Source organism: Kitasatospora misakiensis, from assembly GCF_042656005.1.
Taxonomy (GTDB): Bacteria; Actinomycetota; Actinomycetes; order Streptomycetales; family Streptomycetaceae; genus Kitasatospora; species Kitasatospora misakiensis.
In genome coordinates, this window is the sequence record NZ_JBHSOF010000047.1 from 1 (window position 1) to 56,060 (window position 56,060).

The window sequence follows — 56,060 nt, forward strand, 5'->3', positions numbered from 1 at the left end:
ACAAACCCGCTGGCCACAGACCTGAAACGGTCACCCGCGAAGTACGGGCCTAGAGGGTGGAAGGTGCGGCAAGGGGAGGCCGGTTGTGCAGATCGTCATCGACACCACGCAGAGCACCTTCGAAGAGGCCATGGCCGTGGTCCGTGCCGCCTACGGCGTCAGGGGCGTCCAGCAAACCCCTGGTGTGATCGTGCAAGGGGAGCCGACGCTGGCCGTGTGGAGTCACCACGGCGGCTGGTTCATCCAGCACTGGAACACGGAGATGCTTCACCGTTGGGTGGAGCTGCTGCGCAACACCGAGCAACTCGCCACGGCCTGGCGAATCTGCAACACACCCGGCGTCTGGGTCACCAGCCCGCAGCTCGCCGAATTCGTCGTTCCGACAGACCCTCAAGGCCGCGGCGTGGTGCGAGCCCGCGCGGCCGTGCAGGTGATGGCCAACCTCGGCCGTCGCGAGATCGGGAGCCCTGGCGGTATGCCGTTCGACAAGCAGGACAGAGGCCGAAGCGCCTACAAGGCGGCAAAGCCGGTCGCCGACATTGTGTTGGAGCAGATCCGGCGGTCCGTACTGTACGAGCGCCTGCTGCAGGAGTACCCGGCCGTCGGGAGGCAGGTCGAAGCCGGCGAGGAGTAGCCGCCGGAGCGTGCGGTGGAGCGTTGTGACTTCCTGCCGGTCGGCCTGCTGACAGACGGGGAGTTCTGCGCGCAGCACGGGGGCCGGGTTTCTCCGGGTGAGACCTGATCGATGGGAACTACGCCTGCTGACAGGTCGCGTTGGGTTCCGCCGAGCTGGAGGCCGTCGGAAGGGCGGTGTCTCAGTGCCAGGGGGGTCGGCCGGTGCCTTCGGCCCACTGGGCGAGGGCGCGGTGGTCAGTCATGCGGATGCCGGTCTGAGCGCAGAATGCGGCGGCGGGCTTGGTGAAGGCGCTGGTGGTGACGACGGCGGCGAGGTCGCAGTGGTGGATGTCGCGGTAGGTGCCGTTGACCTTCTGGACGTCCTGCGAGCCGACCAGGGTCCCGAGGCTGTAGCGCTTGGCCTGGATGAGGATGCGCTGCCCCCGCGGGGTGGTGGCCAGGACGTCGGCGGCCAGGTCGCCGGACCCGCCGACGACGGTCACCTTCGTGCAGCCGTCGCGCCGGCACAGGTCGGCGAGCGCGTGCTCGAAGGCCTTCGGGGTCATGGCCATGAACGCGCCGATGTGGCGCAGCTGCGCGGTGCGGGCCCGGAGAGCGCGGCGGTGCCGGAGGCCACTCTCCCTCCTGCGGCTGCCCTGGAACCGGACCGTCTCGACGGCAGGCGGCTGATGAAGGCCTGCCGCCTGGCCGGCATCCTCGTCTTCGTCCTGGCAGCGGGCCTGGGCCGGTTCGGTGTGGAAGCGGTGATCCTCGTTCCGGCCGCGCTTGCCGTCTGGCCGGTGGTCTCGTTCCTTCTCCTGTGCCACCGCCACGGCCTGGCCGAAGCCACTCGACTCATCCGGAGTATCCGCTCACTCCTGCCCGGAAATACGGTCCCACCAGCACCGTGACGGCAGGGCCCGCCAGGACGAGGTCGCCGCCTGGGCTGCGGTCACAGGGAGCGACCCACGAATTCTCTTCTGGGAGGCGGCCCGCCAGATGGTCAGCGTCACGCCGTCAACTGACGGCTCACCCCCGCGCTCGCGGGGAGGACCCTTCGCGACCTGTACCTGTTCTGGTGCCTTTGCCGTCATGCTGTGGTGGCTCACGACATCGTGTTCTTCCTGGCTCCCGACGATGAGGCTGTCGCTGCGATGCGCGGGCGGCGACCCGGTCCAGAGTTCGAGTCCGTGACCTGCCGCTTCATCTAACCGGACAGTGCCATCGCCGAGTGGGACGTGTACTTCGAGGAGCCCTCGACCGAGGTACCGACGCCCGAGCAGTTCCATGGACGGTGGCCGCGGTGGGTCACCGCCCCGGTGAACGACGGCGTCGAGGTGTTCGCTCTGCCGCAGCGGTTGACCCGGGCGCTGGCCGACGCCGGCTCCACGGAACTGGAGGAGCTAGCCGGTCGCTGGACCGCCAGGCTCAGGTCCCACGACAGCGACGACATGACCGACGACGATCTGCCGACGGTCCTCCAGGGAGTCGCCCGGCTCGCGGCCTCTGCGGTGAGCACAGGCGGCCGCCTGTACAGCTGGAGCTTCTGACCGTCCGGTAGAACGCGGCCACGGAACTACCAGCTGTTTCCGTTCGTGAGTACAGCGGCCGTCCTGACCCTGTGAACGCAGGGAGGAGCGGTCCACCCACTTGGCACCGAACCCCGAGGCTGGCTGAGTCCCGCGGGTACAGGGAGGACTCCGGCACCCGCACCCTGTACGTCCTGACGTACGGCTGACCCCCGCGGGCGGGGAGGACAGTTGTCAGCTTCGTCCGCGGTACGGGATGTGGTTGCCCGGCTCGAGTACGGGCTCGGCCCATGCGGCGTGCGAGAACACCGGTCGCCAGGTGAGCGTGCCGCCCTCGTCGTCGGCGAGGTTCGTCCGCACGCGTGGCGTAAGGCGAATCCGGTAGCGCAGGCCCTCGACATCGACGATGCCGCAGTCTCCACTCTCCGGGTCCTCCGGTGCGGCCGAGGTCGGCGCGACCTGCCAGCCGGCCTTGGCGGCGAGGTGCATCCACACCTCGACGGCGCGCTCGCGACTCTCGAAGTTGCCTACCTTCGCGATGATCTGCGCCGGGTCGGTCCGCTCGTCCATGGCCATGTCGTTCCTCCATCCGCTCCGTAGGATCATGGCAGAGCGGCTGCGGCACACCGAGTGGGGTGTACGGGTCCGCCGTCGTGGGGTCGGAGGCGGGCGCGCACATGGCCGCCGAATCCGCCCACCTGCCGGTATGGCACGATGCCCGGGTGGAGAGTGGAGCACGTGCGGCGGATCCGTCGAGTCTCGGCGACCTGCTGATGTCGCTGCGGAACGGACCCCTCGTCTCCGTGCGGTACGGCCGTCTCCCGGACGGAGCGACCCCTGATCACCGGCTGGGGTCCGTTGCCGGCCTGGTACACGGCCTCGTCGCCGAGATTCACCCGGTATGGGAGCGGCACCTGGCCACCGTGGGTGTTCCCTCGACCACTTCGCAGGTCGAGGCCCGCCTGAAACCGCTGGCCGCCGACGAGGCGATCGAGACGATGACCAAGCTCGCCGCCGAGGACCTCGTATGGCCCGGCAGGCTCCTCATGAACCGTGAGATCGCCCACCACACGGTGACGCGGATCGTGAAGTGGCTCGGGCCCGGTGCGACGTGGTGGACCAACCGCCAGAGCGGTTCGTGGGATCCCGTCACCGCCTGCACCTTCGACGGCGTGGTCGCCGGGAGCGACGGCGAATACTTCGCGATCCTGATTCAGCTCGGCGAGGACTGAACTTCGCGGCCCACGGGCTCCTCTTCCGTAACTCTTGAAGCTACCCACCCTCGCGGTGGTCTGCGTGGGGTCATTGCAGAACAGCCGCGACACACTGGCAAGGTCCCGGACGTCAACCGGGCCGCCGCTGGGACGCCAAGCCGGCCCGGCGCTGCCCAGCCTCACCGACGTCGACGCCGTTGCCCGCCGTGTCCAGGCCGAGCCGCGCCCGGCCCGCCGGTGCCGGCCGTGAGGACGTCCTCGGGCCCGGTCTGCACACCGTCTGGGACGCCGTCGACACCTACCGCACCGACTGCTCACCCGGCAGGCATGAGCCTCCACCGCCCGGTACCCGCTCCCCTGGCGCCTGGAGAGTGTACGGGCGCTGCGCGAGCGCCGGCCTCGTCCGCTCGGTGAGTGCCCGGGTTGGTCGGCCGGGCCGGGGCGCCCTACTGGGGCGTTGGCGTGGAGGGGGTGGGAGGGGGCAAGGTGTCACCATGTCCGAACGCCGCGAACGCCGCCGTCTTCACGCCCGCGCCCGAGCTCTCGGAGTGCCCGTCGGGCAGGTCCGGCGCCGGGTCTCCCCTCGTCGGCCCGGGCCGCCGGTCGTGGAGTCCGCGTGGCCGCGTACCGCGGTGCCGGACCGGGACGAGGCTCCTGCAATCGCCCGGGCGACGCTTCCGGTACCAGTGGCGTGCTGCACAGCCTCGCGCGACCGGCAGGTCACGGATGGTGGGACTGTGGTGATGCTGACCCGTCACACGGCCGACTGCCCGATCTGGTCCGCTCGCTGACCGCCGGCCCCGACGGGACCAACCGCGCGACGAGTGTCCACTTGTAGGCGGACACCCGCCGCAGCGTTCCGCCGAACGCTCCGATCAGTGCCGTCACCGAGGTGATCGCCATCGTCGAGCAGAAGCGGACCCTGGCCGACGAGGCCTTCGCCCGGGACGCCCGACCGGCTGCCGTGCTGCTACGCCCCGCGGGCGCGGGGAAGACTGCCGACACCACCGATGCCCTGGTCGACCCTTTGTTCGCGGACCTCGGCCGGACAAGGGGTGCCGCGATTCGGCTGTTTTCACCTCATATCGGATGAGTACTTATACGGATAGGGGTCGGCCGGTCACCGCAATAGGCTCTTCGCTGGCCGAGGAACTGTCGGGGAGGGGAGTGCGGTGGGGCATCTCAAGGTGAATACGGAGGAGATCCACATGTCTGCAGGGGTGGCGCAGGCGATTGGTGAGGATCTCCGGAAGCCGTGTCAGGCGGCCGTAACAGCCAGTCAGACGGCCGCCGGCCAGCTGACGGGCTGGTCGGTGGCGGCACGGCTGGGCCGGGTGGCGGGGGAGTGGGCGCCGGTGTTGACGGGTGTCAGCGACCGTCTCAAGCAGACGGCCGACAACCTCAACGCCACGGCGCAGGCCTACACGAACAACGAGAACGCCAACGCCGATGTCTGGCATAAGCAGGGGATCGGTGAGGCATGGGAGAAGCCGGGCCAGTGAGCGGCAACCTGTTCGAGCTGCTGATACGTTTCGACCCGGCCGGCTTGCACGACGCCGCCAGGAAGTGGCGCGATCTGTCCACCGGGGCGCAGTCCGCGGAGAACCGGCACCGCAGTCAGGTGAACGGTCCCCTGCGGCAGGCGAAGTGGGAGGGGGCGGACGCGCAGAAGGCGTTCTACACCCTGGGCCGCACCGAGCAGATCCTGGAGATTCTGCGGGTCGAGGCCGCCGCTGTCGCGCTCACCCTGGACACGGTCGCCGAGCGGATGTACCAGGCGCAGACCAATCTGAAGAACGCTGTGCACCGTGCCGAGGAGCAGGGGCTTTCCGTCGGTGCCGACGGGACGGTGAACCTGCCGCCCCTGGGCGAGGGAGAGCGCAACGACCCGGATGCCGCATCCAGCCCTGAGCGCAAGGCGCTGACGACCCTGCGTGGGGATGTCCAGGAGCGGATCAACAAGGCGCTGGCCGACGCGCAGCAGGCGAGCGACCAGGGCGACCGCGCCCTGGGCCGGCTCGATGCAGGGATCCTGACCCGCCCGCGCGTGTTCGGCTCCGCCGCCGAGACCGCCGCCGATGTGAGGGACGTGGCGAAGGACCTCGGGCTGGCCGACCCGTATGTCCCGGACAACAAGGACCCGAAAACCTCCGCCGACTGGTGGAAGGCCCTGACCCCCGAGCAGCAGAGTACCTACCTCGCGCTCTACCCCGAGCGGATCGGACAACTGGACGGCCTGCCCGCCACGGTACGGGACGAGGCCAACCGGCTCGTCCTCGACCAGCAGCTGGACGCGCTGAAGGCCGGCAGTCCGCGCGGGAGCGACATGACGGCCGGGGAGTACAACGCTCGCGAGCAGACACTGATGAAGCTCAAGGAACAGCTCGACCAGCACGACACCGCGGTCGAGGACAAGCGGGTGTTCCTGCTCGGCCTCGACGCGAAGGCATACGGCGGCGACGGCAAGGCGATCGTCGCCATGGGCAATCCCGACACCGCCGACCACACGGCCGTCCTGGTGCCGGGCACGGGAACGACGATCGACAGCACAGGGGGTCAGCTCACACGCGTCAACGACCTGCAGGAGGCCGCGAAGCAGGCGTCGAAGGGGACGAATCAGAAGGTGTCGGTGATCTCGTGGCTCGGCTACGACGCCCCCGAGGTCCCGGTCGTGCAAGCACCGAACCTCTCTGTCGCCTGGGACTCCCGGGCCAAGGACGGGGCCGAGGCTCTGCGCCAGTTCACCCAGGGCACCCGCGTCGCCCAGGGCGACCACCCCAGTCACCTCTCGGTGTTCGGCCACAGCTACGGAACGACGCTCGTCGGCGCGGCCGCCGCGGGCGGGGAAGGGCTGGGTGCTGACGAGATCGTGGCTGTCGCGAGCCCTGGACTGACCGTCGACCGCGCCGACCAGCTCCACATCGACCCGAGCCACTTCTGGACCGGCCGGGCGGCGGACGACAACATCGACAAGGTCGCCGGCTACAGCCTCGGCGCCGACCCGGTGGACGACGAGTTCGGCGGGCAGAGATTCGAGGTCGACACGTCCGGGCACAGCGGCTACTGGGACGACGGCAGCACAAGCCTCGACAACCAGGGCCGCATCATCGTCGGGAAACCGCCGACCACGCTTCCCAGACTGACCGTCAACCCACTGGGTCCCCTGTAATCGCCGGGCCGGGCCGACCACGGCCCGGCCGCCCGGTCCTCACCCTGTTCCAGCCGCAAGGAAGCCCACCGTGCCGTTTCCCCTGCCACGACCCGCTGCCCGCCCTGTCGGAGCGCGGCGCCTCGGCGTCGCCGCGCTGGCGCTCTGCCTGCCCTTGATCCTCGGAGGATGCATGTCCACGCCCGGCCCCAACGATCCGCTGCCCGTCAAGGCCCGCCAGGACGTCCAGGACTGGGCCCAGCACATGACCGAGTACATGGCGCAGAGCGCCGGCGTCGCCCTCGACGCCGGCAGCGCCGAGCCGTTCTTCAACGACTGCGTCGGCAAGAACAACGAGGTCGCCCAGGACGGCCGGTACAAGATGTCGTACGCGGCCTACAGTTCCGCCCCGCTCGAGCAGCACCCCGAGGCCGTTCGCAAGGTCCGCGCGACGCTCGAACAACAGGGCTTCAAGATCGACGGTTACCGGGAGACCGCGAACGGCAAGGTCGACACCGTCCTCGACGCCTCCCAGACGTCGAGCCGATATCTGATCACTGTCGAGACCACGACCGGAGGGCTGCTGCTCTTCCGGGTCAACACGCCCTGCCTGATGCCTCCGGCAGCACCAGAGGCATCCAGCTGACGCGAGTGGAACGGAGCGGGGCCGCCCCGGGGGCCTTCCGTGTCGAGTTTTCCGACCGCCCAGACGCCCGCGATGCCTGTGACCTGTTTTTGATCGGTCATACCCGATGAGGGCGAGCCCGAAGTCGTCTCCTGCACGGACGAGTTCGGCCCGCTCAACCTCTAGCCACATTCCGGCCGCCAGCGGGCCGAGCGCGGCGGCCCTCGCAACTATCCCGGAGCAGGGCAGCATGATCCGCCGCTACATGCCTGATGCGGCACTAGTACGAGGACGGGACCGCCCGGGCAGTACGCCCGGGCGGTCTTTCCGTGTCCGGAACACGGGGTGTCCCGAGCGTCACTCCGGCTCTAGACTGCTCAGCTCGCGCGGTGTTACCGGCGGGTAGGTGGGTATCCACGGGTGCTGCCACCGACTGGCAGCAGGGATGGGGAGTCCGGATGGCCGACGAGCGGGTGCACGCGTACGCGGACGACGCGCTGGGGGAGCACGACGCGGTGGCGTTGGCCGCTCTGGTGCGGGCCGGTGAGGTCGCCCCCGGCGAACTGGCGGCGGCTGCGGCGGCGCGGGCCGGGCGGGTCGACGCGGCGCTGGCGCCGGTCGCGTTCGCCGCGTACGGGCGGCCGTGCGGGGAGGGCGGCAGCGGGAAGGACGCGCCGCTGTACGGCGTGCCCAGTTACCTCAAGGACAACACCGACCTGCGTGGGATGCCCACCGGCCAGGGCAGTTCGGCTTTCCGGGCCAGGCCCGCTCGGCGGAGCGCGGGCTTCGCCGAGCAGTTCCTCGGCACCGGGCTGGCCGTCCTCGGCAAGAGCCGGTTGCCGGAGTTCGGGCTCAACGCCTCCACCGAGTACGCCGAGGCCCGGCCGGTCCGCAACCCGTGGCGGACCTCGCACTCGCCGGGGGCCTCCTCCGGCGGTGCGGCGGCCCTGGTCGCGTCCGGTGTCGTCCCGATCGCGCACGCCAACGACGGCGGTGGGTCGATCCGGATTCCGGCCGCCTGTTGCGGCCTGGTCGGCCTCAAGCCGACCCGCGGCCGGATGGTGCCCAACGCCCAGGGGCGCCGGCTGCCGGTCGACCTGGTCACCGACGGCGTGCTGACCCGTTCCGTCCGTGACACCGCCGCGTTCTTCGCCGCCGCCGAGCGCCACCACCGCAACCCGGCGCTGCCCCCGCTCGGTCTGGTCGAGGGCCCGGGTGAACGGCGGCTGCGGATCGGCCTGGTGGTGGACTCGCCGACCGCGCCCACCGACGCGCCGACCAGGGCGGCGGTCGAGGAGACGGCGGCGCGGTTGGCGGCCCTGGGCCACGATGTGACGCCGGTGGAGCTGCCGTTCGGGGAGGAGTTCTCCCGCGACTTCATCCTCTACTGGGGTTACATCGCCTTCCTGATCGCCACCACCGGCCGGCTGACCGTCGACCCGGGCTTCCGGGCGAGCCGGCTCGACGGCCTCACCACCGGTCTGCGGCGGGTGTTCCACCGCGAGTTCACCCGGGTGCCCGGGGTGGTGCGGCGACTGCGGCGGGCCGAGCAGACGTACGCGGGGATGTTCCGCACGCACGACGTGATCCTCTCGCCGGTGCTGGCCCACGTCCCGCCGCCGATCGGTTACCTGAGCCCGAACGTCGCGTTCGACGAGCTACTGGACCGGCTCACCCGGTATGTCGCGTTCACTCCGGTCAACAACGTCACCGGCGGCCCCGGCATCGCCCTGCCGGTCGGGGCGAGCCCCGAGGGCCTGCCGATCGGCGTCCACCTGTCGGCCGCCCATGGCGAGGAACGGGCGCTGTTGGAGCTGGCGTTCGCGTTGGAGGCCGACCGGCCGTGGCGGCGGATACAGGACTGAGCGGGTGGGCCCGGCGCCCGCTCAGCCGAGGACCGGGGAGGCGAGGGCGCAGGCCGCGCGGACCTCGCGGCGGAGCGGGCCGAGGACGTCGGCCGGGCCGTCGGGGGCGGCGGCGGGCCGGGGCGCGGGTGCGCCGGTGCGCAGGGCCTCCGCCAGGGCGGCCAGGTCGGCCGCGAGGGCGGCGACCTCGCCCGGCGGCGGCGCCGGTTCCCCGTGCTCGACCCGGACCTGGGTGGCGGTGGTGGCCTCCACCACCCGTTCCACCGCGATCACCAGCGGCCACCAGGCCGCCGCCGGCGGCCCGGTCGGCGGCGGTTCGGTGAGTGCGCGCTGGAACTCCGAGCGGACCGCCGAGAGGTCCCGGTAGAGCCGTCGGCGCCGACGCGGCCCGGCCGTCCGGTCCTGGCCGGGCGCGCCGGCGAAGGCCAGCACCACGTACGCGGAGGCCTCCGTGACGGCGTCGGCCAGCCGGTCGCCGATCCGGGTGTGCCAGGACTCCGGCCAGCACAGGTACCCGGCGACCAGGGCGATCCCGCAGCCGATCAGCGAGTCGAACAGCCGGGGCAGCACGAGCCGGAACCCCTGGTGGTTGAGCAGGTCGGAGAGCAGCAGGATGACCGGGGTGATGGCCGCCGTCTGGAACGCGTAGCCCTTGGCGGAGCACGCCGGGATCAGCGCGGCCAGCAGCGCGACGGTCGGCACGTCCCACCAGCCGCGCGGCACCTCGGAGAGCACCGGCATGGCGATCAGCAGCCCGGCGGCCGTGCCGAGGGCGCGCAGCACGGCCCGGGAGAACACCGAGCCGAAGTCCGGCTTGAGGACGAAGGTGACGGTCAGCGCGACCCAGTAGGAGCGGGGTACCGGCAGCACCGACACCACCACCTGGGCCAGGCCGATACAGAGCGCGAGCCGCAGGCCGTAGCGCCAGGAGGCGCGGGAGAACAGCGCCGCCCGGGTCGCGCGCCTGGTCCGCGCCCAGGGGGCGGCGGGGCGGCCGAGCCGGTCGGGGGCGGCGGTGTGCGCGGGGTCGGACTCGGCGCCGACGGCGGCCGCGTAGCGCAGGGCCTGGTGGAGCGCGCGTTCGGAGGGGCCGGTCGGGGTCGGCAGGTCGAGGGGGACGGCGGTGGGCGCGGGGCTCCGTCCGACGGTGTCGGCGAGGGTCAGCACCGCCGCCGGCCAGGCCTCCGGCAGCGGGCCGAGCCGGGCCGGGCGCAGTTTGGCGGCGGAGGCGGCCTCGACGATCGGGATCAGCGCGTTGAGCTGGGCGATCAGCCGGGTCAGCCCGGGGGAGCGGCCGTGCCGGCGGGTGCGGTGGGCGAGCAGTAGGTCGTACGAGGCGTTGAGCGACTGGGTGACGGCCTGCCGCCGTTCGTCGTGCTCCGGGGTGCCGGCGGCCCGGAGGAACGCGGCCGTCGACCGGTAGGAGGCGGCGACCGCGGCCCGTTCGGGCACCCCGCCGCGCAGCGGCCAGGCGAACAGGGTGAGCAGCAGCACCACCGCCCCGCCCGCGGTCAGCAGCAGCGGCGCCTTCCACCACGGCTGAGGCAGCGGCAGGCCGGCGCCGACAACGGCGTTGAGGAGCAGCAGCAGACCGGCGACGGAGGCGACCGAGCCGATCGAGGAGATCATCCCGGAGACCAGCGCGACCAGGGTGAGGACGGCGACGGCCGTCCAGTCGTGGCCGTACACCAGGGTGCCGAGGGCGACGCCGACGGCGCCGAACAGCTGGGGGACGGCGATGTTGAAGAACCGCATCCGGTACGCGTCGGCGGTGTCGCCGATCACGCCGGACAGCGCGCCCATCGAGACCAGCGCCCCGTACGCGGGCTGCCCGGCGGCGAGGCCGACGGCCAGCGGCACAGCGAGCGCCACCGCGGCGCGGGCCACCGCCGCCCACGGCACCGGCGCCGGTTGCGGGCGCAGCCCGGCGGTCAGCCAGGTCGGCGGGGAGAGCCTGACCCCGTGGGTGCGCTGTGCCATGGGCCCAACCTACGGCGCCCGCCCGCAGGCGCCCGGCCGCGGCACGCCCCGCCGCGGTACGTGCGGACGGCCCCGGTCCGAGGGATGCCCGGGTGGTCGGATGGCGGGGCGTCAGGCGGTCGCGGCCTCGGGCACGGAGGCGGGGACGGAGGTGGGGGCGGGGGCCGCCGGGTCGGCCGGGTGCCGGGTGGTGGGGAGGTCGCGGACGCGGCCGACGGGCGAGAACAGCAGGACGAGCGCCGCCAGCGGGACCCCGGCCGTGGTGATCCACATCGCGGGGCGCAGCCCCACCGCGGTGCCGAGCACGCCGGCCAGCAGGGCGCCCACCGGGATGGTGCCGAAGTTGAGGACGGCGGCGCTCGCGGTGACCCGTCCGAGCAGTGCGGGCGGGCAGTAGCTCTGCTGGAAGCCGGACTTGATGACGTTCCCGGCCACCACGCCGGCCGAGACGCCGAACCCGCCCACGGCGAAGCAGAGCACGCCCGCGCCGGTCCCGGTCAGCGGGATGAGCAGGGCGAGCGCGGGCAGGCCCAGTTCGAAGAGGAGCATCGCGCGGGCCGTACCGACCCGGGCGGCGACCCGGCGGGCGGCGAACGCGCCGAGGACGCCGCCGCTGCCGGCGGCTGCGATCAGCCCGCCGACGGTGCCCGGGACCAGTCCGACCTCGCGGACCAGGAAGGCGACCAGGATCGACTGGTACCCCATCAGCGCCAGGTTGGAGGTGGCGCCGAACAGAGTGAGGGAGCGCAGCCAGCGGTCGCCGGCGACCAGCCGCAGGCCCTCGCCGACCTCGCGCCGCAGCGCCCGGTCGGTGCCGCGCCCGTCGCGGGCGGCCGGGGTCTCGTGGACAGTCGGGGACTCGCGGTGGCGGATGCGGCCCAGGCAGAGCAGCGAGACCAGGAAGGTCGCGGCGTTGGCGAGCATGCCGTTGGCGGCGCCGGCGAGCTGGGCGATCAGGCCGCCGGAGCCGAGGCCGACGATCTGGGCGGCGGAGGCGCTGCCGTGCAGCTTGGCGTTGCCCTCGGGCTGGTCGGCGGGGGAGAGCAGGTCGGGCAGGTAGGCGGTGTACGCGGTCTGGAAGAACACGGCCGCGGTGCCGGTGAGCAGGGCGACGGCCAGCAGCAGCCCGATGCTGAGCAGGCCGGCCCGGGCGGCGACGGGGACGGCGGCGAACAGGACGAGCGAGACGGCGGCGGCCACCAGCATCACGGGCCGGCGCGGTAAGCGGTCCACCCAGACGCCGGCCGGCAGGCCGATGACCAGCCAGGGCGCCCAGGAGGCGGCGCTGAGCAGGCCGATCTCGAAGGTGGAGGCGTGCAGTTCGGAGACGGCGATGAGCGGCATGGCGACGCCGGTCACGGAGGCGCCGAACTTGCCGGCGGTCTCGCCGCACCAGAGCAGCCGGAAGTCCCGGTGGCGGCGGAGCAGGCTGCGGGGGCGGTCGTGGTGCTGCTGGTGGTGCTGCTCGGTGGGCTGCACGTCGTGCGTCACTCGGCGCTCCGGTTTTGGTGGTTGTCGCTACGGGCCCCGGGACTGTCGGTGCGGGGTCGGCGGGGGAAGGACTGGAGCTGGACGACGATCGGCAGCGCCTCCGGGTCCGGCTCGGCGTCCGGGGCGGTGAGGTGGCGTTCGACGACGGCGGACAGTTCCTCGTTCAGCGCCCGGAGTTGGTCCGGGGTCAGCCGCAGCCGGCTCCAGTCCGCGATGGTGCCGACGTCGCGCCACTCGTCCGGCCAGTCTTCGGCGATGTAGTCGTTGATCCGGTTGAAGTACTGCTGGACGATCTGATGAAGGTAGAGGGAGACCGCCCCGCGGCTGTTCGGGTCGTGGCGGAAGTCGGCGGTGTCGAGCCGGTTGGGCACGGGCACTCGCCGCCACCAGCGCTCGCGCTTGGTGCCGCGCCCGGTCTCCTCCTCGATGAACCCGTGCTCGGCGAGGTGGCGCAGGTGCCAGCTGACGGTGCCGGTGTTCTCGCCGAGCCGTTCGGCGAGCCGGGTGGCGGTGGCCGGTCCGTCGAGGTTGAGGAGCTCGAAGATCTGCATCCGCAGCGGGTGCGCGAGTCCGCGCAGGCTGCGCGCGTCCAGGCGGCGCGGCGGGCGTCCGGGCGTCTCGGGCTGCTCGGCGGGCGTGGGGTGCTCCGTGGTCATGCCTGCATCCTAAGTTGCAGAGAGTTCTCTGCATAGGGATATCTGCAGAGAACTCTCTGCATGTCGATAGGTCTCCCGAATCGCGCCCCGGATCGCCGGATGATCTTCTAGAGTCGCGTCCGGTGCGACCGTACGACCGCACCGCGCGCCACCCGCGCGCACCGGTACCAGGGAGAGGCCCCATGACCGAACCGCAGCCGCAGCCGTTCGAGCCCGTCGACGAGGACTGGCAGACCGCCCTCGTGGTCGTCGCCCACCCCGACGACATGGAGTACGGCGGAGCCGCCGCCGTCGCCCGCTGGACGGACCAGGGCAAGAAGGTCGTCTATGTGATGGCCACCAGCGGAGAGGCCGGCATCGACGGCATGGAGCCGGAGCGGTGCGGACCGCTGCGCGAGGCCGAGCAGATCGCCTCCGCCGCCGTGGTCGGCGTCGACACCGTCGAGTTCCTCGGCCACCCGGACGGCGTCGTCGAGTACGGTCTGCCGCTGCGCCGCGACATCGCGCGCGCCGTCCGCCGGCACCGCCCCGACATCGTCATCACCAGCAACTTCCGTGACACCTGGGGCGGATCGTTCCTCAACCAGGCCGACCACATCGCCGTCGGCCGCGCCACCCTCGACGGAGTGCGGGACGCGGGCAACCGCTGGGTCTTCCGCGAGCTGATCGACGAGGGCCACGAGCCGTGGGACGGCGTGCGGCAGATCTGGGTCGCCTCCTCGCCGGAGTCCGGGCACGCGGTCGACACCACCGAGACCTTCGACCGGGGCGTCGCCTCGCTGGAGGCCCACAAGGCGTACCTGGCCGGCCTCGGCGGCGCGATGGCGGACGCGCGCGGCTTCCTGGAGGGCGTCGGCCGGGGTGCGGGCACCCGGCTCGGCACCCGCTTCGCCGTCGCCTTCGAGGTCTTCCCGCTGCGCTAGCCCCTCACGAGTCGGGCCCCTGCTCCTCCTGCTCCTGTCCCTCCTGCTCCTGCCCCTCCTGCCCCTGCCCCTCCTGCTCCTGCCGCTGCCGACGACGGCGGCGGCGGAGCAGGTGGCGGACAGCGAGAGCGGCGACCAGCACGCCCAGCGCGACCAGCAGCCAGAGCTGGTAGCGCACCGCCGTCCGCCAGACCGTGCCGACGTTGGAGCCGGCGACGTACCCGACGGTGGCCCACACCCCCACCCAGAGCGCCGCGCCGAGCACGTTGAACACCTGGAACCGGGGCCAGGGCATGCCGGTCGTCCCGGCGATGATGCCGCTGGTCTGCCGCAGCCCGTCGACGAACCGGGCCACCGTCACCACCTTGCCGCCGTGCCGGTCGAAGAACACCTCCGCGCGGGCGGCCCGCTCCGGGGTGAGCAGCACGTAGCCGCCCCAGCGGTGGACGAAGGCCCGGCCGCCGGTGGCACCGATCAGATGGCCGAGGGTGTTGCCGAGCACCGCCGCCGCGAAGGCGATCGCCACCACGGCGGCGATGTTCAGGTGCCCGGTGCCCGCGTAGACGGCGGCGAGCACCAGCACGGTCTGGCCCGGCGCGGGGACGGCGCAGTTGTCGAGCAGCACGAACAGCGCCACCAGCGCGTAGCCGTACTGGTCCAGCAGCGGTTCGAGCGAGGCGAGCGGCCCCGGCAGCCCGGGGGCGGCCTCCGCCAGGGCCCCGGCGAGGAGCCCGGCGGCGGGTGCGGTGAGCGGCACGACTCACCGCCCCGGGCCGGACGGGCGCGGGGCGGTGGCCGGTGGCGTCAGCGGATCGCCTCGCGGGGTTCGATGTTGCAGTCCGGGCCCGGGTAGACCAGACCGGTGTGGCCGTCCTCGAAGCGGACCATGTACGGCGGCTGGCCGTCCTGGCCGCGCACCTCGACGATCTCGCCCTTCTGGTCGACCATGCCCACCGCCCGGCTGTGGATGTGGAGCTGGTCACCTACCGCTGCGTGCATGGTCGTGCTCCTCGGGTGTGTGCGGACGGGCGGCCGACGGGGCCGGCCGGGTCGCCTTCCTCTGTCTCCACTGTGCTGCGCCCGCGCGCGGGCCGCAACGGCGCGCCCGAGCTGCGGGGCACTGGCCGAGGTCGTTCAGCGCGGCCCGAGCTGGTCGACGAGGTAGCAGCGGACCAGCCGCTTGCACTCGGTGATCATCGCCGGGTCGCCGTCCGGATCCCCGCGGAAGGCGAGCTTGAGCACCGCGTCGGCGGCCTCCAGGGCGACCCGCAGGGCGAGCGTCAGGGCGGCCGGGTCGGCCGTCGCGAACAGCTCGCCGCCGAGTGCCTGGAGCCGCAGCGCGACCGCCGCGTTGTTGTCCAGCTCGGCGTCCAGCAGGTGCCGGTCGTCCTGGACGCCGGCGGGGACGGCCGGTCCGGCGAGCCCGAAGTCCACCTGGCCGAAGCCGGGGACCGTCCGCTTCATCGCGACGAACTCCTCCACCGCGAGGTCGGTGAACCCGGCCGGTCCGGTGGGGGGATCGGTGCGCAGCCGGTCGTCGAGCCGGTGCAGGTAGTGGTCGAGGTTGCGGCCGGCCAGTGCCGCGAGCAGGTCCTCCTTGCCCGCGAAGAACTGGTACAGCGTGCCGATCGGCACCTGCGCGCGGTGGGCGACCTCCTTGGTGGTGAGCGCGCCCGCCCCGGCCTCGTCGAGCAGTGCGGCGCAGGCGTCCAGGATCCGCTCGTAGCGTTCCTGGCTGCGCTGCTGCACCGGCCGCCGCCGCCCGGGGCCCGTCCACCCCGCCGTCCGGTGACTCCTCGTGTCCGCGCTCATGGGGCCACTGTGCCGCATCCGCCGTTCGACGGGCCAATCCCCGGGACGGGAGGGGCTCGTTCCCCGTCGATCAGGGTGCGGGCGTGAGGGCCTAAGCTCTGCGCTGATCATCAGGGGCAGGAGAAGGAGGAAGACATGGGGCAGAAGATCATCCGGTTCTCGGACCTGACCGGCAAGCACGTGGAGGACGAGGACGACCTGGTGCGCGTGGTGGTCCGGGAGCACCCGGAGCTCGCGGACGGACCGGTGGAGATCGAGGCGCTCGCCGGGGAGTTGACCGAGGTGCGGGGGCTGGCGCTGGACCTCGTGACGGTCGAGCTCCACCACCCGGACGCCGAGGGGCCGGAGACGGTCGTGATGACCGCCGAGGCCTTCGACCGGCTGGCCGTCGCCGCGCCGATGGCCGAGGTGCTGCGCGGGGCCAAGCGGGTCGCCCGGAGCCTGCCGGCCCAGGCGGCCTCGGTCGCCGGCACCGGCGCGGGCCGGGAGCGGGTCAACTACGCGAGCCTGGAGCACGCCGGCCGCCCGCACAAGGGCCGCACCACCGACGCCGAGAAGCAACTCGTCCGGCAGCACCTGGACGAGGTCAACGAGCGGCTGGCCGCCGAGGGGATCCGCACCGTCGACCTGGCCAACCCGGAGCACGTCGCCCGCTACGGCCTGGAGGACCTCGCCGCCGAGCGCGGCGCCACCCTCGGCTGATCCCTCCGGACCCCGGTGATCGGTGGGTACCAGTCACCGGGGTCCGGTCACCGGCCCTGACGGAGCTTGTGCCGGTCGGCCCAGGCGGCGACGGCGCCGGCGATCTCGTGCGGCCGGTCCTCCGGGGTGTGGTGTCCGGCGACGGCGTCGTGGTGCTCGATCTCCAGGGCGGCGATGTTCCGCGCGCACCAGTCGACGAGCTCCGGGCCCATCATCACGCCCGGGCCGGGAGCGAAGGTGAGGAGCAGCTTGGGGACGTCCGGGCTGGCCGCCAGCCACCGGTCGTAGGCCCGGATCCGGGCGACGACCTCGGCGGGCTCCTCGCCCAGCGGCATCGACCGGGGCCACTGGAGCAGGGGGCGCCGGCTCTCGCGGGTGGGGTAGGGGCGGCGGTAGACGTCCAGGTCGGCCGGGGAGAGGGGGGTGGCCACGGTGCCGGGGAGCGCCTGCTCGATGAAGGCGTTCTCGTCCAGGATCATCGCCTCTCCCACCCCGGGCGTCCTGATCGCCTCGAACAGCGGGCGGCCGCCCTCGGGGAACTCCTCCCACGCCATCGGCTTGACGATGGTCTCGGTGAACGCGACGCCGCGCACGCGGTCGGGGTGCCGGGCGGCCCAGTCGAAGGCGAGGGCGCCGCCCCAGTCGTGGCCGACCAGCACCACCTCGTCGAGGCCGAGCGCGTCGAACCAGGCGTCCAGGTACCGGGCCTGGTCGGCGAAGGTGTACGCGATGTCGGGCTTGCCGGACTCACCCATGCCGATCAGGTCCGGGGCGAGCAGCCGGCCGGGGCCGCCGACGGCCGGGAGGACGTCGCGCCACAGGTGGGAGGAGGTGGGATTGCCGTGCAGGAAGACCATCGGCGTTCCGGTGTCGGGTTCCGGGTGGGCCAGTTCCCGGTGGGCCATGGTGGAGTCGAGGACGGTGGTGGTGATCAAGGCGGAAGTCCTTTCATGATGGTTCGTCAAATATGATGTGTCAGAGGCCTATTGGAAGGCCGGGGCGGTACGGGCGGCCCAGTCGGCGAAGGTGCGCGGCGCGCGGCCGAGGACGTGCTCGACGTCGGGGCCCGGCGCCTGTTCGGCGGGCAGGGGCAGGCCGAGGATGGCGAGGGTGCCCTCGACGACCGGCTCGGGCATGAACGCCAGCAGCTGCGCGCGGGCCTCCTCGCGGGTCTGCTCGACGAACCGCACGGGGGTGCCCAGGGCTTCGCCGATCGCCGCGGCCCGTTCGCGCGGGGTGACCGCGGCCGGACCGGTGAGTTCGTACGTCCGGCCCGCGTGGCCGTCCTCGCGCAGGGCCGCGGCGGCGACCTCGGCGACGTCCGCCGGGTCGACGGTGGGCAGGCCGACGTCGCCGAACGGTGCGGCGGCCGTGCGGTCGGCGCGGATCGTCCCGGCCCAGGCGAAGGCGTTCGAGTTCAGGCCGCCGGAGCGCAGGATCGTCCAGTCCAGGCCGGAGCCGCGTACGGCCTCCTCGAACAGCACCGGGTGGCGGTAGACCTCGGGTCGCGTCCCGGCGCCCTGGGAGGAGAGCAGGACGACCCGGCGCACCCCGGCCTCCCTGGCGAGGTCGAGGATTTTCACCGGCTCCTCGCCGGCGACCAGCAGGAACAGGGCGGTGGCGCCGTCCAGGGCGGTGCGCAGGCTCTGCGGGTCGGAGAGGTCGGCGAGGTCCGCCGGGACGTGCCGGACGCCGGCGGGGAGCTGCCCCGGCCGACGGGAGACGGCGGTCACCTGCTCACCGGCCCCGACCAGGGCCCGGACGAGCTCGCGGCCGACGTTTCCGGTCGCGCCCGTGACAACAATCATGAGAAACCCCTTGAGGGAAGCGGAGGTTGGGTGGTGCAGCCGAGTGAGTTAGTCGGCTGACTTAGAGGGACAGTAGTCGACGCCGCGTCAGACGTCTACAGTGAGTCAGGTGACTGACTCAAAGAGCGCCCGGCGAGCTCCGGGCAAGCGGGAACGGCTGGCCGCCGCGGCGGCGCAGGTGCTGCACGAGAAGGGGGTGGAGCAGACCACGCTGGCCGACATCGCCCGCGCGGCGGACGTTCCGGTCGGGAACGTCTACTACTACTTCAAGACCAAGAACGAGCTGGTCGAGGCCGCGATCCAGGCGCACGGGCGCAGCCTCCAGGGCCTGATCGAGCAACTCGACGCGCTCCCCACACCCCAGGAGCGGCTGAAGGCGCTGCTGGCGGGCTGGATCGGACAGCGCGAGCTGACCGCCAAGTACGGCTGCCCCACCGGCAGTCTCGCCTCGGAGCTCGACAAGCGCGCCGACGGTCTCGACGCCTCCATCGCCGAGGTCATGCGGCGGCTCGTCGACTGGGCCGCGGGCCAGTTCGCCGAGATGGGCCGCGCCGACTCCCGCGAGCTCGCGGTGGCGCTGGTCGCCGCGTACCAGGGGATCTCGCTGCTCACCAACACCCTCCGCGCGCCCGAGCTGATGGTGACCGAGGGGGAGCGGCTGGAGCGCTGGATCGACTCGCTGGCCTGACCGTCCGTTCGATCATGGATTCGATCATCGCGCTGACGATCGATCCGACTGTCGATCCGGTCGTCGATCAGGCCGTCGATCCGGCGACCTGATCGACGGCCGGCCAATGATGTCCGGAACCTGCCAAGTCGTGCGGGCGGGCCGGGAGCGGACCGTCGGACTCCGCTGACGTGCGGGAAGTTCGCGTCCCACCTGCAGAAACTCCGCGTCGGCGGAACGCGGAACGCGTCCGCGGCCGTGCTCCGGGGCGCGTTAGTGACCTTGACCGCCTTGATTCCTTGCGGCAGGATGCCGGTGGTCGGAACGCGTTGTTTAGTCGCCTGATCCCGTACCTGCACTGCTGAAATACCCGCAGAACTGCTGCTTTTGATCGCACTTGACGACAAGGGAGCTTTGTGTGAGTTCAGCGCATGACGATGCCGTGGCAATGGATAAGAAGCAGTCGCTTGCGGGCATGTTGGCACGTGCACGGGCCAAGATCACCGAAGGGCCCCGCCCACGGCAGGACCGGAACAATATCCCGCTGTCGCATTCACAGAACACCCTGTGGTTCGTCGACCGCTTACAGACCGGTATGACGACCTACAACGTCGCATTCCTGTTCCGCCTTGAGGGCGACCTCGACGTCGAAGCGCTCACCGAATCCTTCACGAGTATCGTCATGCGCCACGAGGCGCTGCGGACGTACGTTCTCGTGGAGAACGACGAGTACTTCCAGGGCATCGTCGAAAACCCGGAGATCGTGATCGAGCGGACGACCGCGGAATCCGTGGACGAGGCCGACCGGATCATGACGGAGCTGGCCGGGACGGCGCTCGACCTGACCGAGTTCCCGCTGTGGCGGGCCTTCCTGGTGCGGGTCGGCGGCGATCTCCACTACTTCGGCTTCCTCGTCCACCACATCGTCTTCGACGGCGTGTCGACATCGATCTTCTTCGAGGAGCTGGAGCAGGAGTACAACGCGCGGCGGGCCGGCGCCCTGCCCAAGATCGAGCCGCCGACCGTCCAGTTCGCCGACTTCAGCGTCTGGCAGCGCAAGCGCATGAGCGCGGGGGCCTGGCAGGAGAGCGTGGACCACTGGGCGGAGACGCTCCGCGACGTCGATGTCATGGACATCCCAGGTGATCGCCCCCTTCCGCCCGAGACGACCTACGCGGGCTCCGCCGAGCTGACCACCTGGGAGGGCCTGGCGGCCCGGGTGAACGAGCTCGCCTCCTCGCTGTCGACCACGCCGATCACGGTGTACGCGACGGCGATGGCCGCGCTCTACCACAGGTATTCGGGATCCGAGGACGTCATCTTCGGAGTGCCGACGGCCAACCGCACCGAAGTCGAATGCGAAAGGACCATCGGCTTCTTCATCAACATGCTGCCGCTGCGCTGCCGGATAGATTCCGGGGCGACGTTCCGGGAATGCCTCGTGGACGTCCAGCGCCGATTCCGGGAGGGTCAGGCGCACGGCCGGCTCCCACTTGAGGAGATCATCGCGGGAGCCGGTGTCCGGCGGGAATCCTCGCGCTCCACGCTCTTCCAGTACACGCTGACGATGAACGAATGGGCCGAGCCGCTCCGGCTCGACGGGATCACCGCGCAGGAGCGGGAGCCGGACACCCGGCACGCGAAGTTCTTCCAGTCGTGGACGGTCACGCAGAACGGCGCGGACCTCGATATCCACACCGCGTACAACACCGACATCTTCGACGCGGCGACGATCCGGACGATGCAGCGGGTGTTCGTCGGAATTCTGCGCAGGGCGATCGCCTTTCCGGATCTCAGTATCGAGCAGTCGTGGTCCCAGGACGAGGAATCCCGGGCGGCGCAGGCGATTCTCGGAAAGGGCCGGGAGACTTCGGCGCTCACCGGCAACGTCTTCACGCATTTCCGCGCGGTCGCGGACGAGCACCCGCGGCGCCTGGCGGTCAGCACGCCCGACGCCGCCCTGACCTACGGCGAGCTGCGGCAGCGCGCGGAGGCCCTCCGGGCCCACTTCGCGGCGCACGGCATCGGCGCCGGCGACCGGGTGGGCGTCGCGCTCGAACCGTCCCCCGACTTCCCCGCGACCGTTCTGGCGCTGATGGCGCTGGACGCGGTGTACGTCCCGATCGACGCGATGAACCCGCCGGGCCGGATCGCATCGATCATCACCGGTGCCGCGCCGAAGCTCGTGGTCTGCGACGCGACCACAGCCGGTGTCGCGCCCGCCCTGGAGTTCCGGCTGCCGGCGGACCTGCCGGTTGTGGAGTCGGCTGAGGCCGCGGCCGCGGGCGGGGACGCCGTCGCGTACCTGATGCACACCTCGGGCAGTACGGGGACGCCGAAGGGCGTGCTCGTCAGCCACGACAACATCCTGGCGTTCGTCGAGAACGTCCGGACGCTGTTCGAGCTCACCCCGGAGGATCGTTTCCTCGGCTACGCGTCCTGCGGCTTCGACGTGTCGGTCTTCGAGATGTTCGGCGCGCTGCTGACCGGCGCCTCGCTGCACTGCGTACCGGCCGCGACGCGCCTCGACATGGCGGGCGTCCAGCGGTTCCTGGAGGAGCACCGCATCACGGTGACCGACCTGCCGCCGTCGGTCATGAAGCTGCTCGACCCGGCTCCGCTCGCCGATCTGCGCATCGTCTTCGTCGGCGGTGAGGCGTTCTCGCACGAGCTGGTCCGGGCCTGGGGCAAGGGCCGCCGGATCTTCAACGGCTACGGCGTCACCGAGTGCACCGTCACCAGCATCGTCGAGGAACTGACCGAGCTGACGGAGCTGACCGAGTTGGCGGAGCCGTCGGCCGCCGCCGCCCTGCCCATCGGCGGGCCGATGGACAACCACCTCGCGTACGTCCTGGACGCGCGCAACGTCCCGGTACCGCAGGGCGTCATCGGCCAACTGGCCATCGGCGGCGCCGGGCTGGCGTCCGGGTACTGGAACCGGGACGAGGACAACCGGCGGCGGTTCATCCCCGATCCGGTCGGCGACGACCCCTCGGTCCGCCTCTACCTGACCGGCGACCTGGCGCGCTTCAACGGCGACGGGCGCCTGGTGTACGTCGGGCGGGCCGACAAGCAGGTCAAGATCAACGGCGTGCGCATCGAGATCGGCGAGATCGAGAGCGCCGTCCGGGCCGCCCGCGGCGTGCGCAACGTGTTCGTCCAGGTCCAGCAGGAGCAGGACCAGAAGCGGGTCGTCGCGTACTGCGCGACCGGCGGGGCGCGCGAGGTCTCCGAAACGGCCCTGCGCGAGCACTGCCGCAAGCTCCTGGTGTCCACGATGGTGCCGAGCAGGTTCGTGCTGCTGGACGAACTCCCGATCAACGCCAGCGGCAAGATCGACGAGCGCGCCCTGCCGGGTGTCGACGCCGTGGTCGAGCCGGAGCCGGCGGACCGGCTCACCGACGTCGAGCGCAAGATGATGACCCAGGCGTTCGGCCCGATCCTCGGCCGCACCGACTTCGCGAAGAACATCAGCTTCTTCGACCTGGGCGGGACGAGTCTGCAGGCCGCCCAGCTGGTGTCCAAGATCAAGAAGCTCTTCGGCACCGACATCTCGCTGGCCGCCTTCTTCGCGGACTCCAGCGTGCAGAGCCTGGCCCTGGAGGTCGAGCGCGCCCAACTGGCCCGGCTGTCCCCCGAGGAGCTCCAGCAGGCCATCGAGCAGATGTCCGAAGAGGACGTCGCCCGACTGCTGGCCGAGTGAGGACCAGGGAGATGGACCGTGACGGTGGGGGACGCGTGATGCAACGGGACGGGGAGCGCCTGAACGCCCTTCTCCGGACGAGAACGGCGGCGGCGGACGCGTCGAGCCTGATCGAGCTGAGCCGCTCGGCGGCGCCGGGCCGGACGGTCCTGTTCGCCCACCCGGTGGGTGGCAGCCTGCTGGCCTACCAGCCGCTGGTCCAGCGGCTCGCCGGCCACCGGTGCCTGGGGCTGGACGTGTCCGCGCGGGCGGTCCTCGACGGCGGGCCCGCCGGGTCGGTCCGGGAACTCGCCCGGCGGCACGTCGAGAGCTTCGGCGAGCACGGTCCACGGATCGACGTGGTCTGCGGCTGGTCGTTCGGCGGCGCGCTCGCCTGGGAGGTCGCCTGCCTGCTCGCGGAGCGCGGGGAACGCCCGGAGGTGGTGCTCATCGACTCGACCTGGGCGGGCCGGGAGGTCCCGGTGTGGACGCCGGCCGAGGCGGTGCAGGGCTTCCTGCAGGACGCGCTGCGGCTCGGCGGGCGGGACGCCGAGGTCACCGCGGACACCCCCGAGGAGGCGGCCGCCCTGCTGGACATGGATCCGGAGACCTTCACCGAGCGGCTGGGGATCTTCGCGCAGAACCGGCGGCTCGTCTGCGAGTGGCACCCCACACCGGGGGACCTCGACCTCGTCTCGGTGCGCGCGGCGGAGTCACTCGTCTCCGACTGGCAGACGGCGACCACCGGCCGGGTGCACCTCCGCGACCTGCCCGGGGACCACTACGGCCTGCTCGGGAACGCCGACAACGTCGCCGCGATCGAGCAGCTCGTCCGGGGCGACCGGCCGGCCGAGGCACCCACCTCGGCGGAACCCGAGAGCGCGGGGGAGACCGGCGAGCTCGACGAGGCCGGGCTGCACGCGGCGCTGGCCAAGCTCGTGGACACCCCGCACTGGCGCGATCTGGTGATCCGCTCCCGGCGGATGGACCCCGAGGCCATCGCCGAGGCGTACCGGGAACTCGGCCGGCGCGGACTGCTCACGCCCGACTGGCCGCGCGAGTTCGGCGGCGCGGGCCTGCCCACCCGGCTCGCCATCGAGCTGTTCGAGGGCTTCTGCTCGACCGGCCTGCCCGACCTCGTCCACGCCCTCACCGTGCAGATCGTCGGCAACTTCGTCCTCAAGTCGGGTTCGGACCGGCTGAAGCGCGAACTGCTCCCGCGCATCGCCCGCGGCGAGGAGTTCTCCACCGTCCTCTACAGCGAACCGCGCGCCGGCAGTGACCTCGCCGCGCTCCGGACCAGGGCCGAGCCGCGCGGCGACCGCTACGTGCTCAACGGCGTCAAGGTGTTCAGCATCTACAGCGACATCTCCGGGTCGGCGCTGGTCGCCGCGCGCACCGGGCAGGGCGGGCACAAGTACGACGGCATCACGCTCTTCGTCGTCGACCTCGCGGCCGAGGGCGTGACCGTCGAACTCGTCGAGACGGTGCAGCGCGAACGGATGTGCCGGGTGCGCCTCCAGGACGTCGAGGTGGAGAGTTGGCGCCGGGTGGGCGAGGAGGGCCGCGGCTGGGCGCTGCTGGACGGGGCGCTGGCCATCGAGCGCACCGGCATCGACCACGTCGTCCGGGCCGCCCGCTGGCTGAAGGCGCTGCACGCGACGATCGGCCGGCCCCGGGGCCTCGAACGCCTCGAAGGGCAGGTCGAGTGCGCCACGACGCTGGCCCGATCGGCCACCGAGGTCTTCCTGCGGGCCGACGTCAGGGCGATCGACACCGCCGTCGCCAAGCTGTACACCAGTGAGACCTGCCAGCAGGTCGGGCACGAGGTGCTCCGCCGCTGGAGCACGCTCGGCGCCCTGCCCGGGGTCGACGACCTGGTCCACGAGGAGTTGTTCTCCGGGCTGACCGAGTCGCCCGGGCTCACCCTGTCCGCCGGCACCTCGGAGATGATGCTCTCCACCGTCGCGGCGGACCTCCGGGAGGAGTACGTCCGGCGCTGCCGGGCGATCCTGCACCGCTTCGGCGGCGAACTGGTCGACACCGTCCTGGAGGTCCTCGAACCCGTGGGCGCCGGTGTCCGGGTGGAGCCGCTGTTCGCCCACTCGCCGGCCCGGCACACCGCGCTGGCGAGGACCCTGGCCGACCTCGGCTTCGACGGGATCGAGCGGCCCGAGGCGGAGGGCGGCCTCGGCCTCGGCCTCCCCGAGGGCTGCGCGATCAGCCTGAGCCTGGGGTACCTCGGGTACGAGAACGCCTACCGGCCCTGCCGGCGCGCGGACTCGGCGGCCGGGACGGGCGAGGCGGAGGCCTCCCACGGCGCCTGCGAAGCGCCGGAGTGCCGGCTGCGCCACGCGGCCCACACGCTGGGGCTCGGCATCGGGCTGTTCCGCACCGCCTGGGAACACGCCTCCAGCCGGGAGCAGTTCGGTCAGCGGCTCCTCGACTTCGACGCGCTGATGTTCCCGCTGATCCGCGGCTACGCCGAGCTGTACGCCCTGGGCGCGCGGCTCCACGAGCTCGCGGACCACGTGGCGGAGGCGGACGAGGGGGTGCTCCGCCGGTTCGAGCTGGTGGCCCAGGACGCCCTGCTGCGGGTCGTCCGGGCGGCGATGCAGGTGCTGGGCGCCCAGGGCATCACGGAGTGGTCGGTCGGCTCGCGCTACTACATGAAATGCGCGGAGAGCATCGGCTTCCTCGACCGCGGGGGCATGGTGGCGAACGAATAGACCGGACCGGCGTGCGCGTGTCGTTCGATTGTCGTCAATTCCCTGCGAAGGCGGTTCTCCGATGCGAATTTCCCTCACCGGCCCCGAATCCCCAGACCTGATGTCGTCCGACCCGATGTCGTCCGACCCGATGACGTCCGACCCGATTTCGTCCGACCTGCTGTCGTCCGACCTCTACGAGGAATCGCAGTACGCGACGCGGAACATGCATTCCGTGTGGCGGGATCTGCGCAAGAGCGACGGCCTCCAGCGGCAGCGGACCCCGGACGGCCAGGAATTCCTGGCGGCGCTGCGCCACGCGGACGTCTTCGAGGTGCTGAACGACCCCGGCACGTTCTCCTCGGCGTACAGCACCATGCTCACGGTGCGCGGCGACGGGGACGTGGCGGCCGGGGCCGCGATCCACCTCACGGACCCGCCGCTGCACCCCGAGATCAAGCGCGTCTTCACCCCGCTGATGACGGCGCAGGCCGCGCAGCGCCTGGAGCGGGGCATCACGGACCGGATGTCCGAGCTCTTCGACACGATCCGCGGCCGGGAGTCCTTCGACTTCTGCGAGGCCATGATCACCCTGCCGATGACCATCACCGGGCTGCTGATGGGCATCCCGCAGGAGCAGTGGGCCGTCACGGGCCGGGCGACGGTGCGCGCGATGGGCGGGGTGAACGCGGCGGAGTCGGAGCGCCAGCGCCGGATCGACCTCTTCGAGGCCCACACGACCATCATGTCCGTCCTCGGGAACGTCCTGGAGGACGCCCCGCCCGCCGACTCGGTGAGCGGCCGCTGCCCGGCCACGGCCGAGGTGGTGGGCGACCCGAGCCGGGACGTGCCGCTGCTGAACGCCTACGCGTTCCTGATGGGCGCCAACCCGACGGTGCCGCAGACGATCAACCAGACGCTGATCCTGCTGGCCGGCGACGAGGACCTGTGGTCGTGGTTCACCCGCCAGGAGGAGACCGACCAGCGGTTCGTCGACGAGGCGCTGCGCTGGGCGAGCCCGGTCAACCACGTGCTGCGGCGCGCCACCGCGGACACCGTGGTCGCCGGGACGGAGGTGCCGGCGGGGTCGCTGGTCTCCGCCTGGATCGCCTCGGCCAACCGCGACGAGGAGGTGTTCGCGGACCCGTTCCGGTTCGTCCCCGACCGCGCCCCCAACCGCCACCTGGCCTTCGGGCTCGGCGTGCACCGGTGCATCGGCCAGCATGTCGCCGCGATCGGTATGAAGATATTCTTCGACCTCTGGCGCAAGAACGTGCGGTCCGTGGCGCTCGACGGCGATCCCAAACACCTCATCTCGAACTTCCTGAACGGCGTAGTATGTCTGCCGCTCGCCGTGGACTGGAAATAGCCGGACCCGGCGCACAGAGAAAAAAGCACCCGCGGAAGGCAGAACGATGAGCGAATTCGTCACCACGATTGTCGGGCCGGACGACTGGCCCGCGGTCGGCGCGTTCTTCGAGCCGAAAGGCCTCGTGGAGAACTGCTGGTGCACGTATTTCCGGATGACCTCGAAGGAACGCTCCTCGTGCGGCACCGCGGCCCGCAAGGACCGGCTGCGCGACCTGGTCGAGGGCGGCGAGCGGGTGGGCATCCTCGGCTCGGTCGACGGCGCCCCCGCCGGCTGGATCGGGGTCGGCCCCCGGCTGGGCTTCCCCCGGCTGGCGAGGTCCCGCGCGGCGAAGCTGGTCAAGGGCGACGACCCGGAGCGCATCTGGTCCGTCGTCTGCCTCTACCTGACCCGCGACCACCGGCACCAGGGGCTCACCAGGGTGCTCATCGACCGGGCGGTGGAGTGGGCGCGGGACGAGAAGGCCGAACTCATCGAGGCCTACCCCGAGGACGACCGCGATCCCGAGGGCACCGTCGAACGCGGCAGCTTCCGCGGCCGGGTGACCACCTTCGAGGCCTGCGGATTCACCGTCGTGGAGCCTCGGTTGCAGAGTCGCGCATTGGTACGGAAGGACCTCCGTTGACTGATCACCAGGTGCTCGCGCTCGAACCCTTCATGAACAACCAGGCGGCGACCACCCCGGAGAACCTCGCCGACGGTCGGCTGAACGTCTGGCGCAACTCGCTCCCGGCGCAGGCCGCGCCGCTGGAGCTTCTCGTGGACGGCGTGCCGCTGCGCAGCGCCCGCCTCGACGGACGCGGACCGGACAACGTCCGCTGCGCGGGGCAGCGGATCGACGTCCCGGAGCGGCGGTGGGACTGGCTCTACGTCATCGGCTGCGGTGAGCGGCGGGTCAGGGACGACATCACCTGGCACTTCGCCGACGGCACCGTGGACCGGGACCGGTTCGCGCTCTCCGACCTGTGGGAGGGCCGCTCGGACTTCGGCGAGGAGTTGGCGCTGCGCACCGACGTCATCCACTACCCGTACCACGTGCAGGAACGCATCGGGATCACCCTCTGGTGCCAGCGCGTGCCGGTCACCTCGCGCAAGCCGCTCACCGCCATGTCGCTGCCCAGGAACCCGGCCGTCCATCTCTTCGCCATGACGCTCGTCGGCCGGCGGGTGGTCGCCGGCGCCGACGGCGATCCGCTGATACAGGGAGCCAGCCGTGAACTCAGCTAGCACGACCGGCGCGACCCACGCGCCCGACACGGCCGGCGTGACCGCGCCCGCCGTGCGGTGGAACGGCGCGACCGGGACGTACCCCCAGTGGTACGAGGACCCGTTGAGCTGCCTGCAGACCACCCTGGGCGGCATCCTGCTGGAGCACGGCCTCCGACCCGTCGAAGTACTGGGCCTCGCCTGCGAGTTCGCCTTCGCACCGGACGACGTTCCGTGCGAGGAGTTCTACCGCCCGGTGCAGAGCGCCCGCGGCGTGGCGGCCGACCTGTGCCCGTACCACGACGTCGAGTCCGCCTGGACGACCGGAGCGGACGCGGACGACCTGATCGAGCTGATCGAGCGGCACGGCAGCGTCATCGTGGCGGTGGACAACTACCACCTCCCGTTCCGCCCGGCCTTCCACGACGTGCACGCGGCGCACCTCGTCGTGGTGCCGGCCTGGCGCCGGACCTCGGACGGCGCCGTGGAGTTCTACGTCTCCGATGTGCAACCGCCGCGCTTCCAGGGCTGGTTGGCCGCCGAGCACCTGGTGGCGAGCTGGACCTCCGGTAACCCCTCCGACAGCCAGGACGTCTTCTTCTCCAGCCGGGAGATCGGCGGCCGGGTGCTGACGACGACGGTGCGCGAGCGGCCGGCGGAGCTCACGACCGGCCAGGTCGCCCGGGCGCTGCGGGGCAACCTCGACCGCTGGACCGGCGGCACAACCGGCTCCGCGGACCAAGCCGCCGCGGACCGCGTCCTGACCGGCCGGGCCGGGCTGCACCACTTCGTCGACCGGCTGGCGGAACGCTGCGGCGACCCGGCGGAACTCCGCGGCACCTACACCTTCGGGTGGGCGATGCAGGCCCAGGCCTTCCTGCACGGCCGCTTCGCCCAGGAGTTCGCGCACCGGGCGAAGCAGAGCCGGCTGCTGGAGGTGGCCGCGTCGGCGGACCGGGTCGTCTCGGCCTGGTCGAATCTCCGACTGCTCTGCGCCCACGCGGCGGAGACGGCCGGGATCACGGAACTCGTGCCGCGCCGCGGCGCCGAGCTGGTGCACGCGTACGAGCAGCTGGCTGCCGACTGGCAGCACACCCTGGCGACGGAATGGACGGACGTCTGATGAATGGCGGGTCTGTGGGCGAGCTGGCGCTCACCGGGGGCGAGCCCGTGCTGGGGTCGCTCGCGCCGGTGAACTGGCCGAGGACGACGGACGCGGACCGCGCGGCGGTGCTGTCCGTACTGGACTCCAACCTCTTCGTCTCCGACCGGACGGAGGCGACCGCGGTCGAACGGCTGGAGCGGTCCTGGGCGGAGTACCTGGGCGTGCGCCGCTGCGTCGGGGTGAGCAACGGGACGACCGCCATCGAGCTGGCGCTCCTCGCGCACGGCATCGGTCCCGGCGACGAGGTCGTGGTCCCCGCGCTGACCTTCGTCGGGACGGCGATGGCCGTGGTCCACGTCGGGGCGACCCCGGTGTACGCCGACGTCGACCCGGTCACCTTCACGATGACCGCGGACAGCCTGGCCGCCGAGATCACCGAGCGGACCAGGGCCGTCGTCCCGGTCCACCTGCACGGGCTCAGCGCCGACCTGGCCGCGATCGACGAGGTCGCCCGCCGGCACGGCTGCGTGGTGGTCGAGGACGCCGCGCAGGCCCACGGTGCCCGCTACCGGGGCGTCCCCTCCGGCGCGACCGGCAACACCGCGACGTTCAGCCTCCAGATGACCAAGAACCTCCCCACCTGCGGGGAGGGCGGCCTCGTCGTGACCGACGACGAGCGTGTCGCCGACCGGATCGTCCAGTTACGCCAGTTCGGCGAAACGATTCGCCCGGACCGTCCGCGCCGCTACGTGAGCCACCGGCTGGGCTTCAACGCCAAGCTGAGCAACGTCCAGGCGGCTTACACCTCCAGCCAGTTGGAGCGGCTCGACGAGTACCACGCGGCCCGGCGGGCCAACGTCGAGGCCTTCCTCGCCCGGCTGCGCGACCTGGACGGCCTGACCTGCCCGTCGGAGCCGGACGGGTACGAGCACGCCTGGCACATCCTGCGGTTCGTCGTCGACTTCGACCGGCTCTTCCCCGGCGTCGACACCGGAGCGGCGCGCGGCGTGCTGATGCGGGCCCTGCGCGCCGAGGGGATGCCGGTGACCAGGTACCAGATGATGCCGCTCGCCGACCAGCCGGCGCTGCGTGCCCTGGTCCGCCAGAAGCCCGACTCCTGGCCGGTCACCCAGGACGTCATCGACCGCAGCTTCACCCTCCAGCAGCGCCATCTGCCGCCGGACGCCGGACCGCTGCTCCAGAGCTTCGCCGACGCCGTCGAGAAGGTCTGGTCGCACCGGAAGGTCCTGGCGGAACTCGCGGAAGGTGCGGGCCGCTGACCGGCACCGAGCACCGGCCGACACCCGCGCAGCTGGAGGTCAGCGCCCGCGCCGTCCGCGAGCACATCGTCGACATGTGCTCCGGCCCCGAGGGCGGCCACCTGGGCGGTTCGATGTCCGCCGTGGAGATCCTGGTCGCGCTCTTCTTCCACACCATGGACGTCGACCCCGACGACCCGGAGTGGAAGCAGCGGGACGTCTTCGTGCTGAGCAAGGGGCACGCGGCGATGGCCCTGTACGCCACGCTCGCCGAGCGGGGGTTCATCACCCGCGAGGAGGTCGCCACCTTCTGCCGGCCGGGGAGCCGGCTGGCCACCCACGGCAACGTCGCCGTCCCCGGGGTCGAGTTCGCCACCGGCTCGCTCGGCCACGGGCTCGCGCTGGCCAACGGCACGGCGTGGGCGCAGCGGCAGGCCGGCGCGGCGCCGGCGCGCACCTTCGTCCTGCTCGGCGACGGCGAACTGCAGGAGGGGACGGTGTGGGAGGCGGCCCAGGTGGCCCGCGCCCTGGACGCCGAGAACCTGGTGGCGGTGATCGACGTCAACAACTTCCAGCAGACGGGGGCCGTCCGCGAGGTGAGCGACGGCGCGCCGGTCGCCGACCGCTGGGCGGGCTTCGGCTGGCGCACGGTCGAGGTGGACGGGCACGACCTGGCGGCGCTCTCCGTCGTCCTCGACGAGGCGGCCCGGACGCCGGGGCCGACGGCCGTGGTCTGCCACACGGTCAAGGCGAGGGGCGTCGGGGTCCTGGAGGGCAAGTCGTCCTCGCACTTCGTCCGGCTCGACACCGAACGGAAGCGGGCGCGCGTCCGGGCCAGCATCCGCCCGGTGACGGCTCCTTCGCCGACGGCGCCGTCCACAGCCACCGAGGGGAGGCCGGACCATGCTTGAGATCGAACCGGAGCGGGCGAGCACCCGGGGCGTCTTCGCCGACGCCCTGCCGGAACTCGCGCTCCGCCACAACGTGCTGGTGGTCGACACCGACACCGGGAGCATCAAGCCGGCCCCCGGGATGGACTACCTCAACGTCGGCATCGCGGAGAACGCGGCCGTCGGGCTCGCCGCCGGCGCCGAGCACTGCGGACGGCGCGCCCTGGTCTGCACCTTCGCGGCCTTCTCGGTGAGCCGGGCGTTCGAGTTCATCAAGCTCGACATCGCCTACCCGCGGCGCCGGGTGTGCATCGTCGGCACGCACGGCGGCGCCAGCGGGGGTTGGCTGGGGCCGACGCACCACGCCACCGAGGACCTCGCGCTGATGAACGCCCTGCCGCACATGCGGGTGGTCGTGCCGGCCGACGCGCGCCAGGCGGTGTCCCTGCTGGGGCAGTGCCTGGAGTACGACGGGCCGACCTACCTGCGGCTCGGACGCAAGGACTCGCCGGTGTTCGCGGGGCTCCCCGAGCCCGAGCTGGGCGTCCCGCAGGAGGTCCGCCCCGGCCGGGACATCGCCCTGGTCGCCACCGGCCCGGAGATCCTGGCCACGGCCCTGGAGGTCGCGCGGCGGCTCGCCGGGGCGGGGCACAGCGTGCAGGTGATCAACGTGCACACCGTCGACCCGGAGTCCGCCGGCGCCGTCGGCCGGGCGGTGGCCGCCGAGTGCCGGTGGCTGGTCACGCTGGAGGAGGCGTGGACCTCCGGCGGCATGGGCGCGCAGGTCGCGGCCGCGCTCGGGGCCCGCGGGATCCGCTGGCTGCCGATCGGCGTCGACGGCTTCCTCCCGCCCGGCACCCACGACTCCCTGCTGGAGGCCAGTGGGCTCACCCCCGAGGCGGTGCTCCACCAGGTACTGAGCTTCGTCACCCACCCGTAGTGCCCACCGAAGTGAACGCCGTACTGAACGCCGTACTGAACGCCGTACTGAACGCCGTAGTGATCGAGAGAGGACGGACGAGATGGACGCACTGTGCATCAGTTGCGACGGCCCGCTGAAGATACCGGCGGACAGCTACCAGGGAGAGATCGTGAGCTGTCCCGAGTGCGCGACGGAGCTGGAGATCCAGTCGACCGACCCGCTGGAGCTGGCCCTCGCGCCCGAGCCCGAAGAGGACTGGGGTGAATGATCGGCGCGGGACGTCGAAGCCGCTCGGGATCCTGCTGTCGACCGTCCGGTACGAGGAGCGGCGCCTGCTCTCCGAGCTGGAGCGCCGCGAGGTCCCGGTCGTCCGGCTGGACCCCCGCACCATGGCGTTCGCCCCGGAGGCCGGCCGGGCGGCGGTCGGCTGCCCCGCCGTGGGCGCGGTGGTCGCCGGGGTGGACCTGGTCGAGCGTGCGGACGGGAGCCACACGGTGCTGGAGGTGAACTCCCGGGTCGAATTCCAGGGATTCGAGCGGGCGACGGGAGTCGACGTCGCCGCACGGATCGTCGAGGCCTGGACCGCCGAGATGATCGAGGTGAAGGAAGCAGTATGAAACGCATCGCAGTGGTGGGTGGTCGGGGTTTCGTGGGGGGTGAGCTGCTGCGCCTGCTCGTCCACCATCCCGAGGTCGAGGTCGCCGCGGTGACCTCCGACACCCAGGCCGGCCGTGCCGTGGAGACCGCGCACCCGCCGCTGCGCGGGAGCGGCCTCCGGTACAGCCGGCGGGCCGACCTGGAGCCGGTCGACCTGGTCTTCCTGGCCGGGGTCCACGGGTCCACGGCGGAGATCATCGACGAGATGGCGGCGCTCGCGCCGAAGATCGTCGACCTGACCGCCGACTTCCGGATCGAGGACCAGGCGCTCATGGAGCGCTACTACGGCCGGCGCCGGACGGGGGAGCACGCCAAGGCCTTCGTCCGCGGCCTGCCCGAACTGCACCGCAAGCAGATCGTCGACGCCGACCGGGTCGCCGTCCCCGGGTGCATGGCCACCAGCGCGATCCTGAGCCTCGCGCCGCTCGCGGCCCGGGGGCTGCTCCAGGACGTCCAGGTCGACGCCCGGACCGGCAGCAGCGGCTCCGGCGCCTCCAGCGGCGACGCCAACTCCCACGCGCTGCGCAGCGGGGTCATGCGGGTGTTCGCGCCGTTCGACCACCGGCACGAGGCCGAGGTGTCCGAGGCACTCCGGGTGGACGTGTCGATGACGGTCACCGCCACGCCGCAGGTGCGCGGGGTGCAGACGCTGGCGAAGGTGGCGGTCGGGGAGCTGACCGAGCGCGAGCTGCGCGCCATGTACCGCGAGGACTACGGCACCGAGCCGTTCGTCCGGGTGGTGAACGGCCAGCGCGGGACGTACCGCTATCCGGACCCGAAGGTGCTGCTCGGCTCGAACTTCTGCGACGTCGGCATCGTCGCCGACAACCGCGGCCGGGCGCTGGTGATGGGGAGCCTGGACAACCTGGTGAAGGGGGCCGCCGGCGGCGCGGTGCAGTGCATGAACCTCATGCTCGGCCTGCCGGAGACGTACGGGCTGACCTTTCCCGGATTGCACCCGGTGTGACCGTGATGAGAATCGTGGTGAAGTGGGGCGGCAGCCTCCAGGAGAACAGCGGCGCGATCGCCGACGACATCGCCGCGCTCCGGCGCGAGCACCGCATCGTCGTGGTGCACGGCGGCTCCCGGGACATCGACGACACCATCAGGGAGTTGGGGCTGCCCCGGCGCACCCTGGAGTCCCCGGACGGCATGGTGACCAGGTACACCGACGCGCCGACCCTCACCGCCCTGATGATGGCGATGCGGGGCCGGACCCAGGCGCGGATCGTCTCCGAGCTGGGGGCACGCGGCGTCACGGCGGCGGGCCTGTCGGGCATGGACGGGGGGCTGGTCCGCACCGAACGCAAGGCGGCGATCCGCGCGGTGTTCGGGGACAGCGTCCGCGTGGTGCGCGACAACTACGCCGGCAAGGTCGTCGGCGTGGACACCACGGTCCTGGACGCGCTGCTCGCCTGCGACATCGTGCCGGTCGTCTGCCCGCCGGGCATGACGGCCGACGGGCAGCCGACCAACGTGGACGCGGACCGGATGGCCTGCGCGATCGCGGCGGCCTGGCGGGCCGACCGGCTGCTGCTCTTCACGGACACGCCGGGCGTGCTCGCCGACCGCGACGATCCCGCCTCCACCATCGCCGAGTTGAGCCGGGACGACGCCAAGAGCCTGGTGGCGGAGCTGAGCGGCGGCATGCGGATGAAGGTCGCCGCCGCGGTGGAGGCGCTGGGCAAGGGCGCCCGGGCGGTCCAGGTCTGCGACGGCCGGGTGGACGCGCCGATCGCGGCCGCCCTGCGAGGCAGCGGGACCCTCATCGGAAAGGGCCGGGAAGACTTATGACGATCCATCACCTGAGAACCCAGCCAACCGAGTTGACCGACAGTGCGGCCGTCGCGCTGCTCGCCGAGGTGGTGGCGATCCCGTCCGTCTCCGGCGGCGAGCAGAAGCTGGCGGAGCGGCTGCGGGACGTCGCGGCCGGCTTCGGCGCCCAGAGCCACCTGGACGAGGCGGGGAACGTGCACGCCCTGGTCGGGCACGGGACGCGTACGGTCATGCTGCTCAGCCACCTGGACACGGTGCCGGGCGAGGTCCCCTTCGAGCACAACGAGCGCCTGGTCCGCGGCCGGGGGGCGGTGGACGCCAAGGGGCCGTTGACGGCGATGCTCGTCGCGGCGCTCACCAGCGGGGACCTCGGCATCCGGGTCCACTGGGTGGGCGTGGTCGAGGAGGAGACGCTCTGGTCCCGGGGCGCCGAACACGTCCGGGTGACCGTGCCCGTTCCCGACGCCGTGATCGTGGGCGAGCCGAGCGGGGCGTCCTCGGTCACCGTCGGCTACAAGGGGATGGTCGAACTCGCGGTGCGCTGCGAAGTCCCGCGCACGCACACCGCGACGCCCGGGCCGAAGGCGAGCGAGACCCTGGTGCGCGCGCTCGGCCGGCTCCTCGACACCTACGGGGCGCGCGGGAACGACGCCTTCGACGAGGTGGGCATGGTCGTCAGGGACGGTCGCTTCGAGCCGTTCGCGAGCTCCTGCTCGCTGCTGTTCCGCACCCCGCCGGGGACGACGGCCGAGGGGCTGCGGCGCGAGGTCGCGTCGATCCTCGGCGAGCGGGTCGAGGTGTCGGCGGTGTACGAGGTGCCCGCCGTGACCGTCCCGCGGAGCTCCGCGTGCGTGCGGGCGCTGTCCCGGGCCATCGTCGCGGCGGGGCTGCGGCCCAGCCACAAGCGCAAGACCGGTACCAGCGACATGAACACCCTGAGCAGGACCTGGCAGGTGCCGATGGCCACCTACGGACCGGGGGACTGCCACGAGGACCACACCGACAGCGAGCACATCCTGGTCCAGGAGTACCTGGACGGCATCCGCGTCCTGCGGGCCGCCCTGGGTGAACTGGCCACGACCCTTCCGGAGGCAGCGTCATGACGGAACAGCCGAGCCTGCTGGCGCTGTGGAGCGTCCCGCGTTCGCGGTCGACCGCGTTCGAACGCGCGATGTACGAGCGCGGCGACTTCCTGGTGGTCCACGAGCCCTTCTCACGGGTGTGCGACTTCGGCGAGGCGGACGTCGCCGGCCGGAGCTGCGCCAGCCAGGAGGAGGTGATGGCGGCGCTGGTCGAGACGGCGGCCGAGCGGCCGGTCTTCTTCAAGGACACCACCGACTTCCCGTTCGACCGGCTCGGCGCGGACCTCGGCTTCCTGCGGCGGTGCCGCCATGCCGCGATGGTCCGCAACCCCCGTGACACCGTGCGCTCGCACCTCGTGATGCAGGCCGACGCGACCTCCCCGGCGATGGGGTTCGGGCACCTGTGGGACGTCGTCGAGACGGTGACCGCCGTGGGGCTGCCGATGCATCTGGTCGACGGCGACCGGCTGGCCGGCGGCGCCGCGGCGGAGATGCGGCGGTACTGCGCGGCGATGGGGATCGAGTTCATCGCCGAGGCGCTGGCCTTCAAGCAGGAGCCGCCGGCCAGTTGGAAGGCCACCGAGCGCTGGCACGCGGCGGCCGGCGAGTCCCGGGCGCTGGGCGCCGCCCCGGCCGGGCGGAAGCAGCTGTCCGAGGCCCTGGAGCGGACCGCGCTGGCCTTCGAGCGGGACCAACTGCCGTACTACGAGCGGATCACGGCGGCGCTGGGCGGGGGCGGGGTGCCGGATCCCGCACGGCCGGCCGGTTGATCCGGTCGACCCGGTCGGTCGGACCGATTCGGTTGGTCGGACCGATCTGACCGATCCTCACAACCGCCGGGCGGAGCACTGCTCGGAACACTAGGTTGTCATGGGCGCCGCATCCCGACGACCCAGGACAAACCGGACCCGCAAGGACGACAGAGGAGCGGACATGACGTTGGGCCCTGGCTTCACCAGGCTGTGGTGGTCGCAGGGGTTGTCGAACCTGGGCGACGGCCTGGTGCTGGCGGCCGTACCCCTCCTCGCGGTGGAGATGACCCGTGACCCGCTGCTGGTCGCGGGCATCACGGTGGCGCAGTTCCTGCCCTGGCTGATCTTCACCCTGCCGTCCGGGGCCCTCGCCGACCGCATCGACCGACGCCTCATCATGGTGTGGGGCAACGCGATCCGCGCCGTCGGCTTCGGTCTGCTCGTCCTGACGCTGGCGGCCGACCTGCACGCCATCGTGCTGCTCTACCTCGCCGTCTTCCTGGCCGGCACGGCCGAGACCCTGGTGGACAACGCGGCCCTGACGGTGCCGCCGAGGCTGGTCGAGCGCGCCGACCTGGAGCGGGCCAACGGGCGGCTGTTCGCCACCCAGTCGGCGATCAACAACTTCGTCGGACCGACGGCCGGCGCCGCCCTGTTCGCGCTGTCGGCGATCATGGTGTTCACCTCCACGGCGGGCCTCTTCGCACTCGCCGCCCTGGCCGCGATCACCCTGCCCCGGATGCGCCCCACCGCGAGCGACACCAGCGGCGGCAAGCACTCGGCGGGCGACGTCGTCCGCAGCATCCGGGCCGGCTGGTCCTACTTCTGGGAGCACCGGCTGCTGCGGCGGGTCGCGTTCATCTCCGGCTCGATCAACCTGTTCTCCTCCGCCACCGCCGGTCTGCTCGTGCTGCTGGCGACCGGCCCGCTGGGCGTCTCCAAGTCCTGGTACGGCGTCTTCATCGCGGTGCCGGCCGTGGGCGCCGTCATCGGCTCGCTGATCGCGGCGCGGGTGGTGCCGGCCATCGGCGGGGGACCGGTCACCTGGCTCGCCGCGCTGGTGCCCGCCGCCAGCTACGTCGTCCTCGGTCTCAGCGGGAGCATCGTCCTCTCCGAGATCGTCATGTTCCTCGCCGCCATCTCCACGGCCCTCAACCAGATCGTGGTGAGCACGCTCCGCCAGGCCGCCGTCCCCGACGAGCTGCTCGGCCGGGTCACCGCCGCCTACCGCCTGATCGTCCTCGGCGCCGTACCGGTCGGCGCGCTGGTCGGTGGCGGGCTGGGGCGGTGGCTGGGCCCGGAGGACGCCTTCGTGGTGTGCGGGGTCGGTCTCGCGCTCGCCGCGGTCGTCTTCGCCTCGCGGGTGACGACGCGGGCCCTGCGCGAGGCCGAGCGGGACGTCCGGCCCGCCACCACCGTCGAGCAGATCTCCTGAGGAGTTCTGCACCGGCCGAAAGACACGCCCCAGCTGAGAACAGGAGTCCCGTGACCGAGAACCGTGATGTCGTGTGCAAGGCCGAGTACGAGCAGCCGGCCGACGAGCTGGAGGAGCAGGTCGCCGCCGTCATGGCCGAGGTGCTGGGCGTCGACCAGGTCGGCCGGCGCGACAGCTTCTACGACTTCGGCGGCACCTCGCTGGCGGCCATCCGGATCTGTGCCCGGATCGAGCGCCGGCTCGGCTTCCAGGTCGACCCGGCCTGGCTGCTGGAGTACGACGAACTGGCCGACTTCGCCGAGCAGATCCGGCTCGGTGCGGAATGACCGGGGCCACCAACCCGCCGCCGCTGCGGACCGTGCACGCCGCGGTGGCCGAGTGCGCCGACCGGGCACCGCACGACCTCGCGCTCGTCCAGGGCGAGGAGCGCGTCGACTACCGGACCCTCACCGCGGCGGCCCGGGTCCTGGCGGGCCGGCTCACCGCCTGGGGCGTCCGGCCGGGGGACATCGTGCCCCTGCTGCTGCCGCGCGGCGCCCAGCTGATCGCCCTCCAGCTCGGCGTGCTGATGAGCGGCGCGGCGTACGCCACCCTCGACCCGCGCTGGCCGGCGAGCCGCATCGCCGCGATCCTGGACCAGCTCGACGACCCGGTCGTCGTCGGCCGGCCCGGCGGCGAGCCGCTCGGCGTCACCCGGACGCTCGCCCCCTCGCCGCTGTCCGCGCTCGCGGACGCTGGGGCTGACAGTGCGGCAGGCCTGTTCGCGCCGGTGCCGGCCGACCCGGAGGACCTGGCCACGGTGTTCTTCACCTCCGGCAGCACTGGCGTCCCCAAGGGCGTGCTCATCCCGCACCGCGCGGTCACCCGGATGTTCGGCCCGGGCGGGCTGGACGGCTTCGGACCGGGGCACCTCACCGCGCAGGTCGCGCCCGGCGCCTGGGACATGTACGCCTTCGAGCTGTGGGGCCAGCTGACCACCGGCGGCGCCTGCGTCGTCGTCGAAGAGAACCACCTGATGCCCAGCCGGCTGCGCACCCTGGTCGCCGAGCAGGGCGTCGACACGCTCTGGCTGACCACCTCGCTGTTCAACCTGATCGTCGACGAGGACCCGGACGCGTTCGAGGGCCTGGAGACGCTCTACGTCGGCGGCGAGAAGCAGTCCCCCCGGCATGTCGCGAGGTTCCTGGAGCGCTTCCCCGAGCTGCCGATCTGGAACGGCTTCGGCCCGGCCGAGAACTGCATGCTGACGGCCGTGCACCGGATGACGCCGGCCGACGACGCCGCGCCCGCCGGCATCCCGGTGGGCCGGCCGGTCCCCAACACGGCGGTGGTCCTGCTGCGCGAGGACGGCTCGCCCGCGGCGCCCGGCGAACGCGGTGAGATCGTCGCGCTCGGCCCCGGCGTCGCCCGCGGGTACCTGAACAACGAGACGCTGACGCGCGAACGGTTCCCGACCCTGGAGATCGCCGGGGAGCGGCAGCGCGCCCTGCGGACCGGCGACCTCGGCATGCTCGACGAGCACGGGATCCTGCACTACCACGGCCGCCGCGACCGGCAGATCAAGCTCAGCGGCAACCGGATCGAACTCGGCGACATCGAGGCCGCCGCGGCCGCGATCCCGGAGATCCGGGCCTGCGCCGCCGTCGCCCGGACCGACGAGGGCGGCACGGTCGACCACGTCGCCCTGGTCTACACCCTGGCCGACGGCGCCGAACTCGCCCCGCGGGACGTCCGCAAGCGGCTCACCACCCGGCTCCCCGCGTACGCCGTGCCCGGCCGGTTCGAGCAGCTGGACGACCTGCCGCGGCGCGACAACGGCAAGGTCGACCTGCAGGCTCTGGAGAGGCGCCCCGGCTGATGCGCGAACTCCCGCAGACCTCCGAACTCCCGCAGGCCCTCGAATTCCCGCAGACCTTCGAACAGGAGGCGCTCTGGATCGCCGACCAGTTCATGGCGGATCCCTCGCCCTTCCTGGAGACCTGGGCCCAGCACATCACCGGTCCGCTCGACGTCCCGGCGCTGGAGCGCGCCCTGGCCGCCCTGGTCGAACGGCACGCCGTACTCCGCACCCGCTTCACGCTCGGCGACGACGGCCCGGTGCAGAGCGTCGACCCGGCCGGCACCGTACCGCTGGAGCGCCTCCCGTGGCCCGGCGGCGACCTGCACGACACCCTGCGACGGGCCGGGCAGCGGCCGCTCGACCTGAGCGTGTCGCCCGCTCGGCTGACCCTCTACGACCGCGCGCCGGGCGAGTACGTGCTGCTGCTGCAGATCCACCACGTCGCCGTCGACGACGCCTCGCTGGTGCTGCTCGACCAGGAGCTGTCCGCCCTCTACACCGAGCAGGCCGGCGGCGCCCCGGCGAAGCTCCCCCCGCCGGGGCTCACGCTCGGCGAGCACGCCGTCCGGGCCCGGGCGGCCGGGATCGCCCCGGCGGACCTCGCCTTCTGGGCCGAGTTCCTGGACGGGGCGCCCGCGCTCACCCACCTGCCGCCCCGGCCGCGCCCGCTCGCCGCCCGGCGGGGCTCCGCCTGCGACACGGTGCGCGCCACCGTCCCCGCCGACCTGGGGGACGCCCTCCGCACGGCGGCCCGCGCGCTGCGCACCACCCCGCACGTGCTGATGAGCACCTGCATGGCGGTCACCGCCGCGGCGGTCAACGGCGAGGACGTGGTGATCGGCAGCCCGGTCTCCCGCCGCGGCGCGCCGGACCTCGACGAGGTCTTCGGTTGCCTGACCGACCTCCTGCCGGTGCGCTACCGCGTCCCCGCCGACGCCACCTTCTCCACGGTGTGCGCCGCCGCGAAGCGCGCCTCACTGAGCGTGCTCCGGCACCGAAATGTGCCCTACGCCCGGCTCGGCGGCGGCGTCACCCGCACCCGGGGCGTGCTGTCCGGCGCGCACCTGGGCCGCATCTGCCTCGTCCTCGACCAGTCGCCGAGCCGGCTGGAGCTGCCCGGGCTGCGCTGCGAGCGGGTGCACGTCGGGGGAGCCTCGGCCAAGTTCGACTGGCTCCAGTACGTCGTCGCGGACGGCCGCGGCTGGGACGTCCGGGCCGACTACGCCCTCGACTTCTTCACCGCCGACGAAGCGGCGCTCGTGCTGCGGCAGTGGCTGACCGCGCTGGCGGCGGCCGCCGACGACCCCGATGTGCCGGTGCGCGCGCTGTTCGACCGGCTGGCCGCGATCGCCTGAGGGCACTGAGACCACTGAGAGCACTGAGAGCACTGAGCACTGAGACCACGCCGGACCCCCAGAAACCTCCGGACCCCCCAGAAAGAGAGCGACACGCCGATGGAAACGGAGTTGCGGACCAGCCAGGCAGCGCGCGCGTGCGAGTGCGGTGCGACGGTGTGGCTGACCGGCCTGCCCAGCTCGGGAAAGACCACGATCGCCCACGCCGTGGCCGGTCGCCTGCGGGACGAGGGCCGCCGGGTGGAGGTGCTCGACGGGGACGAGTTCCGCCTGACCCTCTCCTCGGGCCTCGGCTTCAGCCGCGCGGACCGCCACACGAACGTGCAGCGCATCGGACTGGTCGCGGAGGTGCTGGCGCGCAACGGTGTGCTGGTGCTCGTCCCGGCCATCGCCCCGTACGCGGACAGCCGGCAGGCGGTGCGGGAACGCCACGACGGCTCCCACACGCCCTACCTGGAGATCCACGTCGCCACACCCCCGAGCACCTGCGCCGAGCGCGATGTGAAGGGCCTGTACGCCCGGCAGGCCGCCGGGGAGATCACCGGACTGACCGGCGTCGACGACCCCTACGAGGCTCCCGAGGCGCCCGACCTGCGCATCCCCGCGCACGAGCAGTCGGTCGCCGAATCCGCGTCCGCGCTGCTGAGCCTGCTGGTGGAAAGGCGTCTGATATGAACTCCCACCCCGTCGACCTGGTCGCGGACCACTCCGCCGCCCTCAGCCACCTGGACGCCCTGGAGTCCGAGTCGGTGCACATCTTCCGCGAGGTGGCGGGCGAGTTCGAGCGGCCGGTGATCCTCTTCTCCGGCGGCAAGGACTCCATCGTCATGCTGCACCTGGCCCTCAAGGCCTTCGCCCCGGCGCCGGTGCCGTTCGCGCTGCTGCATGTGGACACCGGGCACAACTTCCCCGAGGTCCTCGACTACCGCGACCGGGTGGTGGCCGAACGCGGCCTGCGCCTGCACGTCGCCTCCGTGCAGGAGTACATCGACGACGGCCGGTTGCGCGAGCGCCCCGACGGCACCCGCAACCCGCTGCAGACGGTGCCGCTGCTCGACGCCATCGAGTCCCACAGGTTCGACGCGGTGTTCGGCGGTGGGCGGCGCGACGAGGAGAAGGCACGGGCCAAGGAGCGGGTGTTCTCGCTGCGCGACGAGTTCTCCCAGTGGGACCCGCGCCGCCAGCGCCCCGAACTCTGGCAGCTGTACAACGGCCGCCACGCCCCCGGGGAGCACGTCCGGGTCTTCCCGCTCTCCAACTGGACCGAGCTGGACGTCTGGCAGTACATCGCCCGCGAGAAGATCGAACTCCCCGCGATCTACTACGCCCACGAGCGGCCCGTCTTCCGGCGCAGCGGCATGTGGCTGACCGCCGGCGACTGGGGCGGTCCGCGCGAGGACGAGCCGGTCGAGGTCCGGCTGATCCGCTACCGGACCGTGGGCGACATGTCGTGCACCGGCGCGGTCGACTCCGACGCGACGAGCATCGAGGCCGTCATCGCCGAGATCGCCGCCTCCCGCCTCACCGAGCGCGGCGCCACCCGGGCCGACGACAAGCTCTCCGAGGCCGCGATGGAAGACCGCAAGCGCGAAGGGTACTTCTAGAGATGAGCCTGGAGATGAGCGCCGACATGAGCAGTCCCCGGACGAGCCCGGAGACCGGCACCACCGTCGAGGACCTCTCCGGTCCGTCGGCCACCACCCTGCTGCGGTTCGCCACCGCCGGATCCGTCGACGACGGCAAGTCCACCCTGGTCGGGCGGCTGCTGCACGACTCCAAGTCCGTGCTCGCCGACCAGATGGAGGCCGTGGAGCACGCCTCGCGCTCGCGCGGCGCCGGGGCGCCGGACCTCGCGCTGCTCACCGACGGCCTGCGCGCCGAGCGGGAGCAGGGCATCACCATCGACGTCGCCTACCGCTACTTCGCCACCTCCCGGCGCCGGTTCATCCTCGCCGACACGCCCGGCCACGTGCAGTACACCCGCAACATGGTCACCGGCGCCTCCACGGCCGAGCTGACGGTCATCCTGGTCGACGCCCGCAACGGCGTCGTCGAGCAGACCCGCCGCCACGCCGCCATCGCCGCCCTGCTGCGCGTGCCGCACGTCGTCCTCGCCGTCAACAAGATGGACCTCGTCGACTACCGGGAGTCCGTCTTCGCGGCGATCGCCGAGGAGTTCACCGCCTACGCCAGCGAGTTGGGCATCCCCGAGGTCACCGCCGTCCCGATCTCGGCGCTGGCCGGGGACAACGTCGTCGAGCCCTCCGCCCGGATGGACTGGTACGGCGGCCCGACCGTGCTGGAACACCTGGAGGCGGTGGAGGTGGGGGACCGCGCGGCCGACGGCTCCGCCCGCTTCCCGGTCCAGATGGTCATCCGGCACGAGGGGGAGCGGTACTACGCGGGCCAGTTGCTCACCGGGAGCCTGCGGGTCGGCGAGACGGTGACCGTGCAGCCGTCCGGCCGGGTCACCACCGTCACCGCGCTCGACGTCCTGGGCCGGGCGGCGGACGTGGTGTCGGCGGGCGCCTCGCTCAGCGTCCGGCTCGCCGACGAGATCGACGTCGGACGCGGCGACATGCTCACCGCCGGACCGCGGCCGCCGCGGATCGCCAAGGAGGTCGAGGCGACGGTCTGCCACGTCGCGGACACGCCGCTCACCGTCGGCCTGCGGGTGCTGCTCAAGCACACCACCCGCACGGTGAAGGCGATCGTCGAGTCCATCCCCTCGCGGCTGACGCTCGACGACCTCTCCCAGCACCCGCACCCCGGCCGGCTCGTCGCCAACGACATCGGCCGGGTCAGGGTCCGCACCGCCGAACCGCTCGCGCTCGACTCCTACGCCGACTCCCGGCGCACCGGATCGTTCCTGCTGATCGACCCGGTGGACGGCACCACCCTGGCCGCCGGCATGGCGGGCGACGCCTTCCGGGCGGCGGCGGCCGACCCGGTGGACGCCGACGGGGACGGGGACGGCTGGGACTTCTAGCGCCTGCCCGGCGGCTCGCACCCCGTGTGTGTGGGGGCGGGCCGCCGCCCCCACCCGGGCCGGTGTTCATTCCCCAGCCGTCTTTCGGCCAACTGTGCGAGAGGTCTGTTCGAAGCCGCGGCGCCGCCCCTAGATTGGACTCCGGCCCTCCGCAAGTGGCCTTCTCCGCACACCGGTTCACTGGTTCTCAGAGCGTTCGGCGCAGCCTGTTTCCCACCATCGAACCGGAAGGGCGGGGCCCGTGACGCAGGCGTTCCAGTCCCCCGGCTTCGCCGCGCTGGCGGCCGACCGCGCGGTCGAGACACGGCTCGTCGAGGAGCGCTGGCAGGCGGTCGCCTGGGACCTGCGGACGGGGCGGCGCCGGGTCGTCACCGACCGGCCGGAGGGCGTCCACCTGAGCGAGATCGAGCCGGACGGCGACGCCATCTGGTGGTTCGACGCCGACAGCGCGGGGGAGGGGCGGTGGCGGCGCGAGCCGTTCACCGGCGGCGCGGGCGGCGAGGCGCTGCACGGGGTGCCGCGCGGGCGGGCGTACGGCGTGGCCTTCGACCGGACGGGCGCGCTCGCGGCGGTGGCCGTCGGCGTCGACGGGGACTCGCACTGCTACGTCGGACCGCCCGCGGGCGAGGCCCGGCCGATCGGTTCGGCACCGGGGTACCTGAGCCTGGCCGACCTGTCGCCGGACGGCCGGCTGCTCGCCCTCGGCGGGCGGCCCGACGGGGACGACGCGGTGGTCCTGTGGCCGACGGACGCGGAGGAGAGCCCTCGGGCGGACGGTCCGCTGCGGCTCGCCGGGCACGGCCGACTGCGGCTCTGGCCGATCGAGTTCAACCCGCTCGCGGCGGCCGAGCCCGAACTGCTGCTGGTGGTCGAGGAGGACGAGCGGTACACCGTCGCGACCTGGCGGGCCGGCGCGGGGCTGCGCGGGTACCCGGGGCTGTCGTTCGACTCGCAGATCTCGGCCGGCTGGTACCGGGGGCCGCGCGAGGTGCTGATCCAGCACGAGCGGGCCGGGCGGAGCCGGCTGCTCCTCGCCGACCTCGGCCCGCCGGCGGCACCGGCCGGCGCGGATGAACTCCCTTGCCCCGTACGGGAGATCAGCACGCCCGGCGGCACGATCCACGACCTGTCCTGCGCCCCGGACGGCACCCTGCACTGCGTCTGGAGCCGGGAGTCGACACCGCCCCGCCCACTGGTCCTGCGCCCCGACGCGGAGGCGGCGGACCAGCCCGACCCGGACGGGGGAGACCTTTCCCGCAGCCGGCGCTGGACGCCCCGGCCGTACGGGCGGATCCACAGCTTCGTCAGCACCCCGGCCGGCCCGGGCCCGTGGCCGACCCTCTTCCTGGTGCACGGCGGCCCCGCCACCCACGACCGGGACTCCTACGACCCGCGGGTGAACGTCCTGGTGGACCACGGCTACGCGGTGGTGCGCACCAACTACCGCGGCTCCACCGGCTACGGCGCCCGCTGGCAGCACGAGTACGGCCACCGGGTCGGGCTGGCGCAGATCGAGGACCTGGCCGCCGTCCGCGCGGAGCTGGTCGCCGACGGCACGGCGCTCGCCGAGCGCACCGGCCTGTGCGGATTCTCCTGGGGCGGCTATCTGACCCTGCTGGCGATGGGCGCGCAGCCGCGGTTGTGGTCGCTCGGCATGGCCGCCCAGCCGATCGCCGACTACCCCGCCGCCTACCGCACCACCACCCCCGCCCTGCGCGAACTCGACCGGCAGCTCTTCGGCGGGACCCCGGACGAGGTCCCTGAGCGCTACCGCGCCGCCGACCCGCGCTCGTACGTGCACCAGGTCCGCTCGCCCGTCCTGCTGGTCGCCTCGCGGACCGACGAGCGCTGCCCGCCCGAGCAGGTGGCCCGGTACGCCGCGGACCTGCGCCGGCTGACGGTGCCGCACGAACTGCTCTGGGTGGACGGCGGCCACTACAGCCGCCGGACCGCCGACCACCGATCGGTGCTGGCCGCGATGGTCCGGTTCGCCGGGCAGGCGTGGTCGGCACCGCTCCCCCGAGCACCTCGGGGCGATCGCCCCGAGGGATCCGTCCAGCCGATGGAAGGAGGTGAACAGCCATGAAGCGACGCAGCATCCAGAACGACCCGATCAGCACCCCGGAGCGTGACCGGGGCGCCGTGGTCGTCCAGAACTTCGCGCTCGACATCACCAAGGCCGCGCCGGTCGCGCCCGCCCTCAAGGGGCAGCCGAAGCCGAAGCCGGAAGCCAAGAAGTGATGCACCGTCGCTCCGGGGCGCCCGCGGTGCCCCGGAGCGACACCCCACCGACCGCCGGCGAACGACAGAAGTGGCCATCCATGCGTATCGTCCTGCTGCACATGCCCTGGGGCGCGATCGACGTGCCCTCGCTGGCGCTCGGGATCCTGCACACCGCCGCCGCCCGCGCCGGCCATCAGGTCGACGTGCGGTACGCCAACCTGGACTTCGTGGACTGGGCGGCCGAGACCGCGGGCTTCGGCGTGGACGACTACCAGTACTTCTCCGAGAAGTCCTACTTCCAGGGCGCGGGCGACTGGGCGTTCGCCGGTGCGCTCTACGGCGACGACGGCGCCTCCGGCGGCGGTGGGGACGACACCGGGTCCACGGACTACTTCGCGTACCTGGCCGCCAACGGCGCGAGCGAGCAGGAGATCGCCCTGACCCGGGCCACCCGCGCGATCGCCCCCGCGTTCATCGCCCGACTGGTCGAGGAACTCGCCGCCGACCCGCCGGACCTGGTCGGCTTCACCACCACCTTCCAGCAGAACACGGCGAGCCTCGCCGCGGCGAAGCTGCTCAAGCAGCGGTGCCCGCAGGTGCGCACGGTGTTCGGCGGCGCCAACTGCGACGGCCCGCAGGGCGCCGCGCTGCACCGCAACTTCCCGTTCCTGGACTACGTGGTGCGCGGCGAGGGCGAGGCGGCCTTCCCGGCCCTCCTGGCGGGCCTCCCGGACGGCGGTGACCTCGAAGGCGGCGACCTCGAAGGCGGTGACCTCGAAGGCGGTGGCCTCGAAAGCGGTGACCTCGCCGCCGTCCCCGGGCTGTGCTGGCGCGACGAGTCCGGGGCGTCGACGGCCAACGCGATGACGACGCGTCCGCTCCCGCCCGCGGCGATCCTGGCGCCCCGCTACGACGGCTTCTTCGAGCGGCTCGACGCCTCCGTCGCGGCCGGCTGGGTCGATCCCAAGCTGGTCCTGGAAGGCTCCCGGGGCTGCTGGTGGGGCGAGAAGCACCACTGCACCTTCTGCGGCCTCAACGGCTCCTCGATGGAGTTCCGCTCCAAGCCGCCGGCCGACTTCCTCGCCGAGGTGCTCACGCTCGCCGAGCGCCACCAGCTGCTGGACGTCTACGTGGTCGACAACATCCTGGACATGGGCTACTTCGACACCGTCCTGAAGTCCCTGGCCGAACTCCCGGTGGACCTGCGGCTGCACTTCGAGATCAAGGCCAACCTGCGCCGCCACCAGTTCCAGCTCCTCGGCGACTCGGGCGCGGCCCAGGTGCAGCCCGGCATCGAGAACCTGAGCACCCGGGTCCTGCGGATCATGGACAAGGGCGTCACGGGCTGCCAGAACGTCCGCGCGCTGCGGGACGCGCAGAGCGCCGGGGTCTCGGTCACCTGGAACTACCTCTACGGCTTCCCCGGCGAGCAGCCCGCCGACTACGAGTCGGTGATCCGCCAACTGCCCGTGCTGCACCACCTGGACCCGCCGACCGGCGCGGGACGGATCGCGATCGAGCGGTTCAGCCCGTACTTCGACCGCCCCGAGCTGGGCTTCGCGATCACCCGGCCGGCCTTCCAGTACCGGGCGACGTACCGCCTGCCGGAGAGCGAACTGAACGACATGGCCTATGTGTTCACCGCCCCGCCGCGCGGGATCGGCGGCGAGCTGGCGGAGCGGCTGAGCGCGGCGGTGGACACCTGGCTCGCGCGCTTCCCCGACAGCCGGCTCAGCTACCGGGACGCGGGCGGGCGGATCGTGCTCGTCAACACCCGGCCCGGGTACGACTGGCGGGTGGTCGAGCTGACCGATCCGGTGGAGCTCGCCGTGTTCCGGCTGCTGGCCCAGCCCCGTTCGGCCGCCACGCTGGCCGCGAAGGTCCCCGGCGGCGCGGCGGCGGTCGAACCGGTGCTGGAGCGGTTCACCGCGCTCGGCCTGCTGTTCCACGACGGGGACGGCTACCTCCAGGTCGCCGTCGAGTCCGACAACCAGGTGCTGATGCGGATGCAGCACCGGCACGGCCCCGCCGCCGACCGTACCCGCGCCGAGGAGGAGGTGCTCGATGTCGACGCCGTCGCGATCGGCTGAGCGGACCGATGCCGACCGCTGGCAGGCGGCCGGCCCGGAGGTCGAGCTCTGGCTCGACTACGACCCCGCCGTCCGGGAGCTGCCGGGCTTCGCGCTCGGCCGCCGCACCCTGTCCGGCCCGGCGCAGACCGAGGTCACCGAGCTGCACCGCGCCGGCGTCCGCTGCCTGCGGCTGACCGAGCCGGTCCGGCTCTGCGCGGACGCGCCGGCGGCCTCCGCCCGGGCGCTGATGCTGCTGCGCGAGGCGACCGGCCAGGGGCTGGCCGTACTGTGGCAGGCGGTCTGCGCGGACGGCTGCGCGGCGCGGCGCCGCTTCCACCACCTGTACCCGCCGGAGCGGGTGACCGGCGCCCCGCCGGAGGTCGTCGCCGACTGGCGCGCCTCGTACTTCCCGAGCAAGTGCGTCTACCGGCGCGGCCCCGGCTTCGTCGAGGTGCGCGACCGGCGGTTCGGGACGTTGGAGTTGTTCACCATCGACGAGCCCGGCCATCTGGCGCAGCTGGACGCGCTCGCCGAGGGCGTCGAGGTCGACCTGCTGCCGGAGGCCGTCCACCGGGACTTCGCCGAGGCCGGCCTGATCGCCGAACAGGCCGGCCGGGCGTGGTTCCTGCCGATGCGGGTACGCCGCTGGCCGTTCCCGTCGCTGACCGTGTAGCTGCGTAGCCGTGTACCCGTGCAGCCGTGCAGCCGTGTAGCCGCGAGAGTCCGAGTCGCGTTCGAGTCGTTCGAGTCGCGTCCGAGTCGAGTCCGAGGAGAGAACCATGACCACCGCGGTCGACGACGCCGCCGCGCGGATGTCCGCCTTCATCCGCGACCCCTACCCCACGCTCGCCCGGATCCGCGAGGCCGGCGCGGTCTCCGTCGTGGAGTTCGGCGAGGGCCTGCCGGTCTACCTGGTGACCCGCTACCAGGACGTCCGGGCCGCGCTGATGGACCCGCGGTTCGGGCAGGACGTCCGGCGCAGCCAGGCGATCGCGAGCGGACGGGGATCCGGCCTGACGCTCGGCTCGGAGGTCGTCCACATGCTCAACAGCGACCCGCCGGACCACACCCGGCTGCGCCGCCTGATCCAGGGCGTCTTCACCCGCCGGCGGGTCGACATGATGCGACCGCTGGTCGAGCGCATCGCCGGCGGCCTGCTGGACGGGCTGCGCGGGCGGGAGACCGCCGACCTGGTGACGGACTTCGCCTTTCCGCTGCCGATCATGATCATCTGTGAGCTGCTGGGCTTCCCCCCGGAGGACATGCAGGACTTCCGTGCCTGGTCGACGGCGATCCTCACCCAGGGCGGCGAGCTGACCTTCGACCAGGCGACCGCCGAACTCAACGCCTACCTGCGGGAGTTGATGACGGCCCGGCGGGCGTCGCCGCGCACCGACATCCTGACCGACCTGGTGCAGGCCCGCGACGCCGGTGAACTCACCGAACAGGAGGTGTTCTCGATGGTCTTCCTGCTGCTGATCGGCGGCCACGAGACCACCGTCAACCTGCTCGGCACCGCCACCCTCGCGCTGCTCCACCACCCCGACCAGCTCGCCTGGCTGCGCGCCAACCCGGCGGCGATGCCGGTCGCGATCGACGAGTTCCTGCGCTACGAGTCCCCGGTGAGCATGGCCACACTGCGGTTCACCAACGCCGAGGTGACGGTCGACGACGTGGAGATCCCGGCGGACGAGCTGGTGCTGCTCTCGCTCGGCGCGGCCAACCGGGACCCGGCCCGCTTCACCGATCCCGACCGGCTGATCCTGGACCGGGGCGATCCGGGCCACCTGGCCTTCGGGCAGGGCCTGCACCGGTGCCTCGGCTCCTTCCTCGGCAAGCTGGAGAGCGAGGTCGCGCTGACCGGCCTGCTGGAGCGCTTCGCGCGGATCGAGCTGGCGGCGGCGGAGGAGACCCTGCCCTGGCGCAACACGATCATGCTGCGCGGCCTGGAGTCGCTGCCGGTCTCGCTCGATGGCTAGCAGCACGGGGACGGAGAACGTCGGCGGGCTGTGGCTGCGCTTCCGCCCCAGGATAGGCCTCGCCCCGCTGCGCTCGCGCGGCTACCGGCTGCTGGTGATCGGGCAGGCCACCTCCGAGTTCGGCAACGCGTTCCAGGTGGTCGCCCTGCCGCTGCTCGTCTACTCCCTCGCCGGCGGGGCCCGCCAGTTGAGCCTGGTGGTCGCCGCCTACGGCGCGGGACGGCTGGCCGCCACCCCGCTCGGCGGGGTGCTCGCCGACCGGTTCGGCGCCTGGCGGGTGATGATGGCCGCGGACGTCGGCCGGCTGCTCGCCACCGCCGGGCTGTGCGCGGTCGCCGCCGCCGGGGTGGCGGACTACTGGCTGATCGGCGGCCTCGCGCTGCTGGTCGGCCTCGGGGCGGGGGTGTTCCTGCCCGCCGCCTGGGCGATCACCCCCACCCTGCTGCCCGCCGAGGACCTGCACGCGGGCAACGCGCTGAACAGCACGGTCACCTTCGGCGCCGGCCTGCTCGGTCCAGCGGTGGCCGGCCCGCTGGTCGCCTGGCTGAACCCGGCCGCCGCCCTCGGCCTGGACGCGGCGACCTTCGCCGTCTCGGCGGCGACGCTGCTCCTGATCGGTCGCGGCAGCAGCGTCGCCCCGCCCCGCCCGATCTCCGAACGGGCCTCCGTACCAAGGAACTTCCGCGCGCTGCTGCGCGAGTCGCCGCTGCTTCGCGCGGTGCTGACGGTGACGGTGATCGCGAACCTGACGGTCGGCGGCGCCACCAGGGTCGCCCTGCCGACCCTGGCCACCCACGGCTTCGGCGCCGGCGCCGTCGGGCTTGGCCTGCTGCTGGCCGCCTTCACCGGCGGCGCGCTGGTCGGCGGCCTGTTCGCGGCCGGCCTCACCGACCTGCGCTCGCGGGGCCGCACCGCGATGCTCTCCGGCCTGGTGATGGGCGCGGCGATCGGCCTGGTGCCGTTCACCGGAATCGTCGGCGCCGTCCTGCTGCTCTGCCTGGCCGGCGGCGCCAGCACGGTGACCAACGTCCTGGTCGTCACCGGCGTGCAGAAGAGCACCCCGCCCACCCTGCTGGCCCGGGTCATGGCGGCCATCACCTTCTGCGCCCTGGGCGTCTTCCCGATCTCGGTGATCGCCGCCGGCGCGGCGGTGGACGCCTTCGGCAGCCGCGCGGTCTTCGCGACAACCGGCCTCTGCCTGCTGGCCGCCTTCGGCTACGCCCTGACCCGACGCGAGATCCGCGACCTCTGAGCGTGGTCGGTCCGTCCGCCGGTCCGCCCGCCGGTCCTCAGCAGGCGCAGGAGATACCCGAGCGGGGAGCCGTCAGGTCGTCGATCGGGCGCTGCTCGGTGCCGTTGGCCGTCTCGAAGGCGAAGCCCTCGCGCACCCAGTACTCGAAGCCGCCGAGCATCTCCTTCACCCGGTAGCCGAGGCGGGCGAAGGCGAGCGCGGCCCGGGTGGCGCCGTTGCAGCCGGGACCCCAGCAGTAGGTCACGACGGTGGCCTCGCGGTCGACCAGCTCGCCGGCCAGCTCGGGAATCCGGGCCGTGGGCAGGTGCAGGGCGCCGGGGATGTGCCCCTGGGCCCAAGCCGCGTCGCTGCGCGAGTCGACGACCACCAGACCGGGAACGCCGGCCAGCAGGTCGGCCCGAACGTCCGAGACGTCGGCCTCGAAGCTGAGACGGGAGAGGAAGTGCGCCGCGGCGACGGTCGGCTCGGCGGGCGGGACGGAGAGGACGGCGCTGGTCATCGGGTGCTCCTGGGTTACTGGGCGATCCGGGCTGATGCGCCAATCCTGGCCCGCGGCCCGACCCGCCCACGAGTGTCGTGATCGCCTCCGTTCGCCAAGATCCCGCCACCCACCCTTCTGACTCCCCCTGGCGCTTCAGCCCGCCACCACTAACATGAGTACCCCTCACATTCATGTCAGGAGGCTGTCATGCCGGACCGCTTCGACCTACCGGCGGGGTTCCGCTGGGGCGTCTCCACCGCCGCCTACCAGATCGAGGGCGCGGTGACCGAGGACGGCCGAGGCCCCTCGATCTGGGACACCTTCACCGCCCGCCCCGGCACCGTCCGCGACGGCCACACCGGCGCGGTGGCCTGCGACCACTACCACCGGTACCCCGAGGACATCGAGCTGATGCGCGGCCTCGGGCTGGACGGCTACCGCTTCTCCATCGCCTGGCCCCGCATCCAGCCCACCGGCACCGGCCCCGCCAACCCCGCCGGGCTCGCCTTCTACGACCGCCTCGTCGACGCTCTCCTCGACGCCGGCATCACCCCGCTCCCCACCCTCTTCCACTGGGACCTCCCACAGGCCCTGGAAGACACCGGCGGCTGGCTGAACCGCGACACCGCCCACCGCTTCGCCGACTACACCACCCTCGTCGCCGACCGCCTCGGCGACCGCGTCCCCGCCTGGATCACCCTCAACGAGCCCTTCGTGCACATGGCCTACGGCTACGCCTTCGGCATCCACGCCCCCGGCCGGGCCCTGATGCTCGACGCCCTCCCCACCGCCCACCACCAACTCCTCGCCCACGGCCTCGCCGCCGCCCTCCTCGCCGAACGCGGCCTCGACGTCCTCATCGCCAACAACCTCACCCCCGTCCGCCCGGCCTCCCCCTCACCCGCCGACCTCGCCGCCACCACCGCCTACGACGCCCTCCACAACCGCCTGTTCACCGACCCCCTCCTCCTCGGCCACTACCCCGACCTCTCCGCCTACGGCATCACCGACGACCTCGCCGGCACCGTCCACCCCGGCGACCTCGACCTCATCGCCGCCACCCCCCTCACCGGCCTCGGCGTCAACTACTACAACCCCACCCACATCGCCGCCCCCACCGACCCGGGCCTCCCCTTCACCCTCGTCGACATCCCCGACGCCCCCCGCACCGCCTTCGACTGGCCCATCGTCCCCGAAGGCCTCCCCGAACTCCTCCACACCCTCCACACCCGCTACGGCCCCGCCCTCCCCCCGATCACCATCACCGAAAACGGCTGCTCCACCACCGACCCCCTCGACGACCAATCCCGCATCACCTACCTCTCCACCCACCTCGACGCCCTCGCCACCGCCACCACCCAAGGCATCGACATCCGCGGCTACTACACCTGGTCCCTCCTCGACAACTTCGAATGGGCCGAGGGCTACCACCAACCCTTCGGCCTCGTCCACGTCGACTTCGAGACCCAGAAGCGCACCCCGAAGGCCTCCTACACCTGGTACCGCGACCTGATCGCCGTTCACCGGGCGCGGTGGTCGAAGGAGGGGTCGGTCACTTTCCCGTGAGGTCACCGAGTCGGGTCGGAGCAGTAGCTCGAGGTCGAGCGCCGTGAGGTTCGTCAGCGGTGGTCGTCGGTTCCGTGGCGGCGGACCGCGGGCGTCGTGGGGCATCCGCGGTCCGCTGCTGCCACTACCGGGCCGCCGCCAGGGAGCGGGGTGCCTCGGGGGCGGGCTTTCGGCTGGTAGTACTTCGTGTGTCCTTCGACGTGGAGGTGGGGCAGACGGCGGTCCAGCCAGCCGGGCAGCCACCAGTTGCCGTGGCCGAGCAGGTGCATCACCGCCGGTACCAGCAGCAGTCGGACCAGCGTGGCATCGATCAGGATGGCCGACCCATACCCACGCCGTGTTGGACGCCGCGGCGACGTCGGACGGCGCCCATACGACATGTCGCTGACACTGGCCGGGTTCCCCTGGATCTGCGGTCACGCCGCAACCGATTGCCAGGAAGTGAGTTTTCGTCGGTGGCCCGTGGTGGTATGGACACCCAGTGCGGTTGATCACGGAGCGCGTTGGGGGTGGGAATGGAAGACCTGTCACAGAAACAGGACCGGCGGGTGAGCGCGGTGACCGTCTCGCAGTACGCCGTCCCGGTCGCGCTCGTCCAGCAGGACCGCCCGATCGTTGTGCCGCAGGCCCTGGCCGCCGTCCTCGCCCTCGTGGCCGGATGGGCCCGACTCGCCCCCTGGCTCCTGGCACTGGTCCTGACGCTTCTGCTGCTGGTGATCTGGGTCTTCGCATTCGTCGACGGCTACGCGAAGGCTCTCTGATCAACGAGCGGCCGGTCGGCTCACACCGATCGGCCTCGGCTTCCTGATCCTCGCCAACTCCGTGCGGGACATCGACTGGTCGGACTGCACCACGCGATCCCGGCCTTCCTGACCATCGCGATGATGCCGTTCACCTACTCCATCACCAACGGCATCGGCTTCGGCTTCATCACCTTCTGCGTCCTGCGCCTCGCCGCCGGGCGAGGCCGCGAGGTCCCCTCCCGATGTACGCCGTCTTCGCCGTCTACTACCTGATGCCGGCCCTCGGCCTGCTCTGATCCCTGCCGTGCCGTCGACGGCCCCGCACCTCCCGGGTGCGGGGCCGTCGGCGTCGGTGCGCAGGGCGCGGGATCAGTCCTCGTCGGAGAAGACGTGCGTCTCGCGGGTGAAGGGGCGGGGGACGACGGCCAGGCGGTCGGGCGGCCAGAGGTCGTCCCGCTCGTTGAGGCTGAGCCGGCCGCCGCGCCGCAGGAGCCAGACGACCTCGTAGTGGTACTGGAGCACCGCGTCGCCCGGGACCCGGTCCAGGAGGCCCGCGACCACCCGGACGACGTCGTCCTCCTGCCCCGACAGGTCGGTGGTCTTGTCCAGCCGGAAGGCCACCGAGACGGTCGGGGTGATATGGAGGTCGGTGACCAGCGGGTTCCACGGCCTGGGGTTGGGGGCGAAGACCCGGATCCAGGTGCCGTACCTGGTGACGACGCCGTCGGTGAGCAGGTCGGCCGCCGCCGTGGTCGAATCGAACAGCCTGGCGCCCCGCGCGACGTCGTCCAGCACGTCGGCCACCTCGGCGACCGACAGCGGCGTGGCCAGGTTGAAGCTGTGGGAGATTGACATGGCTGGGATCCGTTCGGATGCGCTAGGGGTAGATGTGCAGGATATTGCCCTGCCGGTCGATCACCACGGCCTCCTGGAGCCCTTCGATCGGCCAGTCGTGGAGCTGGGCCTTGAGGGCCGAGACCTCCACCGGGGAATCCGCGAGGTTGACGACGATCCGGCTGGTCTGGCCTTCCAGGACCTTCTCCTCGATCCTCGAACCGACGTTCCGGGCGCTCCGGCTGCTGGGTGAGACGCAGTCGAAGATCTCGCCCTCGATCCGGTAGTCGGGATTCTTCGGACCGGGGACCGACGGGTTCTGCTCGACGTGGTAGCCCTGTTTCGCCAGGATCTCCGCCGACTCGTTCTCGCGCTGGAGCGCGAGCCGGTTCTCGGCGGCGTCCTCCGGGTTGATCCGGGTGGTGGACCCCTGCGGCGTGGCGTTGGGGTCGGGGGCCCTGGACGGCTGGGTGCGGACCTCGCCCGCGCCGCCGCCCCCGCCCCCGCCGTTCCCCTCCATGTGGACCCGGTTGGGGCCCGCCGCGTCCTCGATGATCTGGCCCGCGCCGATGCCGGCCATGCCCAGGCCGGTGGCGATCACCCCGGCGGAGACCACGTTCACAGGCACGCCGATCACCGCGCCCGCGCCGGTGAGATCGAGGCCGACGCCCAGCACCTCACCGCCGGCGCCCAGGGCGGCCAGGCCGAGGCCGCCCGCGACCTCCAGCACCGCGCCCGGGTCGTGGATCATCGCGTTGCCCACCGAGGCCAGGTCCTCGACGGCGGTCTTGCCGAGGTCCAGGGCGAAGTCGCCGGCGTCGGAGAAGAAGTCGCCCACCTTGTCCAGC

The 56,060-nt window shown here is 72.4% G+C and carries 55 protein-coding genes and 1 pseudogene (1 of these 56 running past the window's edge); 43 read left to right on the forward strand and 13 right to left on the reverse strand.

Features of this window, described 5'->3' with window-relative positions; translation table 11 throughout:
• Positions 1–85: 85 nt before the first annotated feature.
• Positions 86–634, forward strand: a complete 549-nt coding sequence (locus ACFP3U_RS28315) for a hypothetical protein (RefSeq protein WP_380228553.1) — start codon at positions 86–88, stop codon at positions 632–634.
• A gap of 181 nt (positions 635–815) precedes the next feature.
• Here the strand turns inward: ACFP3U_RS28315 and ACFP3U_RS28320 are convergent, their stop codons facing one another.
• On the reverse strand, positions 816–1,187 hold the full coding sequence (locus tag ACFP3U_RS28320; RefSeq protein WP_380228554.1) for a restriction endonuclease: 372 nt from the start codon (positions 1,185–1,187) through the stop codon (positions 816–818).
• 12 nt (positions 1,188–1,199) lie between these two features.
• On the opposite strand from ACFP3U_RS28320, the gene ACFP3U_RS28325 reads away from it, so the two are divergent.
• A complete protein-coding gene (locus tag ACFP3U_RS28325; protein ID WP_380228555.1) occupies positions 1,200–1,526 on the forward strand; it encodes a hypothetical protein in 327 nt (108 codons plus the stop codon).
• Positions 1,527–1,853: 327 nt separating this feature from the next.
• Positions 1,854–2,165 carry a hypothetical protein gene (locus ACFP3U_RS28330; RefSeq protein WP_380228556.1) on the forward strand — a complete coding sequence of 104 codons (312 nt, stop codon included), beginning with the start codon at positions 1,854–1,856 and terminating at the stop codon, positions 2,163–2,165.
• Positions 2,166–2,378: 213 nt separating this feature from the next.
• Here the strand turns inward: ACFP3U_RS28330 and ACFP3U_RS28335 are convergent, their stop codons facing one another.
• A complete protein-coding gene (locus ACFP3U_RS28335; protein ID WP_380228557.1) occupies positions 2,379–2,720 on the reverse strand; it encodes a hypothetical protein in 342 nt (113 codons plus the stop codon).
• A gap of 101 nt (positions 2,721–2,821) precedes the next feature.
• On the opposite strand from ACFP3U_RS28335, the gene ACFP3U_RS28340 reads away from it, so the two are divergent.
• The 6 genes from ACFP3U_RS28340 (at position 2,822) to ACFP3U_RS28365 (ending at position 8,996) form a co-directional block, all read left to right on the forward strand.
• Entirely contained in the window at positions 2,822–3,376 is a 555-nt protein-coding gene (locus ACFP3U_RS28340) for a hypothetical protein (protein ID WP_380228558.1), read from the forward strand.
• An 874-nt stretch (positions 3,377–4,250) separates the two neighbouring features.
• Entirely contained in the window at positions 4,251–4,451 is a 201-nt protein-coding gene (locus ACFP3U_RS28345; protein ID WP_380228559.1) for a hypothetical protein, read from the forward strand.
• Positions 4,452–4,530: 79 nt separating this feature from the next.
• Complete coding sequence (locus tag ACFP3U_RS28350) at positions 4,531–4,860, forward strand: hypothetical protein (protein ID WP_380228560.1); 330 nt, start codon at positions 4,531–4,533, stop codon at positions 4,858–4,860.
• Positions 4,857–6,527 (forward strand): alpha/beta hydrolase, encoded by a 1,671-nt coding sequence (locus ACFP3U_RS28355; protein WP_380228561.1) that lies wholly within the window; start codon positions 4,857–4,859, stop codon positions 6,525–6,527. The genes ACFP3U_RS28350 and ACFP3U_RS28355 overlap by 4 nt, the downstream gene beginning before the upstream one ends.
• A gap of 172 nt (positions 6,528–6,699) precedes the next feature.
• Positions 6,700–7,152, forward strand: coding sequence for a hypothetical protein (locus tag ACFP3U_RS28360; RefSeq protein WP_380228562.1), 453 nt, complete (start codon positions 6,700–6,702; stop codon positions 7,150–7,152).
• 437 nt (positions 7,153–7,589) lie between these two features.
• Positions 7,590–8,996, forward strand: coding sequence for an amidase (locus ACFP3U_RS28365; RefSeq protein WP_380228563.1), 1,407 nt, complete (start codon positions 7,590–7,592; stop codon positions 8,994–8,996).
• 21 nt (positions 8,997–9,017) lie between these two features.
• Here ACFP3U_RS28365 and ACFP3U_RS28370 read toward each other — a convergent pair whose 3' ends face one another.
• The 3 genes from ACFP3U_RS28370 to ACFP3U_RS28380 all read right to left on the reverse strand — a co-directional run bounded on the left by ACFP3U_RS28370 (position 9,018) and on the right by ACFP3U_RS28380 (position 13,123).
• The gene (locus ACFP3U_RS28370) at positions 9,018–10,976 is read right to left on the reverse strand and encodes an FUSC family protein (protein ID WP_380228564.1); all 1,959 of its coding nucleotides are present in this window, start codon (positions 10,974–10,976) and stop codon (positions 9,018–9,020) included.
• Between the two features lie 111 nt (positions 10,977–11,087).
• Positions 11,088–12,455 (reverse strand): MFS transporter, encoded by a 1,368-nt coding sequence (locus tag ACFP3U_RS28375; protein ID WP_380228615.1) that lies wholly within the window; start codon positions 12,453–12,455, stop codon positions 11,088–11,090.
• An 8-nt stretch (positions 12,456–12,463) separates the two neighbouring features.
• Positions 12,464–13,123: an ArsR/SmtB family transcription factor gene (locus ACFP3U_RS28380; protein WP_380228565.1), complete on the reverse strand. Its 660-nt coding sequence runs from the start codon at positions 13,121–13,123 to the stop codon at positions 12,464–12,466.
• 182 nt (positions 13,124–13,305) lie between these two features.
• Here ACFP3U_RS28380 and ACFP3U_RS28385 point away from each other — a divergent pair, with 182 nt between their 5' ends.
• Complete coding sequence (locus tag ACFP3U_RS28385) at positions 13,306–14,046, forward strand: PIG-L deacetylase family protein (protein WP_380228566.1); 741 nt, start codon at positions 13,306–13,308, stop codon at positions 14,044–14,046.
• 4 nt (positions 14,047–14,050) lie between these two features.
• Here ACFP3U_RS28385 and ACFP3U_RS28390 read toward each other — a convergent pair whose 3' ends face one another.
• The 3 genes from ACFP3U_RS28390 to ACFP3U_RS28400 all read right to left on the reverse strand — a co-directional run bounded on the left by ACFP3U_RS28390 (position 14,051) and on the right by ACFP3U_RS28400 (position 15,858).
• Positions 14,051–14,803 carry a DedA family protein gene (locus ACFP3U_RS28390; RefSeq protein WP_380228567.1) on the reverse strand — a complete coding sequence of 251 codons (753 nt, stop codon included), beginning with the start codon at positions 14,801–14,803 and terminating at the stop codon, positions 14,051–14,053.
• A gap of 47 nt (positions 14,804–14,850) precedes the next feature.
• Positions 14,851–15,045, reverse strand: coding sequence for a DUF1918 domain-containing protein (locus tag ACFP3U_RS28395; RefSeq protein ID WP_380228568.1), 195 nt, complete (start codon positions 15,043–15,045; stop codon positions 14,851–14,853).
• 135 nt (positions 15,046–15,180) lie between these two features.
• Complete coding sequence (locus tag ACFP3U_RS28400) at positions 15,181–15,858, reverse strand: TetR family transcriptional regulator (RefSeq protein ID WP_380228569.1); 678 nt, start codon at positions 15,856–15,858, stop codon at positions 15,181–15,183.
• Positions 15,859–15,993: 135 nt separating this feature from the next.
• Here ACFP3U_RS28400 and ACFP3U_RS28405 point away from each other — a divergent pair, with 135 nt between their 5' ends.
• A complete protein-coding gene (locus ACFP3U_RS28405; protein WP_380228570.1) occupies positions 15,994–16,560 on the forward strand; it encodes a hypothetical protein in 567 nt (188 codons plus the stop codon).
• A 47-nt stretch (positions 16,561–16,607) separates the two neighbouring features.
• Here the strand turns inward: ACFP3U_RS28405 and ACFP3U_RS28410 are convergent, their stop codons facing one another.
• A complete protein-coding gene (locus tag ACFP3U_RS28410) occupies positions 16,608–17,495 on the reverse strand; it encodes a haloalkane dehalogenase (protein WP_380228571.1) in 888 nt (295 codons plus the stop codon).
• A gap of 48 nt (positions 17,496–17,543) precedes the next feature.
• The gene (locus ACFP3U_RS28415) at positions 17,544–18,368 is read right to left on the reverse strand and encodes an SDR family oxidoreductase (RefSeq protein ID WP_380228572.1); all 825 of its coding nucleotides are present in this window, start codon (positions 18,366–18,368) and stop codon (positions 17,544–17,546) included.
• 109 nt (positions 18,369–18,477) lie between these two features.
• Between ACFP3U_RS28415 and ACFP3U_RS28420 the strand changes: the two genes are divergently transcribed.
• From ACFP3U_RS28420 to ACFP3U_RS28560, 29 genes are all read left to right on the forward strand, one after another.
• Positions 18,478–19,056, forward strand: a complete 579-nt coding sequence (locus ACFP3U_RS28420) for a TetR/AcrR family transcriptional regulator (protein ID WP_380228573.1) — start codon at positions 18,478–18,480, stop codon at positions 19,054–19,056.
• A 454-nt stretch (positions 19,057–19,510) separates the two neighbouring features.
• The gene (locus ACFP3U_RS28425) at positions 19,511–22,738 is read left to right on the forward strand and encodes a non-ribosomal peptide synthetase (RefSeq protein WP_380228616.1); all 3,228 of its coding nucleotides are present in this window, start codon (positions 19,511–19,513) and stop codon (positions 22,736–22,738) included.
• 38 nt (positions 22,739–22,776) lie between these two features.
• Positions 22,777–25,446, forward strand: coding sequence for an acyl-CoA dehydrogenase family protein (locus ACFP3U_RS28430; protein ID WP_380228617.1), 2,670 nt, complete (start codon positions 22,777–22,779; stop codon positions 25,444–25,446).
• Positions 25,447–25,507: 61 nt separating this feature from the next.
• Complete coding sequence (locus ACFP3U_RS28435; protein ID WP_380228574.1) at positions 25,508–26,794, forward strand: cytochrome P450; 1,287 nt, start codon at positions 25,508–25,510, stop codon at positions 26,792–26,794.
• Between the two features lie 46 nt (positions 26,795–26,840).
• Positions 26,841–27,419, forward strand: a complete 579-nt coding sequence (locus tag ACFP3U_RS28440; protein WP_380228575.1) for a GNAT family N-acetyltransferase — start codon at positions 26,841–26,843, stop codon at positions 27,417–27,419.
• Positions 27,416–28,021 (forward strand): hypothetical protein, encoded by a 606-nt coding sequence (locus tag ACFP3U_RS28445; RefSeq protein WP_380228576.1) that lies wholly within the window; start codon positions 27,416–27,418, stop codon positions 28,019–28,021. Before ACFP3U_RS28440 ends, ACFP3U_RS28445 begins: the two co-directional genes overlap by 4 nt.
• Positions 28,008–29,123, forward strand: coding sequence for a BtrH N-terminal domain-containing protein (locus tag ACFP3U_RS28450; RefSeq protein ID WP_380228577.1), 1,116 nt, complete (start codon positions 28,008–28,010; stop codon positions 29,121–29,123). Before ACFP3U_RS28445 ends, ACFP3U_RS28450 begins: the two co-directional genes overlap by 14 nt.
• Complete coding sequence (locus ACFP3U_RS28455) at positions 29,123–30,385, forward strand: DegT/DnrJ/EryC1/StrS family aminotransferase (RefSeq protein WP_380228578.1); 1,263 nt, start codon at positions 29,123–29,125, stop codon at positions 30,383–30,385. Before ACFP3U_RS28450 ends, ACFP3U_RS28455 begins: the two co-directional genes overlap by 1 nt.
• 32 nt (positions 30,386–30,417) lie before the next feature.
• Positions 30,418–31,275, forward strand: a complete 858-nt coding sequence (locus tag ACFP3U_RS28460) for a transketolase (RefSeq protein ID WP_380228618.1) — start codon at positions 30,418–30,420, stop codon at positions 31,273–31,275.
• Entirely contained in the window at positions 31,268–32,194 is a 927-nt protein-coding gene (locus ACFP3U_RS28465) for a transketolase family protein (RefSeq protein ID WP_380228579.1), read from the forward strand. The genes ACFP3U_RS28460 and ACFP3U_RS28465 overlap by 8 nt, the downstream gene beginning before the upstream one ends.
• An 82-nt stretch (positions 32,195–32,276) precedes the next feature.
• The gene (locus tag ACFP3U_RS28470; protein WP_380228580.1) at positions 32,277–32,444 is read left to right on the forward strand and encodes a lysine biosynthesis protein LysW; all 168 of its coding nucleotides are present in this window, start codon (positions 32,277–32,279) and stop codon (positions 32,442–32,444) included.
• Positions 32,437–32,793 carry a hypothetical protein gene (locus ACFP3U_RS28475; protein ID WP_380228581.1) on the forward strand — a complete coding sequence of 119 codons (357 nt, stop codon included), beginning with the start codon at positions 32,437–32,439 and terminating at the stop codon, positions 32,791–32,793. Before ACFP3U_RS28470 ends, ACFP3U_RS28475 begins: the two co-directional genes overlap by 8 nt.
• Positions 32,790–33,800, forward strand: coding sequence for an N-acetyl-gamma-glutamyl-phosphate reductase (gene argC / locus ACFP3U_RS28480; RefSeq protein ID WP_380228582.1), 1,011 nt, complete (start codon positions 32,790–32,792; stop codon positions 33,798–33,800). The genes ACFP3U_RS28475 and argC overlap by 4 nt, the downstream gene beginning before the upstream one ends.
• Before the next feature lie 5 nt (positions 33,801–33,805).
• Entirely contained in the window at positions 33,806–34,627 is an 822-nt protein-coding gene (locus ACFP3U_RS28485; RefSeq protein WP_380228619.1) for a [LysW]-aminoadipate kinase, read from the forward strand.
• Between the two features lie 32 nt (positions 34,628–34,659).
• A complete protein-coding gene (locus ACFP3U_RS28490; RefSeq protein ID WP_380228583.1) occupies positions 34,660–35,712 on the forward strand; it encodes a M20/M25/M40 family metallo-hydrolase in 1,053 nt (350 codons plus the stop codon).
• The gene (locus tag ACFP3U_RS28495; RefSeq protein ID WP_380228584.1) at positions 35,709–36,461 is read left to right on the forward strand and encodes a sulfotransferase-like domain-containing protein; all 753 of its coding nucleotides are present in this window, start codon (positions 35,709–35,711) and stop codon (positions 36,459–36,461) included. Before ACFP3U_RS28490 ends, ACFP3U_RS28495 begins: the two co-directional genes overlap by 4 nt.
• Before the next feature lie 163 nt (positions 36,462–36,624).
• Positions 36,625–37,878 carry an MFS transporter gene (locus tag ACFP3U_RS28500; protein ID WP_380228585.1) on the forward strand — a complete coding sequence of 418 codons (1,254 nt, stop codon included), beginning with the start codon at positions 36,625–36,627 and terminating at the stop codon, positions 37,876–37,878.
• Positions 37,879–37,928: 50 nt separating this feature from the next.
• Positions 37,929–38,204 carry a phosphopantetheine-binding protein gene (locus ACFP3U_RS28505; RefSeq protein ID WP_380228586.1) on the forward strand — a complete coding sequence of 92 codons (276 nt, stop codon included), beginning with the start codon at positions 37,929–37,931 and terminating at the stop codon, positions 38,202–38,204.
• Positions 38,201–39,736 carry an amino acid adenylation domain-containing protein gene (locus ACFP3U_RS28510; protein ID WP_380228587.1) on the forward strand — a complete coding sequence of 512 codons (1,536 nt, stop codon included), beginning with the start codon at positions 38,201–38,203 and terminating at the stop codon, positions 39,734–39,736. Before ACFP3U_RS28505 ends, ACFP3U_RS28510 begins: the two co-directional genes overlap by 4 nt.
• A complete protein-coding gene (locus ACFP3U_RS28515; RefSeq protein WP_380228588.1) occupies positions 39,736–41,073 on the forward strand; it encodes a condensation domain-containing protein in 1,338 nt (445 codons plus the stop codon). The genes ACFP3U_RS28510 and ACFP3U_RS28515 overlap by 1 nt, the downstream gene beginning before the upstream one ends.
• Positions 41,074–41,172: 99 nt before the next feature.
• A complete protein-coding gene (cysC, locus tag ACFP3U_RS28520; protein ID WP_380228589.1) occupies positions 41,173–41,748 on the forward strand; it encodes an adenylyl-sulfate kinase in 576 nt (191 codons plus the stop codon).
• Positions 41,745–42,677 carry a sulfate adenylyltransferase subunit CysD gene (gene cysD / locus ACFP3U_RS28525; RefSeq protein ID WP_380228590.1) on the forward strand — a complete coding sequence of 311 codons (933 nt, stop codon included), beginning with the start codon at positions 41,745–41,747 and terminating at the stop codon, positions 42,675–42,677. The genes cysC and cysD overlap by 4 nt, the downstream gene beginning before the upstream one ends.
• Before the next feature lie 26 nt (positions 42,678–42,703).
• Positions 42,704–44,062, forward strand: a complete 1,359-nt coding sequence (locus ACFP3U_RS28530) for a sulfate adenylyltransferase subunit 1 (RefSeq protein ID WP_380228591.1) — start codon at positions 42,704–42,706, stop codon at positions 44,060–44,062.
• Positions 44,063–44,303: 241 nt separating this feature from the next.
• Positions 44,304–46,148, forward strand: coding sequence for an alpha/beta hydrolase family protein (locus ACFP3U_RS28535; protein ID WP_380228592.1), 1,845 nt, complete (start codon positions 44,304–44,306; stop codon positions 46,146–46,148).
• Positions 46,145–46,303, forward strand: coding sequence for a hypothetical protein (locus ACFP3U_RS28540; RefSeq protein ID WP_181970410.1), 159 nt, complete (start codon positions 46,145–46,147; stop codon positions 46,301–46,303). Before ACFP3U_RS28535 ends, ACFP3U_RS28540 begins: the two co-directional genes overlap by 4 nt.
• 80 nt (positions 46,304–46,383) lie before the next feature.
• Positions 46,384–48,375, forward strand: coding sequence for a RiPP maturation radical SAM C-methyltransferase (locus ACFP3U_RS28545; RefSeq protein ID WP_380228593.1), 1,992 nt, complete (start codon positions 46,384–46,386; stop codon positions 48,373–48,375).
• A complete protein-coding gene (locus ACFP3U_RS28550; RefSeq protein WP_380228594.1) occupies positions 48,350–49,030 on the forward strand; it encodes a DUF5825 family protein in 681 nt (226 codons plus the stop codon). Before ACFP3U_RS28545 ends, ACFP3U_RS28550 begins: the two co-directional genes overlap by 26 nt.
• A gap of 106 nt (positions 49,031–49,136) precedes the next feature.
• Positions 49,137–50,336 (forward strand): cytochrome P450 family protein, encoded by a 1,200-nt coding sequence (locus ACFP3U_RS28555; protein ID WP_380228595.1) that lies wholly within the window; start codon positions 49,137–49,139, stop codon positions 50,334–50,336.
• On the forward strand, positions 50,329–51,588 hold the full coding sequence (locus ACFP3U_RS28560; protein WP_380228596.1) for an MFS transporter: 1,260 nt from the start codon (positions 50,329–50,331) through the stop codon (positions 51,586–51,588). The genes ACFP3U_RS28555 and ACFP3U_RS28560 overlap by 8 nt, the downstream gene beginning before the upstream one ends.
• A gap of 37 nt (positions 51,589–51,625) precedes the next feature.
• Here ACFP3U_RS28560 and ACFP3U_RS28565 read toward each other — a convergent pair whose 3' ends face one another.
• Positions 51,626–52,087, reverse strand: coding sequence for a rhodanese-like domain-containing protein (locus ACFP3U_RS28565; RefSeq protein ID WP_380228597.1), 462 nt, complete (start codon positions 52,085–52,087; stop codon positions 51,626–51,628).
• Between the two features lie 189 nt (positions 52,088–52,276).
• Here ACFP3U_RS28565 and ACFP3U_RS28570 point away from each other — a divergent pair, with 189 nt between their 5' ends.
• The 3 genes and pseudogenes from ACFP3U_RS28570 to ACFP3U_RS28580 all read left to right on the forward strand — a co-directional run.
• Positions 52,277–53,635, forward strand: a complete 1,359-nt coding sequence (locus ACFP3U_RS28570; RefSeq protein ID WP_380228598.1) for a GH1 family beta-glucosidase — start codon at positions 52,277–52,279, stop codon at positions 53,633–53,635.
• Between the two features lie 548 nt (positions 53,636–54,183).
• Positions 54,184–54,396 (forward strand): hypothetical protein, encoded by a 213-nt coding sequence (locus ACFP3U_RS28575; protein WP_380228599.1) that lies wholly within the window; start codon positions 54,184–54,186, stop codon positions 54,394–54,396.
• A 28-nt stretch (positions 54,397–54,424) separates the two neighbouring features.
• Positions 54,425–54,674 (forward strand): annotated as a pseudogene (locus ACFP3U_RS28580) (NCS2 family permease); the annotation flags it as partial.
• Between the two features lie 73 nt (positions 54,675–54,747).
• Here the strand turns inward: ACFP3U_RS28580 and ACFP3U_RS28585 are convergent.
• Together ACFP3U_RS28585 and ACFP3U_RS28590 are read right to left on the reverse strand one after the other, a co-directional pair.
• A complete protein-coding gene (locus ACFP3U_RS28585; protein ID WP_380228600.1) occupies positions 54,748–55,233 on the reverse strand; it encodes a SitI3 family protein in 486 nt (161 codons plus the stop codon).
• A 22-nt stretch (positions 55,234–55,255) separates the two neighbouring features.
• Positions 55,256–56,060: the 3' portion of a putative T7SS-secreted protein gene (locus tag ACFP3U_RS28590; protein ID WP_380228601.1), read on the reverse strand. The gene runs 536 nt beyond the window's last position; the window shows 805 of its 1,341 coding nt (coding positions 537–1,341); the start codon falls outside the window, past its right edge; the stop codon is at positions 55,256–55,258.

What these genes read in the sequence shown, in the direction of transcription:
- ACFP3U_RS28425 (WP_380228616.1), top strand. Translation starts at nt 19,511, where the DNA reads ATGTTGGCACGTGCACGGGCCAAGATCACCGAAGGGCCCCGCCCACGG.
- ACFP3U_RS28320 (WP_380228554.1), bottom strand. Translation starts at nt 1,187, where the DNA reads ATGGCCATGACCCCGAAGGCCTTCGAGCACGCGCTCGCCGACCTGTGC.
- ACFP3U_RS28340 (WP_380228558.1), top strand. Translation starts at nt 2,822, where the DNA reads ATGGCCGCCGAATCCGCCCACCTGCCGGTATGGCACGATGCCCGGGTG.
- ACFP3U_RS28430 (WP_380228617.1), top strand. Translation starts at nt 22,777, where the DNA reads ATGCAACGGGACGGGGAGCGCCTGAACGCCCTTCTCCGGACGAGAACG.
- ACFP3U_RS28335 (WP_380228557.1), bottom strand. Translation starts at nt 2,720, where the DNA reads ATGGCCATGGACGAGCGGACCGACCCGGCGCAGATCATCGCGAAGGTA.
- ACFP3U_RS28570 (WP_380228598.1), top strand. Translation starts at nt 52,277, where the DNA reads ATGCCGGACCGCTTCGACCTACCGGCGGGGTTCCGCTGGGGCGTCTCC.
- ACFP3U_RS28395 (WP_380228568.1), bottom strand. Translation starts at nt 15,045, where the DNA reads ATGCACGCAGCGGTAGGTGACCAGCTCCACATCCACAGCCGGGCGGTG.
- ACFP3U_RS28435 (WP_380228574.1), top strand. Translation starts at nt 25,508, where the DNA reads ATGCGAATTTCCCTCACCGGCCCCGAATCCCCAGACCTGATGTCGTCC.
- ACFP3U_RS28385 (WP_380228566.1), top strand. Translation starts at nt 13,306, where the DNA reads ATGACCGAACCGCAGCCGCAGCCGTTCGAGCCCGTCGACGAGGACTGG.
- ACFP3U_RS28550 (WP_380228594.1), top strand. Translation starts at nt 48,350, where the DNA reads ATGTCGACGCCGTCGCGATCGGCTGAGCGGACCGATGCCGACCGCTGG.
- ACFP3U_RS28370 (WP_380228564.1), bottom strand. Translation starts at nt 10,976, where the DNA reads ATGGCACAGCGCACCCACGGGGTCAGGCTCTCCCCGCCGACCTGGCTG.
- ACFP3U_RS28360 (WP_380228562.1), top strand. Translation starts at nt 6,700, where the DNA reads ATGTCCACGCCCGGCCCCAACGATCCGCTGCCCGTCAAGGCCCGCCAG.
- ACFP3U_RS28405 (WP_380228570.1), top strand. Translation starts at nt 15,994, where the DNA reads ATGGGGCAGAAGATCATCCGGTTCTCGGACCTGACCGGCAAGCACGTG.
- ACFP3U_RS28500 (WP_380228585.1), top strand. Translation starts at nt 36,625, where the DNA reads ATGACGTTGGGCCCTGGCTTCACCAGGCTGTGGTGGTCGCAGGGGTTG.
- ACFP3U_RS28440 (WP_380228575.1), top strand. Translation starts at nt 26,841, where the DNA reads ATGAGCGAATTCGTCACCACGATTGTCGGGCCGGACGACTGGCCCGCG.
- ACFP3U_RS28400 (WP_380228569.1), bottom strand. Translation starts at nt 15,858, where the DNA reads ATGAGCGCGGACACGAGGAGTCACCGGACGGCGGGGTGGACGGGCCCC.
- ACFP3U_RS28515 (WP_380228588.1), top strand. Translation starts at nt 39,736, where the DNA reads ATGCGCGAACTCCCGCAGACCTCCGAACTCCCGCAGGCCCTCGAATTC.
- ACFP3U_RS28510 (WP_380228587.1), top strand. Translation starts at nt 38,201, where the DNA reads ATGACCGGGGCCACCAACCCGCCGCCGCTGCGGACCGTGCACGCCGCG.
- ACFP3U_RS28545 (WP_380228593.1), top strand. Translation starts at nt 46,384, where the DNA reads ATGCGTATCGTCCTGCTGCACATGCCCTGGGGCGCGATCGACGTGCCC.
- ACFP3U_RS28495 (WP_380228584.1), top strand. Translation starts at nt 35,709, where the DNA reads ATGACGGAACAGCCGAGCCTGCTGGCGCTGTGGAGCGTCCCGCGTTCG.
- ACFP3U_RS28555 (WP_380228595.1), top strand. Translation starts at nt 49,137, where the DNA reads ATGACCACCGCGGTCGACGACGCCGCCGCGCGGATGTCCGCCTTCATC.
- ACFP3U_RS28585 (WP_380228600.1), bottom strand. Translation starts at nt 55,233, where the DNA reads ATGTCAATCTCCCACAGCTTCAACCTGGCCACGCCGCTGTCGGTCGCC.
- ACFP3U_RS28455 (WP_380228578.1), top strand. Translation starts at nt 29,123, where the DNA reads ATGAATGGCGGGTCTGTGGGCGAGCTGGCGCTCACCGGGGGCGAGCCC.
- ACFP3U_RS28380 (WP_380228565.1), bottom strand. Translation starts at nt 13,123, where the DNA reads ATGACCACGGAGCACCCCACGCCCGCCGAGCAGCCCGAGACGCCCGGA.
- ACFP3U_RS28485 (WP_380228619.1), top strand. Translation starts at nt 33,806, where the DNA reads ATGAGAATCGTGGTGAAGTGGGGCGGCAGCCTCCAGGAGAACAGCGGC.
- ACFP3U_RS28560 (WP_380228596.1), top strand. Translation starts at nt 50,329, where the DNA reads ATGGCTAGCAGCACGGGGACGGAGAACGTCGGCGGGCTGTGGCTGCGC.
- ACFP3U_RS28470 (WP_380228580.1), top strand. Translation starts at nt 32,277, where the DNA reads ATGGACGCACTGTGCATCAGTTGCGACGGCCCGCTGAAGATACCGGCG.
- ACFP3U_RS28565 (WP_380228597.1), bottom strand. Translation starts at nt 52,087, where the DNA reads ATGACCAGCGCCGTCCTCTCCGTCCCGCCCGCCGAGCCGACCGTCGCC.
- argC (WP_380228582.1), top strand. Translation starts at nt 32,790, where the DNA reads ATGAAACGCATCGCAGTGGTGGGTGGTCGGGGTTTCGTGGGGGGTGAG.
- ACFP3U_RS28540 (WP_181970410.1), top strand. Translation starts at nt 46,145, where the DNA reads ATGAAGCGACGCAGCATCCAGAACGACCCGATCAGCACCCCGGAGCGT.
- ACFP3U_RS28415 (WP_380228572.1), bottom strand. Translation starts at nt 18,368, where the DNA reads ATGATTGTTGTCACGGGCGCGACCGGAAACGTCGGCCGCGAGCTCGTC.
- ACFP3U_RS28365 (WP_380228563.1), top strand. Translation starts at nt 7,590, where the DNA reads ATGGCCGACGAGCGGGTGCACGCGTACGCGGACGACGCGCTGGGGGAG.
- ACFP3U_RS28465 (WP_380228579.1), top strand. Translation starts at nt 31,268, where the DNA reads ATGCTTGAGATCGAACCGGAGCGGGCGAGCACCCGGGGCGTCTTCGCC.
- ACFP3U_RS28530 (WP_380228591.1), top strand. Translation starts at nt 42,704, where the DNA reads ATGAGCAGTCCCCGGACGAGCCCGGAGACCGGCACCACCGTCGAGGAC.
- cysC (WP_380228589.1), top strand. Translation starts at nt 41,173, where the DNA reads ATGGAAACGGAGTTGCGGACCAGCCAGGCAGCGCGCGCGTGCGAGTGC.
- cysD (WP_380228590.1), top strand. Translation starts at nt 41,745, where the DNA reads ATGAACTCCCACCCCGTCGACCTGGTCGCGGACCACTCCGCCGCCCTC.